Origin of the sequence: Vibrio sp. Vb2131 (assembly GCF_033338535.1) — a bacterium.
Classification (GTDB): Bacteria; Pseudomonadota; Gammaproteobacteria; order Enterobacterales; family Vibrionaceae; genus Vibrio; species Vibrio alginolyticus.
Window position 1 is genome coordinate 115,344 of record NZ_JAWOSW010000011.1, and the last position, 57,671, is coordinate 173,014.

Sequence of the window (57,671 nt, forward strand, 5' to 3'; positions counted from 1 at the left end):
ACAAAGGTGGATTTGTTCTGATTAGTCACGACCAAGATTTCGCTTCTGAGTCTGGGGTTTTGCGCCAAATCGAGCTGACTTAGACGAAAGAGAGTAAACGCCATCGTGGCTCTTCAGTATTGTTCCCAAGTTCTACACTTCCACTTACTAGTTTGTAGAACTGGAAGGAAATGAGGGAGTTAGGATGGCTTTCACAACTCGTTTAATGAAATTAGATTCATTTTGTCGATATATAGTAGAGTTCTGATGTATTGCACAAAAAGACAACAGAAAAATAAAAAGGAATTTCATGAAAAAGAACACCCTAGCACTCACAACAGCTCTCGCACTCGGAAGTGTGTTGTCTGTGGCGCATGCCAATGAAGCGGCGCAATCGTCGGTTGAACAGGTAAGCCCGAAAGCCATCACGTATCCAACCACACAAAAAGTGGATATTGTCGATGACTACTTTGGTACAAAAGTGAGTGATCCTTATCGCTGGTTGGAAGACGATCTCAGCCCAGAAACCGCGGAATGGGTGAAGGCGCAAAATGCAGTGACGTTTGATTATCTGGCGAAAATCCCTTACCGCGAGCAGATTGAAGAGCGCATTACTAAGCTCATGGATTACGAAAAACAAAGCCAGCCGTTCAAAGAGGGTAAGTTCACTTACTTCTACAAAAATGACGGGTTACAAAACCAAGACGTGCTTTATCGGCAGCTAGGTGATGGTGAAGCAGAAATTTTCCTCGATCCAAATACTTTTAGTGAAGATGGCACCACATCGTTAGCGGGAGTGAGCTTTTCACGAGATGGATCTTTGGTTGCATACAGCATTTCGGAAGGCGGTAGCGATTGGCGCAAAGTCATTGTGTTAGACACAGAAACCAAAAAGCCCGTCGGTGAAACGCTGGTGGATATTAAGTTCAGTGGCATCAGTTGGCTCGGCAATCAAGGCTTCTATTACTCAAGTTATGACAAGCCAAAAGGGAGTGAACTTTCCGCGAAGACAGACCAACACAAGCTCTACTTTCATAAACTAGGGACGAAACAAAGTGAAGACCAATTAATTTTCGGTGGTGTAAAGGACGAAAAGTATCGCTACGTTGGGGGTTACACGTCGGAAGATGAACGCTACTTGTTTATCTCAGCCAGCGTATCGACGTCGGGCAACAAACTGTTCTTCAAAGACCTGAGTAAGCCAAATAGCCCGCTGAAAACCATTTTAGATAACACCAGTTCTGATACTTGGGTGATAGACAACCAAGGCACGAAACTGTACTTGGTTACGAACCTTAATGCGCCGAACAAACGCGTCGTGACGGTGGATGCAAGTCAGCCGCAGCCCAAAAACTGGAAAGATTTGATTCCTGAAACAAAGAACGTGTTACGTGTTTCTACCGCGGGTGGCAATTTGTTTGCGAGCTATATTGTTGATGCGATCTCGATGGTGAAGCAATACGACATGAACGGCAAACTCATCCGAGAAATCAAATTGCCTGATATTGGCAGCGCATACGGTTTCTCGGGGAAAAAAGAAGAAACCGAAGTCTACTACTCTTTCACCAACTACAAGATGCCAAGCACTACCTATCGTCTGAACATCAAAGATGGTGATAGCGAGGTGTACTACAAATCTAAAGCGCCATTTGACCCTGTTTTGTATGAATCTCGCCAGGTGTTTTACACCTCAAAAGACGGAACAAAAGTGCCGATGATCATCACCTATAAAAAAGGGACACCGATGGACGGCAGTGCACCAACCTTCCTATATGGTTATGGCGGTTTCAACATTAGCCTCACGCCATCTTTTAGCCCGACACGTGCGGCTTGGTTAGAGCTTGGTGGTGTTTACGCGGTAGCGAACATTCGTGGTGGTGGGGAATATGGCAAAGAATGGCACAACGCTGGCATTCAAATGCAAAAGCAAAATGTGTTTGATGACTTTATTGCGGCGGCTGAATACCTAATTGATGAAAAGGTAACGTCATCAAACAAGTTAGCCATTAACGGTGGATCGAATGGTGGCTTGTTAGTGGGGGCCGTTATGACGCAACGTCCAGAGCTGTTTAAAGTGGCGCTGCCAGCAGTCGGCGTACTGGATATGCTGCGTTACCATACTTTTACCGCAGGTGCTGGTTGGGCGTATGACTACGGTACGGCAGAGCAAAGTAAAGAGATGTTCCAATATCTGAAAGGTTATTCGCCAGTGCACAATGTAAAAGCGGGGGTGGAATACCCAGCAACATTGATTACAACGGGTGATCATGATGACCGTGTTGTTCCTGCTCACTCATACAAATTTGCTGCTGAGTTGCAATCGAAGCAAGCGGGTTCAAATCCGACCTTAATTCGCATCGAAACCAATGCAGGACATGGTGCAGGCACACCAACGCGTAAAATAATTGAGACAAATGCAGATATTTATAGTTTTGCACTGTTCAATATGGGAATAGAGAAACTGCAATAGTGCGAATTGTTTGCGTTTTAGTTATCGAAACGCATCGGCGCTTTATCGCTCGATAATAAAAGGGAATCACAGAGAGTGACTCCCTTTTTATTTATTATAGGCCTACTATTCTAATCTGATGCTAGGCTAATCAAACTAAGGTTTTTTAAATTATTATAATGTTCTAATTAATCTGAAGAGTATTGTACGATCGAAATGAAACATTGATCGCGATCACCTAAATCCATTGCACTCTCTATTTATATGGTAAAATTAATTAATCATTTGTTCTAATGATAATTGAATTTTCATAAGTTTTAATATTTCCTTCTTCATTGGTATTACCAAATTTCAAGTTATATAAGATATAAGTAGCGGTGATTGAACTTTTACGATGCTTTATTTTATTTTAATTAAAACGTCGAATGTTTCGTCATTATTGAATTTGCTTTGATAATTTATGTTATCCAAAGCGAGTTGTGTTGCTTGCTATTTATGATGACCTCATGACGTGAATAATTTTATAATCATTAAAATGGATACAGTTTTATGAATTTAGTGAAACCGTCTGTTGCCATTATGGTTGCAGCCCTACAACTCGCGTCTTCTGCCTATGCGCAGACAAACAATAACGAAGAACTACAAGATATGTCTGACCCACTTGCGGTATACACCCAAGCTGGCTTTGGTATTACTGATAAAGGCGCGAACATCAAAATCGGTCAAACTTACCAATCTAGCCAGCCTGGTACCATGGCGATGAACATCATTGAAATGAAAGGCATTGGTGGTGAGCTATTTGGCATTCGCGACAATGACGATCCAATATATGCCAACGTTGATGACAGCATTGACTCTTTCAGACTACGTAATTTCCAAGTAGAAGTCGCAAAAGGTCTAGGCCGTCAATTAGATGTAAACTACGACGTTGATAACGATAAATTAGATGCATCTTATAGCTTTATTCAAGGTCTACCTAAGTTTGGTATGTTGCAGCTATTTCCTTTAGCTGGTGCGGGTGTCACTATTGCTAATGATTTTAGTGGTGATGACAAAGGTTATGAAATTCCAGGTACTTTCACTGTTGTGGGTATGTACTCAAAAATTGAATTAACCGATAAAATCTGGATTAACTACAACCCAATGTATATGCATACGTTGTCTGGGTCTAGTCAATATAAAGATACTTATTATGCAGGTGAAGATAATATCTTGGCTCATGAGTTTGCGTTGTCTTATCAAATTAATCCTCGCGCAAATATTCGTTACTTTGCAAACTGGAATGATCACGTTAATTTCGGTGATGGTGATCACCGTATCGAATTTAACTACCAATTCTAACTCCCTCGTTTATTTCCAGAATAGAAAGTGTGTTTATCCATATATTTAAATATTTAGGCTAGGGCACTTTCTACATAAAGTAGGTTTATCATGAAAGCCAAATATAAATTTGCGTTGGTATCTATTGCTATATCTTCTGCATTACTATCAGGATGCAAAACTGGCGATATCGCAACGAAAACTGCCCAAGCACCCTCTGTTGAAACCGTTACCCTAACCGAAACAAAAATCACTCCTTATCATACTTTTATCGGTCGAACTGAAGCGGTAAATGACGTTGATATTATGCCTCGAGTCGGTGGCGAATTAACCGCGATTCATTTTAAAGATGGCGATATGGTCGAAAAAGGCCAATTGCTGTTTGAAATCGACGACCGTCCTTACAAAGCGGCACTGGCGTATGCAAAAGCGTCGTTGCAAAAAGCAAAAGCACAACTCGTTCAAACTATGCGTGATGCAGAACGTGTGAAGAAACTCATCAAAGATAAAAGCATCAGTGAGCAGCAATACGATGACGCCATTGCCGCGCACGCCGCAGCGATTGCTTCGGTAGAAGAGGCGAAAGCGACGCTGGTTTCAGCAAGGCTCGATCTTGAGTTTAGCTCTGTGCGTGCTCCTTTCTCTGGCCGCGTGGGTTTCAGCAACTTCCGAGTGGGTGACCGTATTTCGAAAATTCAACTCGTTCCTCTTGTTTCGATCACTCAAGTAGACCCAATTCGCTTTGGCTTTGATGTGGATGAGAAGCTCTACCGCCGCGTAAGAAGTGCGATTGATGTGGCCCATCGTAACGATGACAAACTGGATGTTGATTTAACACTGACGCTTTCAGACGGTTCATTGTACCCGCTTGAAGGCAAGATCTACGCCGTTGGCAATAAGATCGATTTAGAAACAGGCTCAATTCGAGCAGAAGCACAATTCGATAATCCAACTTACGCGCTTATGCCGGGTGAATATGGCAACTTGACCATCAAGCTGCGCAACAAAACCATTGATGGTTTGCTTATCCCATCGGCGGCTGTTCAACAAGACCAAGCGGGTGACTACGTCATGGTGGTTGGTGATGATCACGTGGTGTCTCGTCGTAACGTTGAACTCGGTCAGACCTACGGTGTGAAACGTGCTGTGCTGACTGGTTTGGCGGCTAACGAAAAAGTCATCGTCAATGGTCTACAAAAAGTGCGTCCGGGTGCAACGGTGAAAGACGTTGAGCTACAGAGTGAACAAGGCTGAGTGAGTACTGATGTTAAGTAAATTTTTCATTCACCGGCCGAAATTTGCTTTGGTGATCTCACTGGCGATGACATTGATGGGTATGCTCGCCCTGAAAGTCTTGCCAATTTCTGAGTATCCTCAAATCTCTCCAGCGGTAATTACGGTGAGCACCATGTATCCGGGTGCAAACGCGGACGTGGTTAAAAAGACCGTAGCACAACCGATAGAAGCCAAAGTCAACGGCGTTGAAGACATGATTTACATGTCTTCTGTGATTGGTAACGATGGCTCATACACATTGCGTATTTACTTCCGAGTGGGCGCAGATGGCGATATGGCGCAGGTTCGTGTGAACAACTTGGTGGCACAGGCGACGTCGTCTCTACCACAAGAAGTAAACCAAATCGGTGTGACGGTTAAGAAGAAATCTTCCGACATGCTGGGCGTTATCACACTGCGTTCTCCGAAACAGTCTCACGACAGTATCTACCTTTCTAACTACGCGGATCTCAATATTGTCGAGCGTCTAAAACGTATCGAAGGTATGAGTGACATTACGCTGCTGGGTAAGAAAGACTACTCAATGCGTATTTGGTTGAACCCAAATAAACTGGCTACCTTGAAGCTTTCTGCTAGCGATGTTATTGGCGCAATTAAAACGCAAAACATCCAAGTGGCGGCGGGTAAGATCGGTGGTATGCCAGCTCCGGGTGACCAGCAATATCAATATGTTTTGCAAACCAAAGGCCGCCTCACTTCTGCGGAAGAGTTTGAGAACATCATCATCCGCGCGAGCAAGAAAGGTTCTTTGATTCGCTTGAAAGATGTGGCTCGTGTGGAAGTTGGTGCACAAGGTTACGAAGCTGATGGTCGTATGAATAACGAACCAGCCGCCGTTCTGGCCTTGTACCAGTTACCGACCGCGAACGCGCTAGACGTGATGGAACGCGTGAAAGAGGCCATGACAGAGTACGAGAAATCGTTTCCTGGTGATTTGGTCTACGACATCGCGTATGACTCTACCGAATACGTAGAGACATCGATTGATGAAGTGTATGAGACGCTGGTGATTGCGGTACTTCTTGTCACCTTCGTTGTGTACGTTTTCTTGCAGAACTGGCGAGCGACCATCATTCCAACCTTAGCGATTCCGGTTTCCATTATTGCGACGTTCGCAATCATGGGCGTGATGGGCATGACCATTAACACGATCTCGTTGTTTGGCTTGATCCTCGCCATCGGTATCGTGGTGGACGATGCGATCATCGTGGTAGAGAACGTGGAGCGGGTTATCCATGAAGAGCATTTAGACCCGATTCCGGCCACGATCCAAGCTATGAAAGAAGTGACAGGGCCAGTATTGGCAACAACGCTTATTTTGTTGGCGGTATTTGTACCGGTTGCGCTATTGCCGGGTATTTCTGGTCGAATGTTCAACCAGTTCGCGGTCACCATCTGTGTATCGGTGCTGCTCTCTGCGATCAACGCATTAACGTTAACGCCAGCGCTTTGTGCGTTGATGTTGAAATCTACTCACTCGCAACCTATTGCGCCTTTGCGTGCGTTTAACCGAGGTTTTGAAGCAATAACGCGCAAATACCAAGGTTTAGTTGGCTTCTTGAGCCGCCGCATTGTGCTGAGTATCGGTGTTTATGGCGCGCTTATTGCGGTGCTGGCATTTGCGTTCATGACCGTACCTTCTTCTTTCGTTCCGAACGAAGATAAAGGCGTGTTCATGGTCGAAATGCGTTTGCCAGACGCAGCAGCATTGCAGCGTACTGCACCATTAATGAAGAAGTACGTTGATGAGCTAAAACAGATGGAAGGTGTGGAGAACGTGGTTTCGGTTGCGGGCTTCTCGGTAATTAATATGGCGTCGATTCCAAACTCGGGCATGTTGATCATCAAACTGGATAACTGGAGCAAACGTAAAGACCCTGAACTACACCAACGCGCATTGATGAATAAAGTTAACCAAATGCTGAACTCAACGCCAGATGCCGCTTCGTTCGTTTTCGCGACGCCGGCAATCAAAGGTATGGGTGCGGTGGATGGTTTCAACCTTGTGCTGCAAGACAACTTAGGTCGTTCTCCACAAGAGTTGGCAAAAACAACCGCTGATTTTGTTGCCCAAATCAACCAACTGCCTGAAGTGGCACGTGCGTTCTCGATTTTCCGTGCGAACATTCCGCAACGTTACATCGATATTGACCGCGATAAAGCGATTTCGATGGGCGTACCGTTGAATGAAATCTTCAGCACACTGCAAGCGCAGTTGGGCGGTGCCTACATTTCTGACTTCAACTTGTTTGGTCGTTCGTACCAAGTGAAAGTGCAAGCAGAAGAGCAATATCGTGACAACATCGACGACATCGACCATCTGTTTGTTCGTTCTAGCTCTGGAAAAATGGTGTCACTGGCAACGCTAGTGAAAGTGAAGCCGATCTTCGGCCCTGATACCTTGTCGAACTACAACATGTTCAGTTCTGCAACCGTGAACGGTGCGCCAGCGCCAGGTTACAGCTCGGGTGATGTTGTAAAAGCGATTGAAAAACTGGCTGCGGAATCTTTGCCAAGTGGTTACTCGTACGAGTGGTCAGGCATGACTTACCAAGAGATGAAAGCAGGCAACATGGCACCAATCGCGTTCGCATTGTCTTTGCTGTTCACCTACTTGTTTTTGGTGGCTCAGTACGAAAGTTGGACCATTCCTGCTGCGGTAATGATGGCGGTTCCAGTCGCGATTCTCGGCGCAATGGGCACGCTACTGCTGGTGGGACAACCGTTCGATTTGTACGTGCAGATTGGTGTGGTCATCTTGATCGGTATGTCCGCCAAAGTGGCGATTCTTATCGTGGAATTTGCCAAAGTTCTGCGAGAAGAAAAGGGCTTATCAATCATTGATGCTGCCAAAGAAGCTGCTCGAATCCGTTTCCGTGCAGTACAGATGACTGCGTTCGCCTTCATCTGGGGGGTATTCCCGTTGGTGATTGCATCGGGTGCCGGTGCGGCATCTCGTCACTCACTGGGCTTTGCGGTATTTGGCGGCATGATTCTCTCTACGTTTGTAGGCACGTTGCTGACGCCAGTGTTCTTCGTGATGATGCAATCTCTGCGCGAGAAGTTTAAGCGAAAGAAACCCTCTGAACTTGAGGTGAACGAGCAATAACTCTGATTTCAACTGACTCCACAACACCCCCACGCTGTGTGCGATTGGCCAATGCCTTTCATTGATATACAACCACCGTCGCAGCGTGGGTTCCCCAAAAAATAATAGGTTTTAGCATGAAAAATCTTTCAAAAATCGTCGTAGCGAGCTCTCTACTGACGTGTGCTGCTGCGCAAGCGGGTGGGTTATACCTTTACGAAACAACAGCATCGGATATTGGTTTGGCATCCGCTGGTATGGCGGCTCGTGCGCAAGATGCCTCAGTAATGGCAGCAAACCCGGCTGGTCTGGCGAATGTTTCTGGTAAATCTTTCTCTGGTAACCTGATTGGCCTTTACGGTGACGCGCAACTAGACACGATGACTGGCGATGCGGGCAACGTGATTGGTTTTGTTCCTATGGCGTCGGCATTTTACAGCCAACAAGTGAACGACAAATGGACGCTGGGTATTGGTCTGTATGGCAACTACGGTCTTGGCCTCGAGTACGAAGGTCTTTTGGGTAATCATTTAGATATTCCTACAGCAACGACGCAAGCCTTGACCATTCAACCTTCCGCTTCTTACCGCATCAATGATCACTGGTCTGTGGGTGCGGCGCTTGGCATTCAGTACGGTATGTATGAAGTGGAAACGAAGGGAGCCTTGAACTTCAATGACGAAGACCAAGATACTCAGCTCAACGGCCGAGTAGGTGTGCTTTATGAAGCAACACCAGGCACGCGTCTTGGCCTGTCTTACTCTTCTGAAACCGAATTTGAATTCGACAAGAGTAACTCCATTGCTCCGCAACAACTGATCTTCAGTGCTTACCATGAAGTGAATGATGACCTAGCGGTGATGTGGAACGTGAACTGGCAAGACTGGAGCGAATACACAACCACGCTGGGCGTAGAGACACAAGACACTTACCAAATCGCATTGGGTACTCAGTACAAACTGAATGAAAAAATGATGTGGAATGCAGGTTTTGCATTCGATACCAGCATGTATGAAAGCCAATCAAACGGTGACATTACCGTTCCTACTGGCAAGGCGTACCGCATTGGTACAGGCATTGATTACAAATTGGATTCAGAAAACTCAATTGGTTTCGCGTTTGAAGCGATCTTGATGGAATCGTCAGAAACGCCACGCTTCCAAGCGGGCTTTGATGAGCCTGCACTGTACTTCATGAGCATGAGCTACAACTGGAAAAACTAATCATTCCTAATCGCTAAAACGCCTTCCTTACAGGCCATTCTACCCTAACTACCTGCACTGGATGCTGTCACGCCATCTAAGGTAGTTAGGGCGCTTTTGTCACATCCAGTGAGTGATGATTCAAAAAATATCTGCGCAGCTAAGTGCGGGTATTCAACATCTCAAAGGACTAAAAAATGAAAAACAAACTAGCGTTAGTGTGTACGACTTTGTTGGTCAGTACGCTGGCTCATGGTGCCGAGCATCGAGTAAAAGACAATAAAAACAAGTTGGCGGATGACCCAACAAAAGTCATCACGAAATTTGGCGCGTCTTACGCAAACAACTACGATTTTGATGATCAAAACATCTCATTTTCGGGCTCACTTGCGCTTGACCAAGCGCGCAAAATTAACCTGCGTATCAATGATGATGCGAGCGAGTGGCGTATTGGTGGCTCGTGGCTGTTTCCGGTCGGTATCGTGAACTTCAACTTCGGTAAAAATGAATACGTAAACGGCGCGGATCAAACCAACTACAGCGTTGGTACCTTTATGCCGCTAAGTTATTTCGGGATTGAGCCAGCAGGCTTCCAAATTTTCCCAATGGCAGGCTATACGTACAACACTGGTGATGTTCCTGTTTGTGACGGTGCAGAAAGTAGCCACTGTAGCGAGCCTAACTTTACGGGCACGCCAAGTGCAGAGAATGGCTTCAATATGATGAGCTCTTCAGGCAGTAGCGGTTACGTTGGTGTATTTGCGCTGAAATCGTTTACCAAAGAGCTGACGTTAATCAGCTTCGCAGCGGGCACTTACGGCTCAGAAAACAGTGAAGGAGAGAATTACAAAGGCTTCTTTGGTGGTATCGGTCTTGGTTACCTTGTGAACAGACGCCACTCGTTTAACGTAATGACGTTTGTCATGGACAACAACACCTATTTGGATGAAGCAGACAAGCGCATCGTATTATCATATCAATATCAATTTGAATAAATAAAAACGCAGCCCAAATAGCTGCGTTTTTACTTTGATAGAATGAACTAGTGAATTGAGTTGTTTTCTTCGATCTTTTTCTGGTACTGGTGTTTTAATATATACATGCGCTTAACATCGCTGTAAGCGCCGTTAATAAAGTATTCTTCTACAAGGTGACCTTCTTCAATAAAGCCGCATTTTTTGTATAAGTGAATAGCGACTTCGTTATCCACTGCGACTAATAAGTAGATTTTACGTAGATTAAGAATTGAGAATGAGTAATCTAACGCACGATTAATCATCTCTGTCGCATAACCTCGGCCTTGATGCTCTGGGGCGATGATTATCTGAAATTCCGCGCTGCGGTGAATGTAGTTAATCTCGATCAGCTCAACTAAGCCAATTACGATGCCGTCTTCATCTTCGACGACAAAACGTCTTTCAGCGTCATCATGTATATGTTTTCGATAAAGTTCTTCGAGCTCGTCATAAGACTCGTAAGGTTCTTCGAACCAGTAGGCCATGATATTTCGGTTGTTATTCAGTTCATGAATAAAGCGCAAATCAGAACGCTCTAATGCACGCATTTTTAGGCCTTTCTTCATCATTTTTCTCCAATGAGGGCGGAGAATACCTCCGCACTTGATGCTAGAAAATATTACCGTATTTCACAAGAATAGCGCATCTTTTTTTGGAAAATATCCTGTGATTTTCAATGTGGAAACTTAGAGTTCACGACAAAGATAAATTAATCTTTACGATAAAAAACTCGATTAGGTGCTTTGCCTAATATCGTATTAAATACTGCGCAACGACTTAGTGTCTTAATCTAAACAAACAAGGTATTTAATATGTTTTCAATCGGTGACGTAGTAGTAGCGACTAAAGGTATCGATCTTGGCGAAATGGTTGTTACAGGTTTAAGCAGTGGCGGTTTTTACACACATGTAAAAGCAGGCGAAAAAACACTAACTTACCCAGCTAAAGATCTTAAGAAAGCATAATTAAATTTGCTCATTCTTATTTTTAACTGGCTTAAAGTTCGTATTAGTTATTTTAAGCGGGTTAGAATCGATAAAAGGTAGCGCAATGAGTCGCTACCTTTTTTTATTTTTTCTACCTTTCTTCACCAATATGAAACTCAACGCGATTTCTTCCGGTTTCTTTTGCCTTGTAAAGTGCTAAGTCGGCGCGTTTAACGAGTGGTTCAAATGAGTCGTCGAGACGACAGACTTGAGTTACCCCAATACTCGCGGTGAAGCTCATATCACAACCTGAATGTTGAACGGTCGTCGTTTCTAGTGCATTACGAATCGTTTCTAATGTGTCTAGAGCTTGCTGTGATGAGCGACTTCTTAATACGATGGCAAACTCTTCACCGCCAACTCTGGCAAGTAAGTCACAATCAAGTAGATGACTTTTAATAGTGTTAACTGCATGGATCAGTGATTTATCGCCTGCGTCATGACCAAATCGGTCATTGAGGCTTTTAAAATTGTCGAGATCTAAAATAGCAACATGGAAGTCAATGCCCTGGGTTCGGTATTCATTTAGGCGGCTTTCGATTTGTCGCATGAACTCTCTGCGGTTTGGAATACCTGTTAGATCATCCGTCGTGGCGAGGTGTTCCATTTTCATAATCTGTATATGAAGGGCAATGTTTAAAGCAATCCAATTAGCGATGCACTGAAGCTGTGCCGCTTGTTCGTTTGTGTAAATGTGCGTTTGATGATGCGCAACATTAAGCGTTCCTAGGCAGACTTTACCGTGCATTAAAGGCGCGTCCATACACGTACCCATACCATTGGATGCGAGCATCACACAATCGATCTCATCAGATTGCGTAACATCGTCGCAGATCATCAGTTGTTGCTTTTTGAACACTCGGCCAACAAACGCTTGATGAATGGGCACTAAAAATTCAGCGGGAATCGCTTTACTACCAGAGAAAGAGTAGACCTTTAAATGATCATTGTTTTCATAAAGTGTGATACTCGCACGGTCAGAATTAAATATACGATTTATCCATTCTGCCACCGTATCAAGTACTTGCTGTAGTGTTTCCGATTGAGCTAAAAAGTGAACAAACCCTATCGGCATACATATCGGACTTTCCATGTTTTGCATCGATAAGTCATCAGGGTTAAAAGTTCTTTCAAGTCTCAATAGACATCTCCTTGGCAATGTTGCAAATACCAACAATAAATTACGTGAAGCTATTTTGTAGAAAATGTGCTTCTTGGTAAGAGTATGGTTTAATTATCGCCGTTTGTGTGCATTTGGTTGCTTAATGTGGGCGTTAACTCACCCTAAATAAGTAAATCTTATACCTATTTATAAGTAAGTCATTACTCAATAAGTGGTGTTTTTAAGATGGAAGTACAGAATGAGCCCTTCTGGAATAGAAGGGCTAGAAAAGGATACAAATAGGGTCAGGTGAGTGGTGACTTAATTGTCTTTGTACTTTTGTAAAATCAACTGACTTATCTGCGCAACGAGTTGGTCCCTAGCTTGAAGTGAGAGCTCGGTTTCTGTGACATAAATACTAATGTAAACAGGTCGATGATTTTCCTTCCATATAATCGCGTTAATGCCACGCGAACCATGACCCCCCGCACCAGAACGGTCTGCAATAGACCAACCTGTTGGTAATACAGAACGCATTAACGAGTCTGAAACTTTGTTGTCCTGCATCCAGATTTTTAATTGTACACGAGACTCATAAGACAACGTTTCGCCTTCGACCAAAGTTCGAAGAGTGTTTAGTATGGCGTTAGGTGTGGTTGTGTCGCGGCTGTCGCCTGGTGTGGCTTCGTTCAAGCGAGGTTCTATTCTGTCTAGGCGCGTTGCTTTATCTCCAATTGTTCGCAGAAACATTGTTACGGCCTTAGGGCCGCCAATTTCATTTAATACTAAGTTGGCTGCGGTATTATCACTCATTAACATAGCGGCTTCACACGCGTGCTCTATGCGTGTGTTTTGGCCTGCGAGCTTATCCATCACTGGAGACCATACAACGATACTGCGCTCATCGACTTTTGCGGTCGCATTTTTACTTAGCTTACCGCTGTCCATATCACTTAGCATTTTGGCACAAGCTAGGGTTTTGAATGTGCTCATGAGTGGGAAGCGTTCATCGCCACGGTAGTCCCAACGCTCGTCTGCTTGGGTATCCCAAACTGACACCCCAATTCTGCTTGAGGTTTGTTGCTCGAGGAGAGAAATGTCCTCATTCAGTTGGGACGCGTAACTTAGGGTTGAGCAAACCATTAGCCCAGCCAACAAAAATAACTTTTTCATGGATCGTGTTCTTCAATTTTAGTTTTAGTTCGCACCGTAGCGATGTCACGTAAACTATAACGAGCCAATACTCTAAACACTGTTAAATCTATGTCTATTTTATGTAGGATTCTTTGCAATACGCTTAAACGGTCTAAATATGGGGAGAAGAGTGTTGCTATCAAGGCCTGTAGTTTGGCTTATATATTACGTCAGTGATTCGGTCACAAAAATATCTTAGCGTGAGACACTGACTCAGAATTTCTTGTCATGAGCTAACGAATAGTTTGATCCAGAAATAAAAGGAGCTGAATCATCAGCTCCTTTGTCTAGTTGGATAATTACTTACAGTTCAATCTTTTTAACCATGCCCGATTCTGCATGGCCCGGAATGTTGCACGCGAACTCAACCTTGTTGTCACCGTGGAAGTGCCACAGTAATTGCTTCGCTTTACCTGGTTCTACCGTAACTGCGTTGTCTGAGTCATGCATGTGATCGCCACTCATTGTCTTCATCATTTCGCGATGTTCTAGCTGCTCTTTAGCCGAACCAATCGTAAACTCGTGGTTGATCTTACCTGTGTTCATCACCACAAACTGCACCACATCGTTTGGCTCAATCTTAACGTCTTTCTTGAACTTGATGGTCATGTCATCACCCAAGATAACGTGTACCACCTTGTCTGGCTTTGCACCTTTTGCTGGCATACCTACTGCCGACATGCCCGGCATATCCATCATGTTTGAATGGTCCATTTTACTGTGGTCCATCTTCATGCTGCCGTGGTCCATATTTTCATGCTTCATGTTGTTATGATCCATGTTCGCGTGGTCCATGTTTGCATGATCCATTTGGGCAAACGCAGTCGTTGTTGTTAGGGCTAGAGCAAGAGTGATTAGTGTCTTTTTCATTTTTATATCCTTGTTTTAATTCATTAATAATTTGGTTGCTTCCCCCCAAACGAATTGATTGAGGGGAAGGTAGGGATTAAGCGTTGTTGTTTACATCACTAGCTTGGTGATTAGTCGCATTGCTCTGGCGCAACTCGCGTTGTTTCCACAGCTTGAAGATGGCTGGAAGTACCAACAGTGTCAGCAGCAGTGCCGATGCCATACCGCCAATCATTGGGGTGGCGATACGTTGCATTACTTCTGATCCTGTACCTTCGCCGTACATGATCGGAATCAGACCAATAATGACCGTCAGTACCGTCATCATTACTGGGCGAACACGAAGGCCTGCACCTTCACGAATGGCATCGGTTAGGTCTTTCGCTTCAAGCTTCTGTTGGCTCTCTTCCGCATCCAGCTTTTTGTAGTGCCATGCTTGGTTGAGGTAGACGAGCATGATGACCCCAATTTCAACCGCGACGCCTGCTAGGGCAATAAAGCCGACCCCAACGGCAATCGAGAAGTTGTAGTTGAGGATATGCATGAGCCACAAACCACCAACCATAGCGAGTGGTAGGGTAAGCATGATGATCATCACTTCACCGACACGACGGAAGCTGAAGTAAAGCAGCAGCATAATGATGGCGATGGTGATTGGTACCACGACACTCAAGCGGTCTTTCGCACGCTCCATGTATTCGTATTGACCAGACCAAGCCAGCGAGTAACCCGCAGGAAGTTCCAATTGATCAGCCACGACTTGCTGTGCTTCCACGACGTAAGAGCCAAGGTCACGACCATCGATGTCGACAAACACCCAGCCGTTTGGACGCGCGTTTTCCGTTTTGATCATCGGAGGGCCGTCTTCATAACGAATGTCCGCTACGTCAGCCAGCGCAATACGAGCGCCATTTGGTGTCACCAATGGTAGGTTTTGCAGTTTAACTACTGAGTCACGGTAGTCTTGTGGGTAACGAACGTTGATTGGGTAACGCTCCAAGCCTTCAATGGTTTCACCCACATTCATGCCGCCCACCGCAGTGGAGATCACCTGCTGAACGTCTTTGATGCTCAAGCCATAACGCGCTGCGGCACGACGTTTAATGTCGATCGTGACATAACGGCCACCTGCGACACGTTCTGCATAAACCGATGCCGTGCCTTGTACGCCGTTAAGAATTGGCTCTAGCTGAGAGCCGATCTTCTCAATCACTTTCAGATCTGGGCCCGCGATCTTAATGCCGATAGGGGTTTTGATGCCCGTTGCCAGCATGTCGATACGCGTTTTGATTGGCATTACCCAAGCATTAGTAAGACCAGGGAACTGAACCAACTTGTCGAACTCTTTACGCAGTGACTCGGTTGTAACCCCTTCACGCCATTGATCGCGTGGCTTCAACTGAATCACGGTTTCAATCATGGTGAGTGGCGCTGGATCGGTTGCGGTCTCAGCTCGGCCAATCTTGCCCCATACGGTTTTCACCTCTGGAACGGTTTTGATCAGCTTGTTGGTTTGTTGTAGAAGCTCACGCGCCTTACCAATCGAGATACCCGGATAGGTCGTTGGCATGTACATTAAGTCGCCCTCATCCAGCGGCGGGATGAACTCGCTACCCAGTTTACTGGTTGGGTAGTAAGCCGACACCATTAGACCTAATGCGATAACAATCATGGTCTTAGGGTATTTTAAGCTGGTGTTCAACAGCGGGCGGTACAGCGCGACCAAGCCACGGTTAACCGGGTTTTTGTGTTCCGGTAACACCTTACCGCGAATGAAGTAGCCCATAAGCACAGGGACGAGTGTGATTGCCAAACCTGCTGCCGCTGCCATGGCGTACGTCTTAGTGAACGCAAGCGGCGAGAACATCTTGCCTTCTTGGCCTTCTAAGGCGAACACCGGTACGAAGCTAAGAGTAATGATCAGCAACGAGAAGAACAGCGGTGCGCCGACCTCTTCTGCGGCTTTACCTATTACTTGCCAGCGGTTTTTGTCGGTCAGTGGCGTTCGTTCAATGTGCTTATGAACGTTTTCAATCATCACGATTGCACCATCCACCATGGCACCGATGGCAATCGCAATACCACCCAAGGACATGATGTTGGCGTTGATGCCTTGCCAATGCATTACGATAAACGCAGTGAGAATGCCGACCGGTAGGCTCAGAGCGATAACCAACGAAGAACGAATGTGGAATAAGAACAACGCGCACACAATCGCAACGACGATGAACTCTTCTGCAAGCTTCTTCCATAGGTTTTCTACCGCTGAATCGATAAGGGTAGAGCGGTCGTAGGTTGCAACAATTTCCACGCCTTCTGGCAGGCTGCGTTGTAGGTCTGCGAGTTTGTCTTTGACTTTCGCAATCACTTCACTGGCGTTTTCACCAAAGCGCATCACGATAACGCCACCGACCGCTTCACCTTCGCCATTCAGCTCTGAGATACCACGGCGCATTTGTGGACCAAGGTTAATGTCTGCGATGTCTCCTAATAGCAACGGCGTGCCTTTCTCAGTGACTTTTAGTGGCAGTGATTTGATGTCTTCAATGCTGGTTAGGTAACCCGTGGTACGAACCATGTGTTCGGCTTCAGCCATTTCGATAACGGATGCGCCAGTTTCTTGGTTACCGTTTTGGATTGCCATGTTCACTTGTTGCAAAGTGAGGTTGTACGCACGCAGTTTGGCAGGATCAATCTGCACTTGATACTGCTTCACCATACCGCCCACGGTAGCGACTTCAGAAACGCCATCAACGGTTTGCAATTCGTACTTCAAGAACCAGTCTTGCAGGCTGCGAAGATCCGCCAAATCATGCTTGCCAGTTTTGTCTTGTAATACGTAGCTGTAAACCCAGCCCACGCCCGTTGCATCAGGACCTAGGGTTGGTTTTGCGTTCGGTGGCAGCTTTGGTGCTACTTGGCTTAAGTACTCCAACACGCGTGAACGTGCCCAGTACATGTCGGTATCATCGTTGAAAATGATATAAACGTAAGAGTCACCAAAGAAGGAGTAGCCACGAACTGTCTCAGCACCCGGCACGGCAAGCATGGCGGTGGTGAGTGGGTAAGTAACTTGATCCTCAACGACTTGAGGAGCTTGACCCGGATAGCTTGTCTTGATGATCACTTGCACATCAGAAAGATCCGGAATCGCATCAACAGGCGTATTCTTTACACTGTAAAGTCCGCCTAATACAAGGGCTAAGGTCGCGACCAACACTAGGAATCGGTTGCTCAGTGACCAACGAATAATAGCATTGATCATAATTAACCCTCGACGGCTGTTGTTGCAGGAACTAGCTGTTTAAGAACGTAGTCAGATCCTTGTTTTTCAACTAGAAACCGAACTTTCTGTCCTTCTTCAAAACCCGATAGATCAACGTCTTCACCCACTGAGAAGTTCATCTCGCCTGCATCCCAGTTCCATTCTGCAACGGGTAGGTGGTTTAAGGTGATCATGCCAAAGTCGGCCATCAACATAGTGATGTCACCAGTTAGCCAAACTTCTGCCGTAATGACACTGTTGTCTGCCTTATAGTCAACGATTTGGTACTGACCGGACTCCGTCTTTTGCATTTCAAATTCGATAGCCTGACCTTTTTTCAAGTCACCCATTTCAACGCCATCTGCGAAAGTGAAGTTCATTACCATGCCCGGCCAATCCCATTCTGGTACAGGCTGGTGGTTGATGGTCAGCATACGGTGATCTTTCATCACATCCGTGATCTCACCTTTGGCCCATGCCGTTTCTGCTGCCGCTTCTACACCATTGATGCGAGATAGATCCGCCGACTGGCTTGATTCAGAATCGAGCATGAAGTGAGATGAAGTAACGATCTTGTCGCCCTGTTTAAGTCCTTGTAATACTTCGACTTGTTCGCCAGCTTCGCGGCCAACTTCAATTCGAGCAGAACGGTATTTGCCATCACCTTCCGCCAGGACAACGCGAGTCATACCGCCAGAGCGGATAACAGATGATTTAGGAATCGTTAATACTGCGTCGTCAGTGACAGGCTGCAGGGCAATATTGGCGAACATGTTTGGTTTCAATGCGCTATCTGGATTAGGGAATTTAAGGCGCACACGCAACGTACGTGTTTTCGGATCGAGGATTGGGTACACGTAATCGACAACACCTTGCCATTCATTGCCCGGAATCGCGTCAAGGGTCATCGTGGCTTGAGAGCCCGCTTTCATCCAGTGCGCTTGACGCTCAAAGACTTCTGCATCAACCCAAACATTGTCCAAAGGACCTGCACTGATCACCGCTTGAGCAGGGGACAAATAGCCACCTTCACGCACGTTTAAGCTCGCGATAACGCCATCAGCAGGCGCTTTGATTTCAATGGTTTGCGATGCTTTACCACTACGAGTAATGGATTTGATTTGAGCACGGTCAACCCCAAGCGTTACCAAGCGTTCGGTCGCGCCTTTTACAAGACCTTTGCGGCCAGTGCGGTACGCATTCAGCAATTCTTCTTGTGCTTTAACCAGTTCAGGAGAGTAGAGCGTGAAAAGCACATCGCCTTTCTTCACTTTCTCACCCACGGCATTGATGTAGAGTTTTTCTACCCAACCCGCCACACGAACGTTGGTTTGCCATAACAGACTTTCATCAAAGGCAATATAGCCAACCGTTTCGATGCGTGGTGATAACTGCTGTAGTGTCGCGTTTGCGGTTTTAACCCCGAGGTTACTTTCTACTGAAGGGTCAATAGTCACTGTACCCGGTGCGTCTTGTTCACCGGATAGGTCTTCTGCGTAAACCGGAATCAAATCCATGCCCATTGGGGACTTACCCGGCTTGTCGCGTTTGTAATTCGGATCCATTGGGGCAACCCAGTAAAGCGGATCATTAGAGCTTGCAGCAGATTCGTCACCCATCGCACTCATGTCGTGAGTCGAGCCCGTAAGAAAATGATTAGCACCAAACCCTAAAGCACCACCAACAATCAGCGCGATGGTTGCAATTTTAAATGTTTTCATTGTTTTACCTTATTTTCCCCTTCACATTTGACGCTACAGCGTTGTTGCCTGCTCTCGTTCACCCAAATCACATAGCAGATCCCTTAGTTTGTTAGGGAAAGTGCTCATGGGATTCTCTCGTTTGCCGCCTAGCTGTAGCCCCAACTGTCTTGGGGAATCACAAATTAATATGTCGAAATAGAGCGAGCTTCCGGTGAAGCCACTTGGTAGTCGAAACCACCGAGTAGGGTGGCTAAATTGCTGTTTGCGATGTTGAGATCGGTCAGCAGACGTTGTTGCTCTAATTGCAGAGCCAACTCGTCAGTCGTGGCAGAAATCACATCGTTAAACTGCGCTGTGTTGTTTTGATAACCCCGCTCAACGGCTTGAATGCGCGCTTTCGCTTGAGGCAATAAGGTGGATTGATAACGTTCTAAACGCTGGGTTAAGTTGCCGCGATTAACCAGCAAAGTGTTCACCTTGGCATTCATCTGCGTTAGTAAGGTGTCTTTTTGTGATTGTGCCGCGCCAACTTGGTATTGAGCGGCAGCAAGATTGCGATCTTGGCGGTCACTCGTAAACAACGGAATGTCCATGGTTAGGTAAGCGCTGACCAAGTCTGATGCTGGCTCACCCATCATGTTGTCGGCTTGGCGGTAGGCGTACATTACTTCGACGCCAAATTGTGGGTTGTAGGCTTGCTCAGCAATTTCCACCTGAGTTTTATTGGCAGAGATGCTGACGTCGGCCATCTTAACCATCGGGTGTTGGCTGAGTTGTTGATAATGCTTGGTGGAACCCTGACTAGCAGCAAGTTTGCCGTTCAGTGTGTCCCAATTAAGTTGGTTGCTCGCGTGCAGAGCCTGTTCATTCGCCAACCAATCTGAACCCAACCATTCGGAGAGTTGAGAGATAAGACGACGTTGCATTTGTGCATTGGCTTGCAGTTTCTCATCCAACTTGCTGACTTGTAATTGAGCGTTGAGTAGGTCTTGCGCTTCACTCTTACCAATCGAATAGTTGGTTTGAATAAAGCTTTCCATCTCCTTCATCAACTTGCGGTTCTCAAGCATGATTTGCTCCGCGCGTTGCTGGTAACCAAGCTCTAACCAAAGTTGAGTCATGCTGTTGGCTACCTCAAGCTCACGAGCATGGACTTGAAGCCCAAGGCCGTCAGCTTGTTGATTGGCTTTCTTCTGCTGTAAATCAAGCGTCGACCCACGCTCAAATTGTTGCATTAAACCAACGGAGATATTGGTCATTGGGTCTTCATCGAATTTGAAGCTGTCGACAGGCAAGCCACCAAAACCCACTTTCAGTTTTGGGTCCATCAAGGTCGCGCTCGCGAGGCCCGTTTCACGCATGGCAGCAGATTGCGCAGAGTATTGCTTACGATTGCCATCGTTACTCAAAGCGACGTTGATCAGTTGGGCAAGCTTGGTCGTTGAAGCTCGCTCACTTGATGCGGAATTTTGCGCTGCGTGCGTCTCTTTACCAGCGGCGTTAACCAAGGTTGGCGCAGCGACCAGAGCCACCATAAAAATAGGTGCAGCTAAGCGGTATGGTTTGATATCCATAATCTAAATCCAGTGTTCGCCGGATCGATGGAGGTGCGGATTTTATTGCGGGAACAGTAAAGCCTTGTTACCTCATCGCTCAGGCGCATTAAAACAACCTGCGATACACGCGCAGGGTCGAATGCTAGGACGGATTTAGGCTATAGGAGGTCGGTATAGGTCGCGGCTGACGTGTACGACTGGGGAAGCAACTTCAGGAGTAATAGTTGCGCGATAGACGACGGGCATTGGGCTATTGATAGGATTCGGTAGGGGGACGAAAACTATCGTACACGCGGCAGTACAGCAGGTATGAACCATGCCGGAGCCTCCACCACAGTTCATGCTGGTTTCTCTTGCATCGCCATCTTCGGACATAGAAGCGTCTGTCATGGAGACGTCCATCATGCCAGGCATACCGCAGTGTTCGCTGTCACTCATCATAGAAGGATGGTGAGCCATGCCAATAGACATCATTTGAATATTCATCAACGGCTCACTGTTCGCCACACTAGATACCAATAGCACTAGCGTCGTGAAGAGAGTTAACCAGATTGTATGCAGCGATTTTAAGTGCATACCCTTTCCCATGTGTTTGATGAAAATGATGAAAACCCTTCGATTCTAAAGGTTAACCTAAGGGTAAGGTCAATCATTTATTACTCTTATTATCAAAATAGTCCAACCCTTCTGTTTTCGCACTTAAACGTTTGTTAAACACCGAGTGTTGAAAGTTAGCGAAAGAAGCTCTCGCTTTTTATGACACGTGAAAAATGTGGTTTATAAGTTTTACATCACACTAACTTGTCTTACAAATGATTATCCTTATAAAATGCATGGTTTTACTTGTGCAGATTTGGATTTGCTTTGCTGCGGGGGTTGCATGATAGAAATTGTCATCGATGGAAAATATAGAATTGTAGAAGAGGGTCTAACCCTTTTAGAAGCAGCAAAAGTGTGTGGGGTCGAGATCCCATCGCTGTGCGGAATGAACAAAAGTAATGAAAAAGTACCGTGTGACTTGTGTGTGGTTGAAGTCGAAAGCGGCGGTACTAAGCGTGCGTGTGAACTTGAAGTTTACCGCGGCCTTAATGTGGTCACGCAATCAGAACAATTAAGCGAGCACCGCAGAAAAGCACTTAACCGTATCATGACGGATCATTACGCCGATTGTGAAGCGCCATGTAAAACAGCATGTCCAGCGGGCGTGGATATCCAGTCGTACCTATATCACATCGCACAGAACGATCATCAAAAAGCGATTGAAGTGATTAAGCGTACGTTGCCTATGCCGTTATCGATTGGCCGTGTGTGCCCGGCATTTTGTGAGAGTGAATGTCGCCGCTCGTTAGTCGATGAGCCTATTGCAATTCGTCAGCTAAAACGTCATGCCGCGGATGCGGATTTGTCTGCGCATGAAGCCTACGTACCAGAAAAGAAACCAAGCAAAGGTTTGAACATTGCCGTCGTCGGCAGTGGTCCTGGTGGTCTGACAGCTGGCTACTACCTATCGAACGAAGGCTACGACGTTACGGTCTTTGAATCCATGCCAAAAGCGGGCGGTTGGTTGCGTTACGGTATTCCAGAATACCGTTTACCAAAAGACATTCTCGATAAAGAAATCGAACTGATGTGCCGCAATGGCATGCAAGTTCACACCAATCAAAAGCTAGGTGTGGATTTCACGCTTTCTCAATTGAGCGAAGAATACGACGCAGTGTGTTTGGCTGTCGGTGCGTCTCAAGCGGTTGAAATGCGTTACACAGGCAGTGACCTTGAAGGTTGCTACTTAGGCGTTGATTACCTTAAAGATTACGTCACTGAGCAAAACTATGTAACGGGTCAAAAAGTCGCGGTGATCGGTGGTGGTAACACGGCAATTGACTGTGCTCGTACTGCGCGTCGTGCTGGTGCAGACACCACGTTGATTTACCGTCGTACCCGTGACGAAATGCCAGCAGAAGACTACGAGATTGTCGAAGCGGAACACGAAGGGGTGAAATTCCACTTCTTGACCAACCCGGCAGAAAACCTTGCCGATGAAACCGGACGCGTGAGTGCGATTCGTCTAGAGCGCATGGCGTTGGGTGAGCCGGATGCATCTGGTCGTCGAAGCCCTAAACCAACCGGCGAGTTCTTTACCGAAGAGTTCGACACCGTAATTGCGGCAGTATCGCAAAAGCCAGACCTGAGCTTCCTAGAAGGTGAAGACTTATCTATTCCGCTAACGCGTTGGAACACCTCCGATGCAGATGAAAAGACCATGCACACCGGCACGGGTAACATCTTCAGTATTGGTGATTTCCGCCGTGGTCCAGCAACGGCAGTTGAAGCCGTGGGTGATGGTCGCGTTGCGGCAAAAGCCATTGATCTGTTTTTGAATGGCGATATGGCAGACATGCCAAAGGCAGCGTTCAACTCGCGCAAAGAGAAGAAACTCTCTCAAGTCGATCAGCTTCACTTCGAGAACATCCAGAAAGTCGCTCGATCTATCATGCCAGAATTGACTCCAGCACAACGCGAGCAAAGCTTCGCTGAAGTGGAGTTGGGCTTTGATAACGAAGAAGCGATGCAGGAAGCCGCGCGCTGTCTAGAATGTGGTTGCCAGGCCAATACCGATTGTGCGCTACGTGACTACTCCACCGAATATGAAGCCGAGCAGAGCTTTGACTTCTCCTTGCAGATTAAATCGCATCAAGATTGGTTAGATCTTCGTGCGAAAGACTTGCGTCATAAGTACGAAGTTGACCGCAGCTCTGAGTTTATTGAGTTTGATGCTAACCGCTGTATTAGCTGTGGTCAGTGTATCCAAGCGTGTCGCGACAAAGCCGTGCACGGTGTACTGAACTTTGTGTGCGATAAACAAGGTCGTCCCGCATTACGTCCTGACGATCGTCCACACTTTGGAAGTAACAAGAATGGCTTAACCCTAATGGGTGATTCGAACTGCGTGCAATGTGGCGCGTGCGTTCAAGTGTGTCCAACGGGTGCGATGGTCGATAGTCGTGACCGTTCGCAAGGTCGTACTGAAGATCTGAAAGCGGTCGACACCATTTGTACATACTGTGGTGTGGGTTGTAAGTTGACCATGTTCGTGGACGAAGCAACCAATACGATTCGTTACGTGAAAGGCGGTGACTCGCCGGTGAACCAAGGCATGCTGTGTGTGAAAGGGCGCTTTGGTTTTGATTTCATTGGCAGTGAAGAGCGTCTTACCACGCCATTGATTCGTAAAGATGGTTGGTTGCAGCCTGCAAGTTGGGAAGAGGCGATTCAACTGATTGCGAGCAAGTTCTCTGGCATCAAGCAAGATTTTGGCAGCAACGCATTAGCGGGTTTTTCTTCAGCGAAAACCACCAACGAAGACAACTACGCGTTCCAAAAATTTGTCCGTCGTGAACTAGGCACTAACAACGTCGACCACTGTGCGCGTTTGTGTCACGCATCGAGTGTAACCGGTCTTGAGGCGTCACTGGGTAGTGGTGCAATGACCAACGACATTCCAAGCATTAAGCACTCGGATGTGATCTTTATTATTGGTTCAGATACCACATCGGCGCACCCGATTATTGCTTCACATATCAAACAAGCAATTCGTCACCACGGCGCTCGCTTGATTGTGGCTGACCCGAAACGCGTCGATATGGCAGAGCATGCTGAGCTGTATATGGCGCACCGTCCGGGGACGGATGTGATGCTCATAAACGGTGTCATGCAGCAGATCATCAAGAACGGTTGGTACGATCAAGAGTACATCGAAGAACGTGTCGACAGCTTTGATACCTTACTGCAAGAAGTAATGTCGCCAGCTTACAACCTCGATAAAGTGGAGTTGGTTACAGGCGTTAAAGCTGAAGACATTCAAGTAATGGCGCGCATGATCGGTACGGCAGATCGTACGGCTGTTTACTACTCGATGGGTATCACTCAGCATACGACAGGTCATGACAACGTGCGTTCTATCGCTAACTTGCAACTGCTGTGTGGCAACATCGGTATTGAAGGTGGTGGTATTAACCCATTGCGTGGTCAATCAAACGTGCAAGGCGCGTGTGATATGGGCGCCTTGCCAAACAGCTTCCCGGGCTATCAAAAGGTATATAACCCAATTGTGCGTCAGAAGTTTGCGATTGAATGGAATGCGCCAAATCTGCCTTCTGAGCAAGGTTTAACCCTGACAGAAATCATTGATGCGGCTTGCCATCGTGACGTTCGTGGTATGTACATCATGGGTGAGAACCCAGTGTTGAGTGACCCGAACCAAGCGCATGTGATTGAAGGTTTAGAAGCGCTCGATTTCTTGGTGGTTCAAGACATCTTCCTAACGGAAACCGCGCAATACGCGGACGTGGTTCTGCCGTCTTGCTCGTTTGCAGAGAAAGCGGGGCACTTCACCAATACGGAGCGTCGTGTTCAGCGCGTGAATCCGGTTGTCACGGCACCGGGTGAAGCGAAAGAAGATTGGTGGATTATTCAAGAAATTGCCAATGCCATGGGCAGTGATTGGGATTACCATTGCGTGTCTGATATCACGAATGAAATCGCACGAGTGACGCCTCAATACGCAGGTCTTCGTTGGGATGCCATTACGCCAAACGGTGTGCAATGGCCGAGCAACAAGAACAACCCGGCAGGTACTCGCATCATGCACCAAACCCAGTTTACTCGTGGTAAAGGGCAAATGGTGGGCGTACCGTTCCGTTATGCGGCTGAGTTGCCAGATGAAGAGTACCCACTTGTGTTAACGACGGGTCGTGTACTTGAGCAGTTCCACACTGGCACCATGACGCGCAAAACCAAAGGGTTGGATAATCTTGCTGGCCCTCGTGCGATGGTGAGCGTGGAAGACGCAGAAGCGCTAGGCATCAGTAATGGTCAGCGTCTGACGGTGTCTGCACGTCGCGGCAGCATTGAGATTGATGCCTTTGTGACTAAGCGTATTCAAAAAGGAGTGGTGTTCATTCCATTCCACTTTGTTGAATCGCCAGTCAACCGTCTAACGACAACAGCGACTGATCCGCATGCGAAGATCCCTGAGTTCAAGGTCGCTGCGGTTAAAGTGGAAGTGAGCGAAAAGACAACGCAGACAGAGTCTCTCGAAGATAGTTACCAACACGTTTAAATTCGGCGAGTCACGTTGTTGTGGGCACTGACAATTTGAGCCTAGTTGATGGGCGGATAATCTACTCTTGATTTCCGCTCTCACTACATTCACTCGGATTGTCTTTTTCTTCAAACTCCTTTTACTTTTCTGTTATCACCGCGCTCCGGTTAGTTTTCCTTTCTTACTTCTTACTTCTTACTTCTTACTTCTTACTTCTTACTTCTTACTTCTTACTGTCTCTATGGCGTATTTTTGTTCAAGCCCATGATGAGAGTGCAATAAAGTTTGTTGTTGAGCTTGTCATAGAATTGACTGTCTCTGACTGTCCTCTGTTATTTGGGCAAGTTCTATAACCTAAACTTTGCTCGCTTCCTATACTGAATTAACGAAGCAAGATTTTTATAACAACAAGAGGAAGCTTGTATGACAAGAACAACCTCATTTGCACTCGTTTTATTACTTATGTGCGCATACTTTGGTTACAACCGTTATTATGTATACCCCCAGCAGTTGGAAACACAGGCGAAGTCCATGCTAATACAAATGGCAAATCGCGAAGAGTGGGTAGATGTGTTTGAGATGATGAATCGCGTAGACGCGCATAAGGGCCATTTGGAACTTGTTGCTGACGTGACATCCTCTGATGGTCAGCGTGCGTACAGTGAAGGTATTATCACGTACACGGATCGCGAAGGCGTTGTCTGTAAACAGGTAGTGTTCAACTTTAAAATAAACTCTTTGAAAAACTACAATATTTCCGATTTACGAGATTGTTCCTACGGTGAGTACTATTAATATTGTCTGAGAGTTGAGCTCGATAGCACAGTGTATGAATACACAAACAAAAAATAGCCCTTCGTTGGGGCTATTTTTGTTTTTAAGGAATGAACGCAATATCGTGGGATTAGTCGAGTGATTTTTTGAAGCGAAATGAAGCGACAATAAGGCCGATAACGGTGAATCCAAGTAACCAAACTGTATCTCGCCATAGCTCCATTAGGTCTGCACCACGCAGCACCACACCACGAATAATTCGCATAAAGTGGGTGGCAGGCAGCGCTTCGGATATCCATTGTGCCGCGATGGGCATTCCTTCATAAGGGAACATAAATCCGGACAGAAGAATCGACGGCAATAGAATGAATACCGTCATCTGCATGGCCTGAAGCTGCGTCGTCGCAATGGTGGATATCACCAAACCTAAGGTTAAACTCGCGGCGATAAACAACAGCGTGCCAAACAGTATCTGACTAATGGCGCCGTTTATCGGCACACCAAATATCCAGTGCCCCAAGCCTAAAATGATAAACACTTGTATCAGACCAACAAAGATGTAGGGAATGATCTTCGCTAACATGAGTTCGATGGAGTGGATTGGCGTAGTAATCAATAACTCTAAATTACCGCGTTCCCTTTCTCGAACAATGGCTGCGCTGGTGAACAAGATCATCGTCATAGTCAGAATCACACCCAACAAACCGGGGACAATGTTCACCGCCGAGCGTCGACTCGGATTGTAATACAGCGCAACTTCAAAGGTTTTGGTTGGAGCAGGGCGTATCTCAAAATCAAAATCCGTTAACGGCATGGTTTGTAGTGAGAGAATCGCAGAACTGATCATGGTGTCTGAACCATCCACAATCCACTGGCCAAGCTCTCTGCCTTGCACCATACGTTGGGTTAAGTCGCTAGGTAGAATCAAAGCCGCGCGCACTAAACCGTCTTGAATAGCTTGCTCGGCTTCTGAAGCGGTAGCGAAGGTTTCGACCACATCGACCACTTGCGTGACTTTGACGGACTCGGTGATCACACGCCCAGCAGTACTGCCACTTTGATCGACGACGCCAACGGGAATGTTGCGAATATCGGTATTAATGGCAAAGCCGAACAGCAAAAGCTGAATCAACGGGATCATCACGACCATGCCAAAGGTAATTCGGTCACGTGAAAGCTGACGGATCTCTTTGATCATTACCGCTTTCATACGGGCAATAGATTTCATCATTGGCGACCTTCTCCCGTAACGCTGACAAACACATCTTCCAAGCTAGGACGAGCAATGTTCATCTCGCAGCCCTCAAGCTCTGGAAAGGTTTGGGTTAACCATTCGATCGGTTGTTCGATGTGCTGGTGGATCAAAATGCGTAAGCGGATGCCGAGCTGTGCGGCTGAGCGTACTTCTTCGCGTCGAATGACTTTCTCTTTTAGCTCGCGTAATTTATCCGCTTTGACTTCGACGATGTTAACGCCCATTTGCGCCATGAGCTCTTCTGGCTCACCATCGGCGCGGATTTCCCCGGCTTCCATAATCGCCAGACGATGGCAGCGTTCCGCTTCATCCATGTAGTGCGTTGTGACCAAAATCGTTGTGCCTTGGTCAGAGAGATCAAACAATTGCTCCCAGAAATCGCGTCGGTTCTCTGGGTCAACCGCAGACGTGGGTTCATCAAGAAACAACAGTTCTGGTTTATGCATGGTCGCTGCGGCGAGAGACAAGCGCTGCTTCTGGCCGCCACTCATTCCGCCGACGCGCTGTTTACGTAGTTGGTCGAGACCGTAGGTGGATAGTTGTTCTTCGATGCGAGCTTTCAGGGCCTTGGTTTCCATACCAAAGATTTGTCCAATAAACTCAAGATTCTCTTGAACCGTCAGGTCATCATAAAGCGAGAACTTTTGTGTCATGTAGCCTATCTTAAGGCGCAGAAGCTCAGATTGTTTTGGGATCTCTAGCCCGAGTACATCGACATTGCCCTCACTTGGGCTGAGTAGGCCTGTTAACACACGAATGGTTGTCGATTTACCGCAGCCGTTGGGGCCAAGAAAACCATAAATACTGCCTTTGGGCACATTAAGCGTGATGTTGTTGATGGCGGTGAAGTCACCAAACTTCTTCACTACATTTTCAGCTTGAATCGCGTATTCGGTCATTGGCTTACTCCACCAAATCCACTTGCGCTGGAATGCCCGAAGGCAAGGATTGTGCTGAGTCTTGTAGGTCGACTTCTGCAAGGTACATCAAACGCGAGCGTTCTTCCTCGGTAAGCGCGAAATAAGGTGTGAATGAAGGTTCAGTTGCAACCCAACGAACGGTGCCGCTATATGGTTGCTCAACGCCATCTACATGCACGTTAACCGTTTTACCCGGCACAAAGTCGACTCGATAGTTAGCAGGAACATAAACACGAGCGTATGGGACGCGGCTGGCTTGAATTACGGCAACAATACCATTAACAGGAACGCGTTCACCAAGGTTAAACGGTAGGTTATCTAACAAGCCATCTCGCGTGGCCGTGATGGTGAGTTCTGCCAGCTTTTGTTCTTGCAGTGCTACATCGGCTTTTGCAGCCATGAGTGCGGCTTTCGCTTGTTCAATATCTTCAGGGCGAGAGCCAGCGGTCAGTTTACTGAACTCTTCTTGTGAGGAGTCCAATTCAGCGCGGGCAGAATCTCTGGCTGCTAAAGCGGTGTCTTTTTCTGATTGGCTGATGAGTTTCTTGCGGACTAACTCCGCTTTACGTTGGTAGTTCTTTTGCGCTTCAACCAATTGAGCTTCCGCTCTGGCAACGCGTGCTTGCGCTGCGGCAATGTCTTCTGGTCGCTCACCATTGGTCAATTTCAAAAGATAGGCGTCAGCCTTGGCTTGTTCGGCAACTGCGTGAGCTAAAACGGCTTCTTGGTTCTTTGTATCGAGCTGAACCAGCACTTCTCCTTCGGTGACTTGGCTGCCTTCCTTAATGGGTAGGGCACGAATTATCTCGCTAGAGGTGGCAGTGAAGGTTACGCGGTCACGTTCTAATGTGCCAAGGGCTTGCTGTCCGTCATCTTTGGAACAGGCAGTTAAAAGAGTCAGGGCTAGGGTGCCAAGAATGATTCGCTTCATCATGCGACGCTTCCTCTAAGAAGGTGAGCTCGAACTCGTATCAAGCTATAGAAGAGTATGGGACTGCATTCAGTGTAACGTGAGTCAGTTTTGTCCGGCTAGGAAGTTAATTCCTTCAATATTCATCAATTGATTAATTATTGAAGCTGGCCTCACTCTTGAATGCGTCTCTAAGAATATTCTCATTCAAATATAGTGGGTTACCGTGCACGCGTAAAGAAACGGCTAGATAAAGTAAAGCCCGATGGCTGAGCATCGGGCTTTACAGAGCGCGCTAGGACAAAGTTAACGCAACCTTTAATGGCTGTTTAAGCCGTTTTAAACTGACTGACGATTTCTTGTAGGCCAACCGCCAGTTCACTTAAGTCTCGGCACGCAATCGCGGTTTGACGAGAGCCTGTTGCGACTTCGCTAGAGAACTGGTTGATGTGTTCGACATTGCGATGCAGCTCTTCAGTCACAGAGCTCTGCTCACTGCACGCACTCGCGATTTGGATGCTCTTTTCAGCGATGTTGTCAGCGCTTTGCTCGATGTGACCAATCGTCGTACCTGCTCGCTGAGCTTGTTCAACGCACACTTGAATCAAATCGCTGCTGTTGTTTGTTGCCGATACAGCGGTTTTCGAGCAATTCTGAAGCTTGCTGATGATGGCAATGATCTCTTCTGTCGATGCTTGTGTGCGACTCGCTAGCGTACGAACTTCATCAGCTACAACTGCAAATCCGCGGCCTTGTTCACCCGCGCGGGCTGCTTCAATTGCGGCATTGAGAGCAAGTAGGTTAGTTTGCTCTGCGATGTCTTGAATCACGTCAACCACCACGCTGATGTTCGATGCGTCTTGCTCTAGCTCGCTTACCATGGTACCTACAGATTGAATCGCGACTGAAGCTTCGTTGATCTGTTCAATACACTCTTGAACCACTTCTAAGCCTTCTTTGGCTTCTTGAGAGGCACTGTTTGCAGTTTCTGAAGCGGCTTCTGTGTTGCTTGCAACATCATGCACCGTTGCTTGCATTTCGTTCATGGCAGTCGCAATCAGGTTAAGTTGTTGCTGCTGCTCATCCATGCCTGAAGAGGTTTGTTCTGAAATGGCGCTCACTTCCTCGGTAGCGGTGCTCACCTGAGCGGTAGTAGAAGAGATGCTGTCGACCAGACTCAGCAGCTTGGCTTGCATATCTTCACAGGCGTCTGCCAATAAACCGAGCTCGTCGTTACCAATTTTATTGCGCGGAAGTTTGTAAGTAAGGTCGCCGGAAGCAATCTTAGAGGCCATTTCAACCACGTATTGCAGTGGAGAGCAGATTTGTTTTGTGAGGAATAGGCCGAGTACAAAGCTCAATGCCAATAAAGCAACAATCGCGATAATGCTGTAAGTGATGGCGTCTGCTACCACATCGTGAGTGCTGTTGATGTCTTCTTTGATGAAGGTTTGGTTTAACTCAACCAGATCTTTAATCGAGCTAGAAAGTGCTTGGAACGTTGAAAAACCATCCAGCAGCATAGCGTTGGCTTCATCAATGCGTTTTGTGGTCAATAGCTCTGAATATTTGTCGTTGAAGCTACGGTATTTTGACCACGCACTCGATACTTCATTATAAGCATCACGGTCGCGCTGATCCCAAAGTGTTTTACCATATTGTTCAATATAGTTGTCGATTTTATTTTCTGATTCATCCAAACCTTTAAGCCAAGTGTTAAATTCAGCATGGTTTACATTGGTCAGCAAAGAGAATTCGTCTTTTCTTAAGGTGCCAATTTCGATTTCAATGTTTTTTACCAATAAAATACTTGGCACTGTGGTGTCAGAAAATTCTGTCATCTTGCCATCAATAAGTTTTATTTGAGAGGTAAAGAAGAAAGATAACGCAATGACGGCAGCGGAGATAACAAGTATCAACGCACTGATTTTACTTTTAATACTTAGGTTAGAAAGTTTCATAGACTCACTGCAAATTGGGTGGCTTGAAAGGCTCGGAGTCTATTCCTGAGATTTGAAATTTAGTGTGATGAAAGTCTCAAATAGTTTTATCGGAAACCAAAATAAAATGGAAACTTAATGTTCATATTTCGTTTGAAAATAAGTTAATAGTTAATCAATATTGATGGGGGAAATAATTAATTAACTTATAAATTATTTCGAGTACGAATTGGTATTAATCTTGATAACCTTACATTCAATCAGAATTTTCTTATTGATTAATTTCGTTATTTATGTGTTAGCAAATTTTCCTAAATATTAAAACAAGACATCATACCGAATTGAAGTATTATTTCGGTAAAATAAAAGCTTGATGCTGAACATCGGGCTTCATTGTTTGAGTTTTATAGCCAAGACTTAAGGCATCTAAATCACGTTGGTTTAATCACCAAGAGGCTGTCTTTCCAAACCGCCACGATAAGAGTCGAGGGCAACTTTGAGTCGACGAAGTTTATCGCGCGAGCGTCGCTTATGATTAACGGCTAAAGCCATCGAAAGTACATCAACCAAAGCCAACATCGCGTAACGAGAAGCCGATGGTTTATAGATGAAGTCCGTCTCTTGGTGCTCAATAGGCAGAACCAAATCGGCTTGCTCAGTCAAAGGCGTGTCTTTCGGAGTAATCACAATAACTTTCACGCCGTACTGCTTGGCTAATTGCGCGGTTTCTATGATGGCAGGGGTATAGCCAGTGGCTGAGATCATGACCAACACATCGTTCGCGTCTGCCGTCGCCGCAATCATGCGCGATAACAAGCCATCGTTGTACGCCACAACAGGATAGCCCAGACGGAACAAACGATGCTGCATCTCTTGTGCTGCAATGGTTGAGCCGCCACCCATACCAATGCAGATCACTTGTCTTGCGTTGTGCAGCCAGTTCACGGCAGTGTCGATATCTTCTTCAACAATCAAACTGCGGTTTACATCAAGGGATTGCTTGATCGACTCATAGATGCCTTGGTAGCCACTTTGATCAGGTGGCTCAAGGATGAATCGTTGTCCAACCGTTAAGGTTTGTGCCAGTTTGATCTTCATATCACGCACGTTTTTGCAGCCAACAGCTTTAGCAAAACGGGTGATGGTGGCTTCACTCACTTCTGCGCTTTCTGCCAGTTCAGTAATGCTGGCATTGGCGGCAGTTTGAATGTCGTCCATGATCAACTTCGCGACCTTCTTTTCGGCATCGCGCAGCGCACTGAAACGTTCAGTGATTTGAGAGATAATATCGACTTCTAAACTCAAGCTGTGTTCCTATCTTTTGCATGGAGACGATTGTGCCGCCTCCACTGGTTTGGCATGAAGTATAACGAAAAGCCTCACTAAGCTCATCATCAGAAACGGGTTTTCACCCAATGAGTGACTTGATACTCATCATCACAAACCGCCACGGCACGCCACTTATCAAACGTTAAACATGGATGAGAGGTTGAGAAGGCAATCATATCACCCACTTGAAGGTCGCTGTTTGCGTCTACTTCGATGAACGCATGCTGATCCATCACCGCGGTCGTTACAGCACTTTCAATAGAGATTGACGCACCATCGCGGTAAGCGCGCTCAGGGATTGGCAATCCAGCATCAAACGCCACGTCACGTTTACCAAAGCCGGCAACTAGCTTGGTTGGCTCTGGGCGAGAAATCACATAAGCCCAAAGCTCTAGTGCTGATTTCAAGTCACCACCTAAGTCACACGCTGCGCCTTGATTGTTTTCAGCGCGCTGCATGACTTTGTTTTGTGCATCTAGGTAAATGCCTGTGTCATGAATCGCGTAGCAACCTGGGCGAATGACGGCATCAAAATCCTCTAGGTTGGCAAAGCATTCAGAAACTACGTCATACCAAGCAGAGCCAGCGCCTGTGACCAGAGGTTTAGACTCAATCAACTTGTCGTTTTGTAGTTGGGCTGCGATTTCTAATGTGGTGTTGAGGAAGTCACGGATGTCCTGCTCAGCATTGTCACCATGAATGACACCTTCGTAAACCTCGATACCTTTGAGTGTAAGGTGAGGTTGCTGGTGGATGAGAGTGGCGAGCTCAACCACATCTTGTTGGTTTCGGCATCCACAGCGACCGCCTTCGACACCAAACTCAATCAGTACATTAAGCGGCAATTGATGTTCAGCGAAGGCACGCTCTAGCGCTTTGACGTTTCGGCTTGAATCCACACAGCAATAGAAGTTGACTCCGTGGGATTCAATCAAGTTGGCGATGATGGTCATGTTAGCGCGCCCGACTAGTTGGTTCGCCATGATGATGTTTTTCGCTCCGCCTAGCGCCGCAATCTCTGCCTGAGCCGGCGTTGCAACGGTAATGCCCCAAGCGCCGTTTTCTAATTGCTGCTGAAAGAAAGCGGGAGTCATGGTGGTTTTACCGTGCGGTGACAACTTCACTTTGTGCTGATTCGCGAAACGCTGCATCCAATCGAGGTTGTTCTTCAATGAAGAAGATTTGATCACCGCTGCGGGCAGGGTGATCTCTTCATGGATCAAACTGTGTAACCCATCGGAATTGCACGCAACAGGTTGAGCCTTTTCTCCGTAACCTGGCGTGGTAACACACTCATTATGATAGTTTTTATCACACTTTTGGCGATTGTCTTTCATGGCGTACCTACTTCTAACATGGTCTAAGTGGTTGATATTAAGTGTTTGTTGCTAACTACCATAAATAATATGTTAGAAAGTATCAAACAAACCTGAGTTTTTTGTGTGTTTCTTCACTGTTTAAATTTCAAGAATTATTAAGATGGAATCATGTTAACGACGGACGAAGAGAGTGAAGTATGTTGTTCGATACCATTATCAAAAGCGTGGAGGTATTTGACGGTACGGGTGCAGCACCATTCATTGCTGATGTTGCGATTCGTCAAGATCGTATTGAGCAAGTAGGGCAGCTAGACGAGCTTTCTGCAAAGAAGGTTATCAACGGTCAGGGTCTTGCGTTGGCTCCGGGATTTATTGATGTGCACACGCACGATGACACCAATGTGATTCGTTACCCTGACTGCTTGCCAAAGATCAGCCAAGGTGTGACGACGGTAATCGTAGGCAATTGCGGAATTAGCGCGAGTCCTGCGGTACTCAGTGATACCCCGCCAGACCCAATGAACCTATTGGGCAAGCAGGAAGACTTCAAATACCCAACTTTTGCGGAGTATGCGAAGGCGGTACAAGCGGCAAACCCTGCGGTCAACGTTGCTGCGTTAGTCGGTCACACAACTTTACGTAACAACGTGATGGACGACTTACTGCGCACGGCTACCGATGAAGAAATCGAGCAAATGCGCCAAACACTGGCACAAGCGATGGAAGAGGGCGCATTGGGTTTGAGCTCGGGTCTTGCTTATGCGAGTGCCAAGCAAGCGAACGCGGATGAAGTCATGCGCCTAGCGGAAATTCTTGGCCATCACGGTGGTATCTACACCACACACATGCGTACCGAGTTTGAAGAAATCATCAGCGCAATGGAAGAAGCCTTTGAAACTGGGCAGTACGCGAAAGTGCCAGTGGTGATTTCTCATCTGAAATGTGCAGGCGCAGGCAACTGGGGACGCACGGTAGAAGTGCTGGATTTGATGGATAAGGTTTCTGAGCATCAAGACGTGTCTTGCGATTGCTACCCATATTCTGCGAGTTCTTCAACGTTGGATTTAAAACAGGTGACGGATGAAATCGACATCTTCATCACTTGGTCTGAAAGCAAACCCGAACACGCTGGCAAGATGCTGAAAGACATTGCTGACGAGATGCAACTGCCTCTTATGGAAGCAGCAAAAGCGTTGCAACCTGCGGGCGCGGTTTATCACTGCATGGATGAAAACGACGTCAAACGTGTCCTTAAGTATAAGTTGACCATGGTGGGCTCGGACGGATTACCAAATGACCCGCACCCACATCCACGTTTGTGGGGCACATTCCCGAAAGTTTTGGGGCATTACTGTCGTGAAGAACAGCTTTTCCCATTGGCAGAAGCGATTCACAAGATGACGGGGATGTCAGCAACACGCTATCAACTGAAAGATCGTGGGGAAATAAAAACAGGCGCTTACGCAGACTTGGTTTTATTTAACCCAAATACAATTAAAGATACTGCAACGTTCGAAAATCCAATTTCCGTCGCGCAAGGTATTGAATCTGTATTTGTAAATGGCGAGCTATCTTATTTAAAAGATAAAGTCACCGAAAATAGAAATGGCGTATTTATTTATCGAAGTAATACCCATCAATAACTTATTAAATAAATTAATTTTATAGATTAAGCATTATCACTGGAGAATATTATGTCAATTAAACGTTATGGTGTAGAAGGCGGCGTAGGTACTGGCGGTCAACATTTACCATTTGCACGAGCAACAGAAGCGGGCGGCTTCTTATACGTATCAGGTCAAACACCAATGACTGACGGCGAAGTGGTAGAAGGCGGTATCGTTGACCAATCTCGCCTAGCGATTCAAAACTGTGTTGATATCATGGAAGAAGCAGGCTACACGCTAGCTGACGTGGTACACGTAAAGGTGGTGCTAACGGATTCTCGTTACTTCCAATCGTTCAATAAAGTGTTCAGAGAGTTCTTTGGTGACCACCCACCTGCACGTATTTGTATGGTGTGTGATCTCGTGGTGGACGTGAAAGTCGAAGTCGATGTGACTTGCTACCGCGAAGATCGCCGATAGAAATCACACTTTACCTAATTAAATAAAATAGAGTGCCGGAAATAATTACTTTCCTGTTATTATCTTTTTGGCACTCTCACTCCCTACATAAATATAATTTCATAAAGCAGTAGTGCCTAATATATTTAGCAAAAGCTATAAAAATAAAATTAGATAATTTCTGGAATAAAATCTAATACTTGCTGCTGGAATTATATCAATCTGAAAGATGGATTTTGATATGAGAGGTGTTCAATGAACAGTACACTTTTTCTTACCGGCTTCGGTGCGTATGTCTTATTTTTAATTTGGTTGGGATGGTTTGTCTCTCGCAACCAAAAATCAGGTGAAGACTTTCTACTCGGTGGTCGAGGCTTACCTCTGTTCCTCGTATTAGGTACCACGGTAGCAACCATGGTTGGCACGGGCTCAAGTATGGGCGCGGTTGGCTTTGGTTACTCAAACGGTTGGGCTGGTGCGCTTTACGGCATTGGCGGCGCAATTGGTATCTTGTTATTGGCGCTGTGGTTTGCGCCAGTCCGTAAACTCAACTTTATGACTATGAGTGAAGAGCTCGCATACTACGTAGGTGCAAACCGCATCGTGAAGAACGTGGTTGGTCTGCTTATCTTTATCGCTTCTATTGGCTGGTTGGGCGCACACATCCTTGGTGGTGGTATGTACCTAGCGTGGATTGCCGATATTGAGCTGAGCACTGCGAAGATGATCATCGCAGCAGCGTTTACCATTTACGTGGTTATTGGCGGCTACACTGCGGTGGTTTGGACGGACACCATTCAAGCTATCATCTTATTCGTTGGCTTCATTCTAATGGCGGTACTGTCAGTGCAACACATTGGCGGCTTGGATAACCTGTACTCTGCCATGGACCCAGAAGCGGTGAGCTTCCTTGCGATTGATAAGCTTGGTTTAATCCCTGCGGTTTCTCTTGCCGTCGTGATTGGTGTGGGTGTACTTGCAACGCCTTCATTCCGCCAACGCATCTACTCAGGCAAAGATGTATCAACCATCCGCCGTTCATTCGTAGCGTCTGGTGTGCTGTACTTGTTCTTCTCTATCATCCCTGCAGTTATTGGTATGGCGGCGCATGCGATTGATCCTGAGTTGAACAACGCGAACTTTGCTTTCCCATACATCGCGGCAACGGTATTGCCAGTAGGCGTTGGTCTTATCGTTCTTATTGCAGGTCTATCGGCAACCATGTCGAGTGCAAGTTCCGATGCGATTGCGGGCGTGTCTATCTTACTGCGTGATGTGTACGTTATGTTCACCGGTCGCGTGCCAAACAAAGAATCCATGTTGAATTACTCTCGCTTGGCTTTGGTTGTAGTGATCGGTTGTGCATTGCTGTTCGCGCTAACCTCTAACGACATCATCGGCTACATCACTAAGATGATCTCGACAGTTATGTCTGGCATGTTCGTGTGCGGTATGTTGGGTCGCTTCTGGAAGCGTTACAACTGGCAAGGTGCATTGGCAACATTGGCAGGTGCGTCTATTGCTTCATTTGCAGTAATGCTTAGCCCTGACCTGACCGCTTTCTGGGGCAACCCAGTGATTCCATCTTGCTTGTTTGCCCTAACCGCTGGTGTGGCAGTAAGCCTAGTGACTCCAGCTAACCAAGTGTCACCAGAAATGGCACGAGCAATCCTTGATGATGAGCGTGCTCTGATGGAAATGGAACTGTCTGACAAAGGCGTTCTGGAAGAAGATGTTTCATTAAATAACCGCACAACAGCAAATCAAAACGCTTAGCAGCAAAGAGTTTCGGCTCGAACAGAAACTCGCTTATAAGCTCCTGACAAACTGGTGGCTCCCCCGAGCCACCATTCTAAATTTATCCAAAGTAGGTGAACGATGACCGATTCATCCCAGACTAAAATTGCTTTCTTTGGCGAATGCATGATTGAACTGAGCGGCGACCCAATTCGCAAAGGCTTTGGTGGCGACACGCTCAATACCGCACTTTACCTCTCTCGACTAACGGCTCAACAACCTGTCCAAGTGTCTTACGCGACCGGTCTTGGGGAGGACGTACTTTCTCAAGTGCTTCTGGAAAACTGGCAACAAGAAGGCATTGCGACTGATCTTGTCGAGATCTTCCCAGCTCAGCTTCCGGGTTTGTACATGGTGCAGACTGACCAAGAAGGCGAACGCAGCTTTCTTTATTGGCGTGACAGCGCAGCCGTTAAAAGTTACTTCTCTACCTCTTCGCTCAACAAATTAGAAGCCGCGATTGCGAACCGAGAGCTGCATTATCTCTATCTGAGTGGCATCAGCATTGCGATTCTAAATGACGATAGCAAAGTAAGGCTGAAAAAGGCGTTAAGTCAGTTCTCACAAGCTGGAGGCAAGGTTATCTTCGATAATAACTTCCGTCCTCAACTTTGGTCTGCACAAGAGGCAAAGCATTGGTACAGCCAAATTCTGCCTTTAGTCGACATTGCGCTTATCACTGAAGACGATGATGTCTTGGTATGGGGGGAAGAGGAAAGTGCCGAGCAGCGCTGCCTTCGCTTTGGTTGCCAAGAAATCGTGATTAAACGTGGCTGTGAGCCTTGCAAATTGGTTTGGTCGCAAGGTGACGACAAGCAAAGCGCTTACGTAGCCGCCGAGAAGGTTGTCAAAGTGATCGACACGTGTGCCGCCGGCGATTCATTTGCTGCTGGTTACCTTGCAGGACGATTGACCGGACAAAGCTGTGAGGAGTCAGCCGAACTCGGTCACGCATTAGCGGCAACCGTTATTCAATATCCTGGCGCGATCATTCCAAACGACGCCATGACTCATCTAATTCGATAATTTCCGAGAACATATTATGTCCCAAGCAATGATTCAGCAACTTCAGCACTTCAAAGTTATTCCTGTTATTCAAATTAATAAGGTAGAGCACGCGATTCCATTGGCGAAAGTGTTAGTAGAAAACGGTCTGCCAGTTGCGGAAGTGACGTTTCGAACAGAAGCCGCTGCCGATGCGATTAAAGCCATGCGCGACGCTTATCCGCAAATGTGCATCGGTGCTGGCACGGTACTGACGCCAGAGCAAATTACCCAAGCGAAAGACGCGGGTGCAGAGTTTATTGTCGCGCCGGGGTTGAACCCAAATACCGTGCGTCGCTGCCAAGAAATCAACATGCCAATCGTACCGGGCGTCAATAACCCAAGTCAGGTTGAGCAAGCACTAGAGTTGGGTTTGAACTTCCTCAAATTCTTCCCGGCAGAAGCGAGCGGTGGTATCGCGATGGTGAAGTCGCTACTCGCACCTTATGTTGATGTGAGTCTGATGCCGACAGGCGGTATCGGTAAGAGCAACGTCAATGATTACCTAGCTATCGACCGTGTGGTTTGTTGCGGTGGTACTTGGATGGTGGCACCGAGCTTAATTGAAAACGAACAATGGGACGAAATTGGTAAGCTGGTTCGTGAAGCAGTAGAGCTGGTTGCGTAACTCAAACAGAGCTCTTTTACCCAAGTCGCGAGACCCCATTAAATAGCGTGACTTGGGTTGAACAATAATAACAACGACAGGATGGCGCGTATGAACAAAGGTACATTAGCACTACTCATTTCAGGCTTAATCACAATTCCAACGGCAGCGATGGCGATGACCCCCAACACCGATCTTAACCTAATGCCTTACCCACAAAATGTAGAGTTGGGGCAGGGTAAAATCACACTTGATAAATCCTTCAGCATTTACATCAAAGGCTACGATTCACCGCGCGTGCAGTTCAACGCTAAGCGCACCATGGATCGTCTATATCGTCAAACCGGCTTACCGATGTTGAACTGGCATGCCGAGTCGGAAAAAGATGCGACTCTGGTGATTGATATTCGTAATGCGCCCAAGTCAGAGGTGCAAGACATTAACAGCGATGAATCGTACCAACTTGAATCGCGTAATGGTCAGATCATCATTCGGTCTGAACGCCCTTACGGTGCTTTCCATGGTTTAGAAACCCTCTTGCAGTTAGTGACTACGGACGCGACTGGCTACTTTGTGCCTGCGGTGTCGATTCAAGATGAGCCACGTTTTCCTTGGCGTGGCGTTTCTTACGATACTTCCCGTCACTTTATCGAACTTGATGTGATTCTTCGTCAACTCGATGCGATGGCATCAGCAAAAATGAACGTCTTCCATTGGCATATTTGGGATGACCAAGCGATTCGTATCCAGCTCGATAATTACCAAAAACTGTGGCAAGACACCGCAGATGGTGATTACTACACCAAAGATGAAATCCGCTATGTGGTGAATTACGCGCGTAACCTTGGCATTCGAGTTATCCCTGAAATCTCTTTGCCGGGACATGCTTCGGCAGTAGCGCACGCTTACCCTGAATTAATGTCTGGTATGGGTGAGCAATCTTATCCGCATCAACGTGGCTGGGGTGTGTTTGAGCCGTTAATGGACCCGACCAATCCCGAACTCTATAAGATGCTGGCGAGCGTGTTTGACGAAGTGGTTGAGCTCTTCCCAGATGAGTACTTTCATATCGGCGGGGATGAACCAAATTACCAACAGTGGAAAGACAACCCGAAGATTCAACAGTTCATCAAAGACAACAACCTGGATGGTGAACGTGGTCTTCAATCGTATCTGAACACCAAGGTTGAACAGATGCTGGAACAGCGCGACAAGAAGATGACTGGCTGGGATGAAATCTGGCACAAAGACCTTCCAACCTCGATTGTGATTCAAAGTTGGCAAGGGCACGACAGTATAGGTCGAGCAGCCAAAGAGGGCTACCAAGGCATTCTCTCAACAGGCTATTACCTAGACCAGCCGCAGCCAACCAGTTACCACTATCGCAATGACCCAATGCCGAAAGGAATCACCGTTGATGACCAACTTCATCAAGGTGAGAAATTCGCGACTTATGATTGGGTGAAACCACGCAACAAAGGTGGTCCACGTACAGGTAATCTAACCATTATTGAAGCGACAGACGGCAGCTACCGTGCGTTTACCGATTACAACGGCAAGTCTCGTGAAGAGGTGTTCATCATCGAGTATGTGCCAGGTGTGAAGTTTAAAGGCCACTTCGATAACTTTATGTCTTACACCGAATTCAACTATGACTTTGCGGATGGCAAGTTGAAAGACACCAGTTACCAATTGATTGGCAATGTTCGTTGGCCTGCGACTGGAGAATTGGTCGCGAGCAGTGACATGCAGGGGAGTGTCATTCCTGAGCCGAACGGTGGCTATCCAGCTGAACTGACCGAAAAAGAACAGCAGTTAATTTTAGGCGGAGAAATCACTATCTGGGGTGAAAACCTCGATTCAATGACCATCGAGCAACGCTTATGGCCACGAAGTTACGCGATTGCTGAGCGTCTATGGTCGAGTCAAGAACTGACCGATGAGCGCAGCATGTACAAGCGCATGAAGGTGATGGATACATGGTCTGAGATTTCACTTGGTCTACGCCATCATGCTGACGCCCATATGATGTTGAAACGTCTTGCTAATGGTGCAGATGAAACGCCGCTACAAACGTTAGCGAAGTACATCGAGCCGGCTCAATACTACGCTCGTCATTGGGAGAAGTGGATCTCTACGCCAAATGAAGGCGATTTGTACAACCAGTATGAGCGACTAAACCGCTTCGCGGATGCACTGCCAGTAGAAAGCCTAGCAGTGTATAAGATGAAAGACTTGGTCGCAGCTTATGCTCTAGGTGATAAAGCTGCGTTGGATGCGTTAGCGATGCATTATCAAAGCGTTAAGTTAGCAGCGCAGCAAGCCAAACCTATTTTCGTGGCCAACGTGGCGTCAGTAGAAACGGTGCCAGTTGCAGAAGCCGCAATCAAAGTTGCCGATTTAGGTTTAACCTTAATTGAGCTCACCAAGCAGGGCAGTGACATTAGCCAATCTGACGCTGAAGCGTATCAACGCATCATCAATGAAAATGCGATTATTTTTGATGAAACGATTGTCGCCATCGTAGTACCAACCGAGCAGTTGCTTCACACTTTAACCGATTGATAACTAAAAGGGATTGCCGTCTCGTAACGCAGGCGGCATCTTATCGGTTAAGCACTCTTTTATCTCCTAAAGGTTTCCCATGATAGTAAATGGTCACTTACATTTTTATGTAGGCACCTATACCGATTCACCAAGCCAAAGTCAGGGCATTGCGTGTGTTTCTCTCGATACTGCTACTGGCGCATTAACGCTCACCAATGAACTTGTTCCAGAAGCGGTGAAAACGGTTCGTAACCCTTCTTACCTTGCGCTCAAAGGAGAGGGTTTATATACCTTTAATGAAGTCGATCGCTTGGAAGGTGCAGAGCTGATATTTGCTGAAAAAATAGACAGCTATGGATTGCCAATTGAAGGGGACTACCCTTGCCATATCGACATTAAAGATGAGTTACTCGCTGTTGCAAACTACGGTTCCGGCAATGTAAGTGTTTACCAACTTGATGAGAAAGGTAAGCCATTGAAATCCATTGCAGAATTGTATGTAGAAGGCAATGGTCCCAATATTGACCGTCAAACTTTCCCTCATGCCCATCAAGTCACTTTTCTAGAGCATTCCGCTCAATTGGCTGTGGTCGATTTAGGCACAGACAGTGTTCACTTCTATGACTACGACAATGATGGTGAGACAGTTGAGTTTTCACTTTCTCAAAGCATCGCTGTGCCTGCTGGTTCTGGGCCTCGTCATTTGGTCTTCAATCGTGATGAATCTGTCGCGTACGTTGTTTGCGAATTGTCTGAAACGCTGGTGGTACTTCGCAAGCAAAACGGACAATGGAATCTGACTCAGCAAGTTAAACTGCTAGCCGATGAAGAGAACAAAGAAGCGGCGTCTGCTATTCGTCTCTCTGCGGATGAGCGCTTTGTCTATGTCTCATGCCGCGCGCAAAATCTGATCAGTACATTTGATGTAACGAGTAATACTCCGGTTCAAATTGCCGCGTCCGATTGTGGTGGCGCGTTCCCAAGAGATTTTGTTTTATCCCGTGACGGGCAGTGGATGCTCGTTGCTAATCAACATTCACATAATGTCGCTAGCTTTCACAGGAATCCGGAAACTGGCGCTATCACTCCAACCGGATATTCGTGCGACATCGGTGCGCCTGTGTGTTTGGTTGAGAAGCCGTAATTAAGAGAAATAACATGACAATTCATCGTATTAATCCATGCAAACGTTGGTCAGATGTAACGGTATTTAATGGCATAGCCAACTTTGTTGAGGTAGCAGAAGCAGATACAACTGCAGATATGAAAGGGCAAGTACAACAGATTTTCGACCAAGCTGAGCAAATGCTAGCCAGTGTTGATAGCGATAAATCGCGCATTCTATCTGTGACGATTTACGTGACGGATTTTGCTAACTTTGATGCCCTTAACGAAGTATGGGATGCGTGGTTCCCTGAGGGCTGTGCACCAAGCCGTGCTTGCGTCAAAGTTGAATTGGCGAACCCTGAACTGTTGGTAGAAATGGCGTTTGTTGCTGCTGCGGGTGAGAAGTTCCAGTAGTTCGACATCACTCTACTTAAACCATCAAGCTCAGCGTTATATAGCTCAATAACGCTGGGCTTTGTTTTATTGGGCTAATGCTAAAGACAAACTAAAGGTCTACACAAAAATCTTGCCTTTCATGTAGAGCACGCCGTCGCCAGATACTCTTACTTGTTCGCCAGTAACTTCACAGTGCAAAATGCCTCCGCGCTGAGAAGCTTGGTAAGCGACCAGTGATGTTTTGCCTAACGCTTCTGCCCAGAACGGTGCTAACCCAGCGTGAATCGAGCCAGTTACGGGGTCTTCGTCACCACCATTTGCAGGCCAAAAGTAACGCGATACAAAGTCTTGTTGATCACCTTTCGCGGTAACGACCACATCGTAAGGAGCGAGTGTCTTGAGGTGCTCTGAACGGTATTGAACCTCAAGTACCTCCTGCTGGTTGCCGACCACCACGAAATACGCTTGAGGGCTAAGCAGTACGCGTTCCACATCGCAACTTAGGCCATCAATCAATGCCGAGGGAATATCAGAAACGGCTTTTGGAGGACGAGCAGGGAACGTCATCTCGATCTTACCTTGCGCATTCTTCTCTACGGTGAGGGTCCCTACTTCCAGAGTATGAAATTCAATCGTGCCATTAATGCCAAACTCATCAAACAGAACTAACGAAGAGGCCAGTGTTGCGTGTCCACAGAAATCGATTTCAGTAATCGGAGAGAACCAACGAATCTCATATTGGTTTGCGCCAATGGACTTTAGGAAAGCCGTCTCTGATAAGTTGTTTTCTGTCGCGATATTTTGCATCAATTCTGGGGCTAGCCATTCCTCTAACGGTATCACCGCTGCTGAGTTGCCTTTGAATTGCGTATCGGTGAAGGCGTCCACCACGTAGATATCCAATTCCATTTTCCTTCCTTGTTCCGTGAGCGATTAATTAGCATAAACCAAGTGCAATTAAGAGAGTAAGAAATTTGTGTTAGAATCTTAAAGTGTCAAAATTATAGATTATTTTGTGTTTTTTGATACTTACTGACAAGGATTCGGACTGCTGGGTACTTACACTAGTGTTGAATTCATTGAAAGGAAGAAAAACATGAAAGCGATCTACAAATCAGTTTTGGTATTGAGTGTTTTTGCGGTCGGTTCTGCCCATGCATTTGAACTCGTGAGTAGAGATATTCAAGAAGGCCACCCGATGGCGAAGACATTTGAATACTCTGGTTGGGGATGTGATGGCGGGAATCAATCACCACAATTGATGTGGAAAGAAGCTCCAAAGGGCACAAAAAGTTTTGCGATCACCGTGTATGACCCCGATGCGCCAACAGGCAGTGGTTTTTGGCATTGGATAGCGTTTAATATTCCATCCACCGTTAGCGAGCTGCCTCGAGGCATTGATATGAACAAGTTAGGCGGCAAAGAATCTCGTATTGACTACGGCACAACGGGGTTCGGCGGCGCGTGTCCTCCAAAGAATGATGGGATGCATCGTTACCAGTTTACGGTGTGGTCATTGCCAACTGAAGAACTGAATTTGGCTGAAAACACGCCTCCAGCCATTGTAGGGTTTACTTTGAATAGTGTTGCTTTGGGTAAAGCGACATTAACCACGACTTACACGCGATAATTGAATATAAGGGGAGAGAATGGGTCACCAATATCAGGTTACGCTGTTTCGTGCGGAGCAGCAGCAGAAGCTTCGTAATGTCAGGATTCACTCCCCAAGCCTTATTCAGATTGTTAAGGGGAGTAAACATCTTTTCTGGAAAGATGAAGTACTCGACATCCATGATCCAAATATCATGCTTTGTGAAGCAAATGCATCCCTAAATTTTGAAAACCTTCCTCTACAAGGGCGATTTCTTTCTCGAATGTTCAGTTTTCACTGTGTGCCTAGCGATGAAATGTTGGAGCTAAGCATGAGCAACGCATTAGGAAACTATGTACCCGTTGTTGAGACAGATAAAGCATTGAAAGCGACGTTAAATGCTTTGTTTTCGTTTGAGCGGGAAAGCTTAAGTGAAGCGACACAACGCTATTGGATTATGGGCCTATATCAGCAGCTAGCTGAGAGAGGGTTATTGCATCGGTTGTTCTCGAGTTCACATATCTCTTTTAGTCAGAAACTTAGTCGTTACTTATCGCGCTCTCCAGGGGATGAGCATCCATTAGACATGGCCGCGGGGCACTTTGCTATGAGCCGAGCAACATTGATACGCAAACTGAAACAAGAAGGTACCCAGTATCGTGAAGTATTGGCAGAAGTGCGCTTAAATCACGCACTTTACTTGATGCAAAATGGCTCGTATAACGTTGCGCTGCTAGCACAGTTGTGTGGTTATCAGTCAGAGGGGCGTTTTAGCCAACGCTTTAAAAGTAAGTTCGGCCTAACGCCCAGCGAGTATATTAAAACGGTAGTGAGTTAATGTTTTACCGCTTTTGTATTTTTTGTGCTTTTTAGGTTAGCCATAATATTTGGCCTTCATTCGCAATGCTACATTCACCAAAGCAATCAACACAGGCACTTCGATCAGCGGGCCAATGACACCAGCAAAAGCTTGGTCTGAGTTTAGGCCAAACACCGCGATAGAAACCGCAATTGCCAATTCAAAGTTGTTGCCTGTTGCCGTGAAAGCAATCGATGCATTTTTGTCGTAGTCGATGCCCATTTTCTTACCAACGAAGAAGCTGACAAAGAACATCAACACAAAGTAGATAGCCAGTGGAATTGCTACACGGAATACATCCATTGGCAGTTCAAGAATCATTTCACCTTTTAAGCTGAACATCAGTACGATGGTCGCAAGTAGGGCGATAAGCGTAATTGGTGAAATGCGTGGGATGAACACGTCGTTGTACCATTGTTCACCTTTCGCAGCGACCAGCCATTTGCGGCTTAGGAAGCCCGCTAGGAATGGGATACCAAGGTAAATCAGAACGCTTTCCGCGATGTCCATCATCGAGATATCAACCACGAAACCTTCGTAACCAAAGACTGGTGGCAACACAGTGATGAATAACCATGCCATCACACTGTAAGTCACGATTTGGAAAGCGCTGTTTAATGCAACTAGAGCTGCACCGTATTCTTTGTTACCGCCACCGATATCGTTCCATACCAATACCATGGCAATACAACGAGCAAGACCGATCAGAATGATACCAACCATGTAACCCGGATGATCACCTAGGAAAGTCAATGCAAGGATGAACATTAAAATAGGGCCGACAATCCAGTTCATGACTAAAGACAGCGTGATCGCTTTTTTATCTTTCGTCACTGTACCTAGCAGGTTGTAGTTCACCTTTGCTAGCGGCGGGTACATCATCAAAATCAAACCAATCGCGAGCGGTACGTTCGTGCTGCCGACTGACATTGACTCATTCCACTCAGCAACTTGAGGGAACGCTGCGCCAATACCTACACCGATTGCCATTGCGACAAAAATCCACACCGTTAGGTAACGGTCCAAGAAGCTCATTTTGTCGCTGGCACTATTTAAAACTTGAGTAGTCATAGTGTTCTCTTATTCGTTTATCGTCGAAAGGCGATAGTTGAAGGTATAGTTTATCTCTGCACGCCTGACCAGCGTGCAAAGGGAATTAATCAAATAACTTGGAAAAGCCTAGATTGAACTGATCAAACGCGTCGCGCTGAATGCGGTAACACACCTTAGGTGGGTTTGGCTCGGCGCTGATAAAGCCTGCTTGCTTGAGAATACGCAAGTGCTCGGAAACAGTAGATTGCGCAAGACCCAGTTCAGAAACCAAATCACTGTTCAAACAACCACCCATGGTATCGAGCGTGTGCAGGATATGCAGAATGCGCAAACGTGCTGGATGCGACAAAGCTTTTGCTTGCGCTGCGAGAGTTTGTTCTTTCTCGAGCTGTTGTTGCGTTGTCTGAAAAACAACTTCGCACGTGTCCTTGCACTTATCACTCATTCGCTGGCCTTAATAGTTAATCGTCGAATTGCGATAAAGTGTACGCCTGCTCTGTGGAAGATGCAACAACTCGATGAAAAAATTAATCGTAAAATAACGATGAATAAAAAATTGAAAAAAATATATGTTTTAAAAACAGTGATATAATAAAAAATTAAGTAGGTTACTAAAAGTTAACTAATTGCACTATATTTCTAGGTTACCATAATAAACCACATCCGACGCACAATGGTTACTGCGTCATCTTGTGAACTTATTTAAAGGTAATCCCATGAGCAACGTACTGATCATCAATGCACACGAACCATCACCATATTCAGAAGGTCGTCTAAATGCTTCTCTTGTCGACAAAGCACAGACGCTTCTGCAAGCAAAAGGCCATGAGGTTCGCGTTGTGACAATGCAAGATGAGATCAACGTAGATGAGCAACTCGCACACTTTGAGTGGGCTGATCGCGTGATCATCCAAAGCCCAATCAACTGGATGTCTGTGCCTTGGTCATTCAAAAAATACATGGACGACGTGTTTACTGCGGGTATGGGCGGCGCACTATGTGCATTCGATGGCCGTAGCGCAGAAGAACCAAAGAAAAACTATGGTACAGGCGGCACTCAAACCAACAGCAAATACATGCTGTCACTGACATTCAACGCGCCAGAAGAATCGTTTGATGATGAGAGCGAATACCTATTCCAAGGTAAAGGCGTGGACGATTTGATGCTCCACATGCACGCTAACTTCCGCTTCTTTGGTATGTCAGCACTGCCTACATTTGCTTGTTACGACGTGATGAAGAACGCAGATATCGAAAACGATTTTGTTCGTTTCGAAGCTCACATTAACGAAAACTTCTAATCCTTTTAGAAAGATAGTGCGAACTGAATGATGAATTGAGATGGACTGCTGCATGCGGTCCATTTTTATTTGTTTGCGGCGAGGTGACGTTTTTATTACTCTAAAGCACTAAATGTATCTAGCTTACTTTTCGTTACCTAGATTAGGTGCGTATCTTGAGGTGTATTGTGGAAAGCAGAATCAGTGTAGATAGCAAAGGTCGTAAGTCAGTGGCGAACGTATGTGCGGAGCCATGTGCTATCGAGAAAGGGATGCGTCTAATTGGTGGTAAATGGAAAGGTTCTCTGATTTATCATTTGAAAGACGGCCCAGTTCGTTTCAATGACTTAGCACGCATGCTAGGCGGTGCAAGTAAAAAGATGATCGACCAACGCCTTAAAGAGCTAGAAGCGGAAGGTATGGTGGTGCGCAAAGTGATCAGCGACCGCCCAATTGCCGTAAGCTATGAACTAACAGAGTTCGGCCGTACCGCACTTAAGATTCTTGATGATTTGCGAATTTGGTCTGAAAAGCATCAAATTGAGCTTCGTTAAGACCAAAGTAGTTAATCGCAAACGTTACTCTCTTTTGAAAGCTGATTAACAATACATCGCCGTTTATACCCAAGTAACTTAGATGTGCTTCATTTAAATCGTAATTTGTTTCGTAAAACAACGTACTCTTTCGAGTCAGGCATATCGAGGCTACTTGAGCATAATCGTACTTTTTAAGTTTTTGATTTTTAGTTATTATTTTATCATACTTAATAAGTTGTAGAATAAATCACTCACTTCAGTTGAATTTAAAAAAGCACTATTTAATTCCAGTTTCTTTTCAAAATCGGAATATTTATCGAATTCCTCTTTCTCAACTAAACCTATTGGTGATTTGTCGTTAACGTGGTTTTCATATTTTTTGATGGTATATAATTTAGACTTTTCGTCAAAATATTGAATTATCTTAATGTTAACGTCAGGTCTCTCCGTATTATACGTGATCGTAATTTTTTCATAATCTTTATTAATCGGAGTCGTAAGCCCTGTAGGGTAGATGATTTTAAACCCATTAATGTCATTCTTCTTCGTGCTTTTATAATGTTTTGAGTATGAAAAGTTTTCAATTGCACTTTTAGTGACGATAATTGACTCACCTTTCTTTAAACCGTATTCGGTACATTCATAATCGTCGACAACCGTAGAATTTCTTTTCTTTTCAATCAGGTAGGACATGCTTGCAGATGTCCCTCCGTGTTCCAGTTTTTGTTGGTTTACAGAACAATAGAAATGACCTTTGTCCACCGTCATTGCGTTGACTTGTTCCGGATTTGAAATGGTGGGATGTATATCTTTTGCTGGATCGTTGTCGCTTCCTCCTGAACCGCATCCAACTAATCCGATACAAACGGCCATATAAAGCAAAGAGATTTTATTCATACTGTATTTCTCAATTAAGATGTGTGATTGCAAATAACGATTAATTACATTTTTATAAAGTGAAATGTTTTTTATTTTAATTGAACGGTGTTTTATTGATAATTTAATCGTTTGCTTTTATTTTGTCTCTTACGGTATCTATGTTTTCATTTATGGTATGAATTATTAGATTTGCACAATTGTGAGTTGCAATAGGATAATAATCGCTAGCCAACTACTTGTGTAGGTACCGTTATGATTTATATATCCGTTAAGTCTAAGTTTTTAGTCTTAATTTCATGTATTTATCGTGAAAGTGACTTAGAAGTAAATAACTAACGTTGTTTGAGGGGAGCCTGGGCTTCACTGATCTTGTTTTTCATCAAGGCGTTGTATAATGAACAAGGACTCTATTTCCAACTTGTTGATACATATCAGATCTCACGGATCTGATATGCATTCCAAGTTATTCTCACTAAGGCAAGAATCCTAGCTTATTTAAGGATAGAAAGTTTACTTGGGTGTAGAAGATATTAGTAATCCAATGTGCCACGGATAGGGTAGTTATTGTTTGGATCGCGAATCCATGCCAATCCGCGTGATAGCGCGCCAAGCTCAGGGCGAACAAACGGGTTGTTTGAAATATCCACCACGTGTAAGTCGCCGTGTTCATTCACCACAAACAGACCTGGTTCTGCGAAATTATGATCGGTTTCCTGTTCAGATCGAGGAATAGATACATACAAGCCTAGCGTTTTCATTTGTTCTTCGGTCAGGCCGTAAGCGATAGAGAAGCTGATTTCGAGTTTCTCTAGATGCCCCTCTAGCTGTGCTTTTGAGTCGCCAGAAACGGCAAGAATATCGACGCCAGCATCAGCGAAAGCCTGTTTGTAACTCTCAAGCTCGTTGAGGTACTTAGTACAAAGAGGGCAGTGTTTACCACGATAAACGAATACTGCTCGCCAAGTCGCATCACCTTGCGGCTGACCCAACGTTACGCTTGAACCATCTAGCAAAGTGGCTTGAAGATGAGGGAAGCTGTCGCCCGCTTTAAGTTTCACTGAAGTTGCCATATTGACTCCCGAATTGGTGGTGTATATCCATGAATGCCCCTTTCTCAACAAAGCGATTGGGGGATGAGACTTCAATGTAGACTCTGTTTTGCGGTGTTTCAACTAGTTAACTTTTAGTAACCTGCAATAAGGTAGTAGAGTGCAAAAGATGAAAAAGCAGAACTTAAGATACAACGAAGTGGGGGTGTAGTATCAGGAGCTAAGTTCTGCTTGAGGTTAGGCTATGACCACTGGAACATATCGTTAAGATAAACCAGAGTCATCACTTCTATTTTATTACTCGATTGAGCTAGGCGTTGCTGAAAAAAGTACGCCATCATTGGCTTCTTCATTTTTTCCTCCTTTAGCTGACGAGTAAATTATGTGTATAAAAGGGGATATAAAAAAGAGAGTGCTTTTGTTGGCTTTTTTCCTAATAACGTAAATATATGGGGCTTTAAAGCCGAATTTGGAGGTTAATTGTGGAAAAGGGGAACAGATAATTAGGAAGTTTTCTTATTTTATTACCGCCAACTTAAGTAAACTATTCCTATCCACAAACTTCACAGATCTAAGGTTGATTCAGTGTCTGATCTCAATTTGTTTCGCTATTACCAACGATTACTCTCGTTTAGCGTTGGTGATGAAACAAAAACCACGTTACAGGACATTGCCGACATCATGTTCACTTCTTCTCGGCATGCTCGTAGCCTGCTAACGCAGATGCAGCAGAAGGCGTGGTTGAGCTGGCACCCGAAAGCTGGGCGGAACCAACGATCGACTCTTATTCTGAATATGGAGTTAGACGTTTTAAAAGAGAGCTTGGCTCTTGAACGTATCAAGTTAGGCAAGTATGAAAAAGCACTGGCGATATTAGATGAAGACGAAATGGCATTTGGCCGTTTGTTAAAAACAACGTCTGGTGCTTCTGTGCAAGAAGGACAGCTCAATATTCAATTAACCTATAAGCGAATGTTTGAGCGCGTCGTTCCACATCAACTTCAGCGTAGCAGCGAACGTTTCTTATTAAGGCAAATCTATTGTTGCTTAGTTTCGAGTGATCACAATGGGAAAGTGCAACCAGAACTCGCACATCACTGGCGTTATGACGAAGACACCTACGAATGGACTTTCTACCTTCGTCCAGGTCTGACTTTTCATAATGGTAATTCCATTGATGCAGAAACAGTGGTTAGCTTGTTTGCAAAGTTGAGTTCACTACAGTATTACGAAAAAGAGTTGGCACATGTTGCTAACATTACTGCGCCAACGCCATTGAAAGTTGTTTTTAAGCTTAATCGAGCTGACTTGGGCTTTGCTGGACTTATTTCTGGAGTGAAATACGGCATTCAACCAGTAAGCCAAGTTAACGTAGCGAATAACAAGCTGGTGGTCGGAAGTGGCCCATTCTCTGTTGTCGAGCACAATGAAAGTCGTTTAAAACTGCAAGCATTTAATGGTTACTATGCATGTAGAGTTCTAACGGATTTGGTGACTATCTGGATTGTTAATGACGAGCAAATGGAGAACCCGTCATTGGCAGCAAATACGTTGCAAAGGGATGCTTCGCCCGAGGAGGATTTGTGTGGACACTATATGTCGACGCAAAACCGAGAAAACTCATCGGCGAGCAAGCGTAGTCGAATAGAAGATGGTTGCTTATTCGCCTTATTTAATCAGCACGCTAAGCACAAACTCTCTTTAGCGCAGCGCCGTTATATTAGTGAGCTAATTCAACCTGAGCACTTGGCCGAAGTGATGCGCCGCGAGAATATTGTATTTGGGAGTATACCCGCTTATAACCTGCTACCAGGTTGGAAGCCAGTGCTCCGTCCGTTTAGTGAGCCGCTTAAGTTACCTAAACACATTACGATAGCAGGATATAACTATACCGCGTTGCGTCGCTGTGCGCGGGCTATTTCTAATCGTTTGGCGAGTGTTGGCAGTAAAGTAGAAATTGTTATGTATTCCTATCGTGAGCTGAACGAGAAAGCTAAGAATGGTGAGCTAAATGAGACGATGGTCGTGACGAACATAAACCTAGATGATAATCGTCATGCCTCAGCGTTCACGAACTTCTTCAGCAACGCTGTGCTATTCCACACTTTGGGAGAAAAGAACGCACAATGGTTGGATGAACAACTACAGAGAGTCAGATCTTTCGTTCCACTTGAGGACTACCTTAATGCATTGGAGCCAATTGCATCGACGTTGATCAGCGAATACTGGATTGCACCCATGTTCCACCATACACAAACTTTGCGTTTCCAAGGTGTTTTAGAAGACGTCGCTCTTACTAACTGGGGTTGGCCAGATATTCGCTCGGTGTGGTCAGCGGATTAACTACTTTAGTTATTGAGCAAAGTGCTGCTTCACAAATTCAATGAAGGCTCTGGTTTTCGCCGATTGATAGATAAGTTGTGGGTACACCAAGTAAACCGCGTTGTGCCGGTGGTCGGTTTCTTCCGATAGAACCTGCACTAGACGGCAGTGCTCAACGTCTTGTTCGACAAAGTAACTTGCTAACCGAGCAATGCCATTGCCAGACAGGGCTGATTCTTTGAGTAAGCGGTTTTCATTGCTTGAAAGCCAACCTTGGGTTTGAACTGTTCCCGTTTTTAACGGCCACTCTTTTTGATGCAATGTGGTTAAGCATTGATGCTCTTGTAAATCATCTAATGTCTCCGGCGTACCTTCTTCTTGCAGATACTGAGGAGAGGCAACCAGCCAGTGGTGGTAGTCCAAAAGGTGATGAGCAATCATATTCTCTGGCGGCGTTCTTGTCGCTCGAAACGCAAAATCAACGCTGGTTTCTGTCAGATTAAACGCTTGATAGCTAGAAAGGATCTCGAACTCTACGTTTGGATGTAAAGCGCGAAACGCTACGCACAAATCATGCAGCACCGCTTCAGCAAACATCTTGCGAGCGGTAAGACGAATCAGACCGTCTATTTGTTCAGATCGCTGACTTAAACTCTTTTCCATTTCCATTACGCGGCGTTTGAGATCTTCCGCTTGTGCAAAGATCGATTCACCTTCTGCCGTCAATCTCACGCTGCGTGTGGTTCGAACAATCAAAGGCGTTGCGAGTTCCGATTCCAAGCGCTTGATTTGTTCCGGCAGGTAACTTTTAGAAATGCCAAGTTGCTCCGCTGCCCTAGAAAAGTTAAGTGTTTGAGCCACTTCAGCAAACAGCATCAGTTTTTCGATTCTCTTATAATCTGCCATCTTGATTGCTCGTCTTTATTGTTCGCTTTAATTGTTCGGTAGCGAGGATAATGAATTCGATTTTACGGTATTAAACTAATTTTTACGAACGGTAAGATGGTTCGAGTTAATTTAAGAAATTGAAGATGCAGAAATCGGAAAAGTGAGAATAACGATGAACAATCCAACACTACCGCTCGCCAAAACCTTACCTAACGTTAGCCGCTTGGTCTTCGGCTGTATGGGACTTGGAGGGGAGTGGAATCGCAACCCATTAACCGCCCAAGATGAAAACCAAGCTTATGCCGCTGTAGAGGCAGCATTAGAGGTTGGCATCAATCTCTTTGATCATGCGGATATCTACAAATTCGGTAAGGCTGAAGAAGTGTTTGGGCGCATCTTAGCCAATGACTCAACCTTACGAGAACGAATGTATCTGCAATCAAAGTGCGGCATCCGTCTAGGAGATGAGCAAGGTGTTAAGCAGTATGACTTCTCTGCCAAATGGGTGACGGCTTCTGTTGAGGGCATTCTTGAACGCCTTGGCGTGGAAAATCTTGATGTTTTGATGCTGCATCGTCCTGATCCTTTGGTTGAATTTGAAGAACTGGGCACAACGCTAAAAGCCCTGAAACAAGCTGGCAAAGTTAACCACTTCGGTGTTTCTAACATGAACAGTGCTCAAATTGACCTTCTTCAACAAGCAACGGGCGAAGTTGTTGTGGCGAACCAGTTGGAAATGAGTCTGGCTAAGTCTGACTTTATTAAGCAAGGCATGGGGCTTCCTTCGTCGGAATCTGACTACGTTGCGGGAACACTGGAACATGCCCGTAAGCATAATATCCAACTGCAAGCGTGGGGCAGTATGGCGCAAGGAAGATTCTCAGAGCGTGGTTTACATTCTGATGATCACAACACCAGACAGACGGCGGAGATGGTGATGGCGCTAGCAGCTGAATATGGCGTGTCGTCTGAGGCGATTGTTTTAGCCTTCCTAACGCGTCACCCAAACCAAATTCAGCCTGTTATTGGTACTGCAAACCCACAGCGTATTCGCGCTTGTGCTCAAGTAGAGAACGTCACGCTATCACGTAGCCATTGGTATGGCTTGTTCGAGAAAACCCTTGGTCATGAGATCCCGTAGGAGAGAAAAATGAAATACGTACAAGTTCAAACTCTGATTCAAACGGCATTGGAAATTGCGACTGCTCGCAAGCAGAACATTGCGGTTGCCGTGGTTGATACACATGGAGAATTGCTCGGTTTTGCCCGAATGGATGATGTGAGTGTGCAAGCAGGTTTGTTGGCACATAACAAAGCTTACACCTCGGCTAGAGACCGTCAGCCTAGCGGCAATCTGGGTGCTTGGGCTCGTGAGACGGGTAAGCAGTTGAGTTATTGGACTGACCCGAAGATCACAGGCTTTATGGGTGGTGTACCTGTAGAACAAGAGGGGAAAGTCGTCGGTGCAATTGGTATCAGTGGTTTGGCTGAGCAAGATGATGAAGCACTTGCGATGGAAGTATTAAACGCGCGTTGAGTATAATGTTTATCAGTAGGTGTGATGCTTTGTCCCGCTTTGTACCCACTGTAGGGACTCAAGTTCACAGGCTTCGTCGAGTCACAGTGCTATCTAATAGCCTGAAGTAAGCAGAAGTTGAAATCGCGAACTATGATTAATTTATTTGAAAGCTTTGAGGCCTAAATATGTTTCATAAGGTATTCGTTTCGCTATTTTTTGTTCTCCTCTCAGGCTGTGGTACGAGTGACAGCGCGTTAAAAGAGAGCGGTTATGATGAAGCTTATATCCAAGGCTTTCATGACGGTCGGCATAGTGGTATGCAAGAGGCAGGGAATGATTTTGAACACTATATTAAGGACGAAACAAGGTATCAAACCGACTCAGATTATCGACAAGGCTGGGATGCTGGTGAGGTAGAGGGTAACAAGTTACAAAAGCAGGCGACCGCGATAGGACAAGGCATGATTGATAATTCGTATGAAGAACGTGATGTCTTTGAGCCTGATAAAGTGGCGAAAGATGCAATAAAAGGCGTTGATACATCGGAATTAAAAAGCCTAGAGTAACGGACTGATATAAAGAATAAAACTCGTCATTTGACGAGTTTTATTTTTGTCTAAACGATTCATGTTTCAACGCTCAACAGGACATTCACGTTTGGGTATGAGTAATGTGGTTAATCACCTTTCTTGTTCTTTTGTTCAAGGATTAACGATAACAGGCGAACGAGCAGGGACTGAGCTTCCGGTGAGAGCAATCGCGCCACGGCCGTTAAGTCATTTGCTGTGACATGCTGAACATCACGTACATCTAAGGCAATATCTAGGTCAGTCAAATGAAGCGAACGCAATATGGCACGATATTGTGAGAGTTTAAGATCGGACTCTCCGCGCTCGATCCTTTGATATGTTTTTACGCTCATTCCAGCGATGTTTGCCATTTGCTCACGGGAGAGGCCATTCGATTTTCGTCTTGCGATCAGTGCTTGAATTATAGGGTCTACCTGCATGTGCTCTCCTGAAAGGACAGTTTTGACCTAAACGGAGCAAGAAGTGGACCAGTTTAACCACCACATATTTACCTGCTTTGCAATCAGTATAAAAATAACTGTCTTATAAAAACGTAAATATTTTAGTCAGTTATTAACTCAATGGAAAAGTATCAATCATACAAATCAATAGAAACGAAAGCTTCTATTCGCAAAATGCAACGCATTTTAGATCATTTATTTAGTGAAATTGATCAGCAACATCGTGAGACTAAAGAGAATGTTGTGACACTGATTCAACAGTCACAACAGCGATTGATGAACTACAAAGAGCTTTACCTTCACAAAGAATCGATAAGTGAAGTAGAGCTGCGGATGGCGCATGAAAACATGAGTGAGACTGAGAAGCAGGTCGCCGATATGGGTATTCCAGTGTTAACTTATATCATTGGCGCGCTAGATAAAGCGTATTAACACAGTCGTAAAGTCGGGCGATACAAGATTTACGCAATTTCGATCAATTGATGACATCTAAAAGAAAGGATGCAAATGCTGGGGAACCACACCCAGCATTCGGACACTCATTTACC

Annotated in this window: 48 protein-coding genes (1 of these 48 only partly in view); 27 read left to right on the forward strand and 21 right to left on the reverse strand. The window is 45.8% G+C overall.

Going from position 1 to position 57,671, the window contains the following annotated elements; all coding sequences use genetic code 11:
* From R7E38_RS13420 to R7E38_RS13450, 7 genes are all read left to right on the forward strand, one after another.
* A protein-coding gene (locus tag R7E38_RS13420) for an ATP-binding cassette domain-containing protein (RefSeq protein ID WP_064376763.1) crosses the window boundary here: on the forward strand, positions 1-83 show its 3' end. The gene continues 1,489 nt to the left of window position 1, outside the view; the window shows 83 of its 1,572 coding nt (coding positions 1,490-1,572); the start codon falls outside the window, past its left edge; its stop codon occupies positions 81-83.
* 206 nt (positions 84-289) lie between these two features.
* On the forward strand, positions 290-2,449 hold the full coding sequence (locus R7E38_RS13425; RefSeq protein ID WP_318081833.1) for a prolyl oligopeptidase family serine peptidase: 2,160 nt from the start codon (positions 290-292) through the stop codon (positions 2,447-2,449).
* A gap of 528 nt (positions 2,450-2,977) precedes the next feature.
* Positions 2,978-3,769, forward strand: a complete 792-nt coding sequence (locus R7E38_RS13430) for a hypothetical protein (RefSeq protein WP_005375405.1) — start codon at positions 2,978-2,980, stop codon at positions 3,767-3,769.
* A gap of 90 nt (positions 3,770-3,859) precedes the next feature.
* Positions 3,860-5,002 (forward strand): efflux RND transporter periplasmic adaptor subunit VmeP, encoded by a 1,143-nt coding sequence (vmeP, locus tag R7E38_RS13435; protein WP_226083988.1) that lies wholly within the window; start codon positions 3,860-3,862, stop codon positions 5,000-5,002.
* 10 nt (positions 5,003-5,012) lie between these two features.
* Positions 5,013-8,153 carry an efflux RND transporter permease subunit VmeQ gene (gene vmeQ / locus R7E38_RS13440; RefSeq protein WP_226083987.1) on the forward strand — a complete coding sequence of 1,047 codons (3,141 nt, stop codon included), beginning with the start codon at positions 5,013-5,015 and terminating at the stop codon, positions 8,151-8,153.
* A gap of 116 nt (positions 8,154-8,269) precedes the next feature.
* Positions 8,270-9,355, forward strand: coding sequence for an OmpP1/FadL family transporter (locus tag R7E38_RS13445; RefSeq protein WP_226083986.1), 1,086 nt, complete (start codon positions 8,270-8,272; stop codon positions 9,353-9,355).
* Positions 9,356-9,531: 176 nt separating this feature from the next.
* Positions 9,532-10,329 (forward strand): hypothetical protein, encoded by a 798-nt coding sequence (locus R7E38_RS13450; protein ID WP_053307859.1) that lies wholly within the window; start codon positions 9,532-9,534, stop codon positions 10,327-10,329.
* A 47-nt stretch (positions 10,330-10,376) separates the two neighbouring features.
* Here R7E38_RS13450 and speG read toward each other — a convergent pair whose 3' ends face one another.
* Positions 10,377-10,916, reverse strand: a complete 540-nt coding sequence (gene speG, locus R7E38_RS13455; RefSeq protein ID WP_005375417.1) for a spermidine N1-acetyltransferase — start codon at positions 10,914-10,916, stop codon at positions 10,377-10,379.
* Between the two features lie 246 nt (positions 10,917-11,162).
* On the opposite strand from speG, the gene R7E38_RS13460 reads away from it, so the two are divergent.
* On the forward strand, positions 11,163-11,315 hold the full coding sequence (locus tag R7E38_RS13460) for a hypothetical protein (protein ID WP_005375418.1): 153 nt from the start codon (positions 11,163-11,165) through the stop codon (positions 11,313-11,315).
* A 112-nt stretch (positions 11,316-11,427) separates the two neighbouring features.
* Here the strand turns inward: R7E38_RS13460 and R7E38_RS13465 are convergent, their stop codons facing one another.
* From R7E38_RS13465 to R7E38_RS13495, 7 genes are all read right to left on the reverse strand, one after another.
* The gene (locus R7E38_RS13465; protein WP_053303796.1) at positions 11,428-12,477 is read right to left on the reverse strand and encodes a sensor domain-containing diguanylate cyclase; all 1,050 of its coding nucleotides are present in this window, start codon (positions 12,475-12,477) and stop codon (positions 11,428-11,430) included.
* Positions 12,478-12,759: 282 nt separating this feature from the next.
* Complete coding sequence (locus tag R7E38_RS13470; RefSeq protein WP_005375420.1) at positions 12,760-13,611, reverse strand: carbenicillin-hydrolyzing class A beta-lactamase CARB-42; 852 nt, start codon at positions 13,609-13,611, stop codon at positions 12,760-12,762.
* A gap of 324 nt (positions 13,612-13,935) precedes the next feature.
* Positions 13,936-14,502, reverse strand: a complete 567-nt coding sequence (gene copI, locus R7E38_RS13475) for a copper-resistant cuproprotein CopI (RefSeq protein WP_054577088.1) — start codon at positions 14,500-14,502, stop codon at positions 13,936-13,938.
* 76 nt (positions 14,503-14,578) lie between these two features.
* Positions 14,579-17,746, reverse strand: coding sequence for an efflux RND transporter permease subunit (locus tag R7E38_RS13480; RefSeq protein WP_065275411.1), 3,168 nt, complete (start codon positions 17,744-17,746; stop codon positions 14,579-14,581).
* Between the two features lie 2 nt (positions 17,747-17,748).
* A complete protein-coding gene (locus R7E38_RS13485; RefSeq protein ID WP_318081835.1) occupies positions 17,749-19,467 on the reverse strand; it encodes an efflux RND transporter periplasmic adaptor subunit in 1,719 nt (572 codons plus the stop codon).
* 164 nt (positions 19,468-19,631) lie between these two features.
* Complete coding sequence (locus R7E38_RS13490) at positions 19,632-21,023, reverse strand: TolC family protein (RefSeq protein ID WP_318081836.1); 1,392 nt, start codon at positions 21,021-21,023, stop codon at positions 19,632-19,634.
* A gap of 135 nt (positions 21,024-21,158) precedes the next feature.
* On the reverse strand, positions 21,159-21,581 hold the full coding sequence (locus R7E38_RS13495) for a hypothetical protein (protein WP_205461304.1): 423 nt from the start codon (positions 21,579-21,581) through the stop codon (positions 21,159-21,161).
* Between the two features lie 304 nt (positions 21,582-21,885).
* On the opposite strand from R7E38_RS13495, the gene fdhF reads away from it, so the two are divergent.
* Together fdhF and R7E38_RS13505 are read left to right on the forward strand one after the other, a co-directional pair.
* Positions 21,886-26,124 (forward strand): formate dehydrogenase subunit alpha, encoded by a 4,239-nt coding sequence (gene fdhF, locus R7E38_RS13500; RefSeq protein ID WP_318081837.1) that lies wholly within the window; start codon positions 21,886-21,888, stop codon positions 26,122-26,124.
* Between the two features lie 405 nt (positions 26,125-26,529).
* Complete coding sequence (locus R7E38_RS13505; protein WP_005375433.1) at positions 26,530-26,901, forward strand: hypothetical protein; 372 nt, start codon at positions 26,530-26,532, stop codon at positions 26,899-26,901.
* A 109-nt stretch (positions 26,902-27,010) separates the two neighbouring features.
* Here the strand turns inward: R7E38_RS13505 and R7E38_RS13510 are convergent, their stop codons facing one another.
* From R7E38_RS13510 to R7E38_RS13535, 6 genes are all read right to left on the reverse strand, one after another.
* Positions 27,011-28,108, reverse strand: coding sequence for an ABC transporter permease (locus R7E38_RS13510; protein WP_226084268.1), 1,098 nt, complete (start codon positions 28,106-28,108; stop codon positions 27,011-27,013).
* Positions 28,108-29,034, reverse strand: a complete 927-nt coding sequence (locus R7E38_RS13515) for an ABC transporter ATP-binding protein (RefSeq protein WP_262664411.1) — start codon at positions 29,032-29,034, stop codon at positions 28,108-28,110. Before R7E38_RS13515 ends, R7E38_RS13510 begins: the two co-directional genes overlap by 1 nt.
* Before the next feature lie 4 nt (positions 29,035-29,038).
* On the reverse strand, positions 29,039-29,989 hold the full coding sequence (locus R7E38_RS13520) for an HlyD family secretion protein (RefSeq protein WP_017821513.1): 951 nt from the start codon (positions 29,987-29,989) through the stop codon (positions 29,039-29,041).
* Between the two features lie 305 nt (positions 29,990-30,294).
* On the reverse strand, positions 30,295-31,926 hold the full coding sequence (locus R7E38_RS13525; RefSeq protein WP_180827035.1) for a methyl-accepting chemotaxis protein: 1,632 nt from the start codon (positions 31,924-31,926) through the stop codon (positions 30,295-30,297).
* A gap of 420 nt (positions 31,927-32,346) precedes the next feature.
* Positions 32,347-33,210, reverse strand: coding sequence for a MurR/RpiR family transcriptional regulator (locus tag R7E38_RS13530; protein WP_005425077.1), 864 nt, complete (start codon positions 33,208-33,210; stop codon positions 32,347-32,349).
* Between the two features lie 89 nt (positions 33,211-33,299).
* Complete coding sequence (locus R7E38_RS13535) at positions 33,300-34,571, reverse strand: amino acid deaminase (protein WP_226084265.1); 1,272 nt, start codon at positions 34,569-34,571, stop codon at positions 33,300-33,302.
* A 179-nt stretch (positions 34,572-34,750) separates the two neighbouring features.
* On the opposite strand from R7E38_RS13535, the gene R7E38_RS13540 reads away from it, so the two are divergent.
* The 8 genes from R7E38_RS13540 (at position 34,751) to R7E38_RS13575 (ending at position 44,135) form a co-directional block, all read left to right on the forward strand.
* Positions 34,751-36,196: an N-acyl-D-amino-acid deacylase family protein gene (locus tag R7E38_RS13540; protein ID WP_226084264.1), complete on the forward strand. Its 1,446-nt coding sequence runs from the start codon at positions 34,751-34,753 to the stop codon at positions 36,194-36,196.
* Positions 36,197-36,247: 51 nt separating this feature from the next.
* Entirely contained in the window at positions 36,248-36,640 is a 393-nt protein-coding gene (locus R7E38_RS13545; RefSeq protein ID WP_005425100.1) for a RidA family protein, read from the forward strand.
* A gap of 234 nt (positions 36,641-36,874) precedes the next feature.
* Entirely contained in the window at positions 36,875-38,395 is a 1,521-nt protein-coding gene (locus R7E38_RS13550; RefSeq protein ID WP_226084263.1) for a sodium:solute symporter family protein, read from the forward strand.
* 102 nt (positions 38,396-38,497) lie between these two features.
* Positions 38,498-39,442 carry a sugar kinase gene (locus R7E38_RS13555; RefSeq protein WP_226084262.1) on the forward strand — a complete coding sequence of 315 codons (945 nt, stop codon included), beginning with the start codon at positions 38,498-38,500 and terminating at the stop codon, positions 39,440-39,442.
* 16 nt (positions 39,443-39,458) lie between these two features.
* Positions 39,459-40,088, forward strand: a complete 630-nt coding sequence (locus R7E38_RS13560; protein ID WP_226084261.1) for a bifunctional 4-hydroxy-2-oxoglutarate aldolase/2-dehydro-3-deoxy-phosphogluconate aldolase — start codon at positions 39,459-39,461, stop codon at positions 40,086-40,088.
* A gap of 90 nt (positions 40,089-40,178) precedes the next feature.
* Positions 40,179-42,632 (forward strand): beta-N-acetylhexosaminidase, encoded by a 2,454-nt coding sequence (locus tag R7E38_RS13565; protein ID WP_262664419.1) that lies wholly within the window; start codon positions 40,179-40,181, stop codon positions 42,630-42,632.
* 79 nt (positions 42,633-42,711) lie between these two features.
* Positions 42,712-43,758 (forward strand): lactonase family protein, encoded by a 1,047-nt coding sequence (locus R7E38_RS13570; protein ID WP_226084260.1) that lies wholly within the window; start codon positions 42,712-42,714, stop codon positions 43,756-43,758.
* 14 nt (positions 43,759-43,772) lie between these two features.
* Complete coding sequence (locus R7E38_RS13575; RefSeq protein ID WP_005534602.1) at positions 43,773-44,135, forward strand: RidA family protein; 363 nt, start codon at positions 43,773-43,775, stop codon at positions 44,133-44,135.
* Positions 44,136-44,234: 99 nt separating this feature from the next.
* Here R7E38_RS13575 and R7E38_RS13580 read toward each other — a convergent pair whose 3' ends face one another.
* A complete protein-coding gene (locus R7E38_RS13580) occupies positions 44,235-45,026 on the reverse strand; it encodes a PhzF family phenazine biosynthesis protein (RefSeq protein ID WP_226084259.1) in 792 nt (263 codons plus the stop codon).
* 187 nt (positions 45,027-45,213) lie between these two features.
* Here R7E38_RS13580 and R7E38_RS13585 point away from each other — a divergent pair, with 187 nt between their 5' ends.
* Together R7E38_RS13585 and R7E38_RS13590 are read left to right on the forward strand one after the other, a co-directional pair.
* The gene (locus tag R7E38_RS13585) at positions 45,214-45,747 is read left to right on the forward strand and encodes a YbhB/YbcL family Raf kinase inhibitor-like protein (RefSeq protein ID WP_158173167.1); all 534 of its coding nucleotides are present in this window, start codon (positions 45,214-45,216) and stop codon (positions 45,745-45,747) included.
* Positions 45,748-45,766: 19 nt separating this feature from the next.
* Positions 45,767-46,546, forward strand: coding sequence for a helix-turn-helix domain-containing protein (locus tag R7E38_RS13590; RefSeq protein WP_226084258.1), 780 nt, complete (start codon positions 45,767-45,769; stop codon positions 46,544-46,546).
* Positions 46,547-46,582: 36 nt separating this feature from the next.
* Here R7E38_RS13590 and arsB read toward each other — a convergent pair whose 3' ends face one another.
* Positions 46,583-47,638, reverse strand: a complete 1,056-nt coding sequence (gene arsB / locus R7E38_RS13595) for an ACR3 family arsenite efflux transporter (RefSeq protein WP_005385145.1) — start codon at positions 47,636-47,638, stop codon at positions 46,583-46,585.
* Positions 47,639-47,723: 85 nt separating this feature from the next.
* On the reverse strand, positions 47,724-48,065 hold the full coding sequence (locus R7E38_RS13600) for an ArsR/SmtB family transcription factor (protein ID WP_005375451.1): 342 nt from the start codon (positions 48,063-48,065) through the stop codon (positions 47,724-47,726).
* Between the two features lie 271 nt (positions 48,066-48,336).
* Here R7E38_RS13600 and R7E38_RS13605 point away from each other — a divergent pair, with 271 nt between their 5' ends.
* Together R7E38_RS13605 and R7E38_RS13610 are read left to right on the forward strand one after the other, a co-directional pair.
* On the forward strand, positions 48,337-48,921 hold the full coding sequence (locus R7E38_RS13605; RefSeq protein ID WP_158173166.1) for an NAD(P)H-dependent oxidoreductase: 585 nt from the start codon (positions 48,337-48,339) through the stop codon (positions 48,919-48,921).
* Positions 48,922-49,088: 167 nt separating this feature from the next.
* Positions 49,089-49,454: a winged helix-turn-helix transcriptional regulator gene (locus R7E38_RS13610; protein WP_005375456.1), complete on the forward strand. Its 366-nt coding sequence runs from the start codon at positions 49,089-49,091 to the stop codon at positions 49,452-49,454.
* Between the two features lie 195 nt (positions 49,455-49,649).
* Here R7E38_RS13610 and R7E38_RS13615 read toward each other — a convergent pair whose 3' ends face one another.
* Positions 49,650-50,333: a hypothetical protein gene (locus tag R7E38_RS13615; protein ID WP_025768479.1), complete on the reverse strand. Its 684-nt coding sequence runs from the start codon at positions 50,331-50,333 to the stop codon at positions 49,650-49,652.
* A 512-nt stretch (positions 50,334-50,845) separates the two neighbouring features.
* Entirely contained in the window at positions 50,846-51,385 is a 540-nt protein-coding gene (locus R7E38_RS13620) for a redoxin domain-containing protein (RefSeq protein WP_005375460.1), read from the reverse strand.
* Positions 51,386-51,949: 564 nt separating this feature from the next.
* Between R7E38_RS13620 and R7E38_RS13625 the strand changes: the two genes are divergently transcribed.
* The gene (locus R7E38_RS13625) at positions 51,950-53,707 is read left to right on the forward strand and encodes an SgrR family transcriptional regulator (protein ID WP_186585179.1); all 1,758 of its coding nucleotides are present in this window, start codon (positions 51,950-51,952) and stop codon (positions 53,705-53,707) included.
* A gap of 9 nt (positions 53,708-53,716) precedes the next feature.
* Here R7E38_RS13625 and R7E38_RS13630 read toward each other — a convergent pair whose 3' ends face one another.
* The gene (locus R7E38_RS13630) at positions 53,717-54,592 is read right to left on the reverse strand and encodes a LysR family transcriptional regulator (protein ID WP_318081838.1); all 876 of its coding nucleotides are present in this window, start codon (positions 54,590-54,592) and stop codon (positions 53,717-53,719) included.
* 154 nt (positions 54,593-54,746) lie between these two features.
* Between R7E38_RS13630 and R7E38_RS13635 the strand changes: the two genes are divergently transcribed.
* The 3 genes from R7E38_RS13635 (at position 54,747) to R7E38_RS13645 (ending at position 56,659) form a co-directional block, all read left to right on the forward strand.
* Positions 54,747-55,715, forward strand: a complete 969-nt coding sequence (locus R7E38_RS13635; RefSeq protein ID WP_033906813.1) for an aldo/keto reductase — start codon at positions 54,747-54,749, stop codon at positions 55,713-55,715.
* A gap of 9 nt (positions 55,716-55,724) precedes the next feature.
* Complete coding sequence (locus R7E38_RS13640; protein ID WP_005375465.1) at positions 55,725-56,111, forward strand: GlcG/HbpS family heme-binding protein; 387 nt, start codon at positions 55,725-55,727, stop codon at positions 56,109-56,111.
* A gap of 167 nt (positions 56,112-56,278) precedes the next feature.
* Positions 56,279-56,659 carry a hypothetical protein gene (locus R7E38_RS13645; RefSeq protein ID WP_318081839.1) on the forward strand — a complete coding sequence of 127 codons (381 nt, stop codon included), beginning with the start codon at positions 56,279-56,281 and terminating at the stop codon, positions 56,657-56,659.
* 110 nt (positions 56,660-56,769) lie between these two features.
* On the opposite strand, the gene R7E38_RS13650 is transcribed toward R7E38_RS13645, so the two are convergent.
* The gene (locus tag R7E38_RS13650; RefSeq protein ID WP_005375470.1) at positions 56,770-57,102 is read right to left on the reverse strand and encodes a helix-turn-helix transcriptional regulator; all 333 of its coding nucleotides are present in this window, start codon (positions 57,100-57,102) and stop codon (positions 56,770-56,772) included.
* Positions 57,103-57,243: 141 nt separating this feature from the next.
* On the opposite strand from R7E38_RS13650, the gene R7E38_RS13655 reads away from it, so the two are divergent.
* Complete coding sequence (locus R7E38_RS13655) at positions 57,244-57,555, forward strand: hypothetical protein (protein WP_005375472.1); 312 nt, start codon at positions 57,244-57,246, stop codon at positions 57,553-57,555.
* Positions 57,556-57,671 lie beyond the last annotated feature (116 nt).

Coding starts and splice junctions, on each gene's coding strand:
- R7E38_RS13425 (WP_318081833.1), top strand. CDS start 290: ATGAAAAAGAACACCCTAGCACTCACAACAGCTCTCGCACTCGGAAGT.
- R7E38_RS13430 (WP_005375405.1), top strand. CDS start 2,978: ATGAATTTAGTGAAACCGTCTGTTGCCATTATGGTTGCAGCCCTACAA.
- vmeP (WP_226083988.1), top strand. CDS start 3,860: ATGAAAGCCAAATATAAATTTGCGTTGGTATCTATTGCTATATCTTCT.
- vmeQ (WP_226083987.1), top strand. CDS start 5,013: ATGTTAAGTAAATTTTTCATTCACCGGCCGAAATTTGCTTTGGTGATC.
- R7E38_RS13445 (WP_226083986.1), top strand. CDS start 8,270: ATGAAAAATCTTTCAAAAATCGTCGTAGCGAGCTCTCTACTGACGTGT.
- R7E38_RS13450 (WP_053307859.1), top strand. CDS start 9,532: ATGAAAAACAAACTAGCGTTAGTGTGTACGACTTTGTTGGTCAGTACG.
- speG (WP_005375417.1), bottom strand. CDS start 10,916: ATGAAGAAAGGCCTAAAAATGCGTGCATTAGAGCGTTCTGATTTGCGC.
- R7E38_RS13460 (WP_005375418.1), top strand. CDS start 11,163: ATGTTTTCAATCGGTGACGTAGTAGTAGCGACTAAAGGTATCGATCTT.
- R7E38_RS13470 (WP_005375420.1), bottom strand. CDS start 13,611: ATGAAAAAGTTATTTTTGTTGGCTGGGCTAATGGTTTGCTCAACCCTA.
- copI (WP_054577088.1), bottom strand. CDS start 14,502: ATGAAAAAGACACTAATCACTCTTGCTCTAGCCCTAACAACAACGACT.
- R7E38_RS13480 (WP_065275411.1), bottom strand. CDS start 17,746: ATGATCAATGCTATTATTCGTTGGTCACTGAGCAACCGATTCCTAGTG.
- R7E38_RS13485 (WP_318081835.1), bottom strand. CDS start 19,467: ATGAAAACATTTAAAATTGCAACCATCGCGCTGATTGTTGGTGGTGCT.
- R7E38_RS13490 (WP_318081836.1), bottom strand. CDS start 21,023: ATGGATATCAAACCATACCGCTTAGCTGCACCTATTTTTATGGTGGCT.
- R7E38_RS13495 (WP_205461304.1), bottom strand. CDS start 21,581: ATGCACTTAAAATCGCTGCATACAATCTGGTTAACTCTCTTCACGACG.
- fdhF (WP_318081837.1), top strand. CDS start 21,886: ATGATAGAAATTGTCATCGATGGAAAATATAGAATTGTAGAAGAGGGT.
- R7E38_RS13505 (WP_005375433.1), top strand. CDS start 26,530: ATGACAAGAACAACCTCATTTGCACTCGTTTTATTACTTATGTGCGCA.
- R7E38_RS13510 (WP_226084268.1), bottom strand. CDS start 28,108: ATGAAATCTATTGCCCGTATGAAAGCGGTAATGATCAAAGAGATCCGT.
- R7E38_RS13515 (WP_262664411.1), bottom strand. CDS start 29,034: ATGACCGAATACGCGATTCAAGCTGAAAATGTAGTGAAGAAGTTTGGT.
- R7E38_RS13520 (WP_017821513.1), bottom strand. CDS start 29,989: ATGATGAAGCGAATCATTCTTGGCACCCTAGCCCTGACTCTTTTAACT.
- R7E38_RS13525 (WP_180827035.1), bottom strand. CDS start 31,926: ATGAAACTTTCTAACCTAAGTATTAAAAGTAAAATCAGTGCGTTGATA.
- R7E38_RS13535 (WP_226084265.1), bottom strand. CDS start 34,571: ATGAAAGACAATCGCCAAAAGTGTGATAAAAACTATCATAATGAGTGT.
- R7E38_RS13540 (WP_226084264.1), top strand. CDS start 34,751: ATGTTGTTCGATACCATTATCAAAAGCGTGGAGGTATTTGACGGTACG.
- R7E38_RS13545 (WP_005425100.1), top strand. CDS start 36,248: ATGTCAATTAAACGTTATGGTGTAGAAGGCGGCGTAGGTACTGGCGGT.
- R7E38_RS13550 (WP_226084263.1), top strand. CDS start 36,875: ATGAACAGTACACTTTTTCTTACCGGCTTCGGTGCGTATGTCTTATTT.
- R7E38_RS13555 (WP_226084262.1), top strand. CDS start 38,498: ATGACCGATTCATCCCAGACTAAAATTGCTTTCTTTGGCGAATGCATG.
- R7E38_RS13560 (WP_226084261.1), top strand. CDS start 39,459: ATGTCCCAAGCAATGATTCAGCAACTTCAGCACTTCAAAGTTATTCCT.
- R7E38_RS13565 (WP_262664419.1), top strand. CDS start 40,179: ATGAACAAAGGTACATTAGCACTACTCATTTCAGGCTTAATCACAATT.
- R7E38_RS13570 (WP_226084260.1), top strand. CDS start 42,712: ATGATAGTAAATGGTCACTTACATTTTTATGTAGGCACCTATACCGAT.
- R7E38_RS13575 (WP_005534602.1), top strand. CDS start 43,773: ATGACAATTCATCGTATTAATCCATGCAAACGTTGGTCAGATGTAACG.
- R7E38_RS13580 (WP_226084259.1), bottom strand. CDS start 45,026: ATGGAATTGGATATCTACGTGGTGGACGCCTTCACCGATACGCAATTC.
- R7E38_RS13585 (WP_158173167.1), top strand. CDS start 45,214: ATGAAAGCGATCTACAAATCAGTTTTGGTATTGAGTGTTTTTGCGGTC.
- R7E38_RS13590 (WP_226084258.1), top strand. CDS start 45,767: ATGGGTCACCAATATCAGGTTACGCTGTTTCGTGCGGAGCAGCAGCAG.
- arsB (WP_005385145.1), bottom strand. CDS start 47,638: ATGACTACTCAAGTTTTAAATAGTGCCAGCGACAAAATGAGCTTCTTG.
- R7E38_RS13600 (WP_005375451.1), bottom strand. CDS start 48,065: ATGAGTGATAAGTGCAAGGACACGTGCGAAGTTGTTTTTCAGACAACG.
- R7E38_RS13605 (WP_158173166.1), top strand. CDS start 48,337: ATGAGCAACGTACTGATCATCAATGCACACGAACCATCACCATATTCA.
- R7E38_RS13615 (WP_025768479.1), bottom strand. CDS start 50,333: ATGAATAAAATCTCTTTGCTTTATATGGCCGTTTGTATCGGATTAGTT.
- R7E38_RS13620 (WP_005375460.1), bottom strand. CDS start 51,385: ATGGCAACTTCAGTGAAACTTAAAGCGGGCGACAGCTTCCCTCATCTT.
- R7E38_RS13630 (WP_318081838.1), bottom strand. CDS start 54,592: ATGGCAGATTATAAGAGAATCGAAAAACTGATGCTGTTTGCTGAAGTG.
- R7E38_RS13635 (WP_033906813.1), top strand. CDS start 54,747: ATGAACAATCCAACACTACCGCTCGCCAAAACCTTACCTAACGTTAGC.
- R7E38_RS13640 (WP_005375465.1), top strand. CDS start 55,725: ATGAAATACGTACAAGTTCAAACTCTGATTCAAACGGCATTGGAAATT.
- R7E38_RS13645 (WP_318081839.1), top strand. CDS start 56,279: ATGTTTCATAAGGTATTCGTTTCGCTATTTTTTGTTCTCCTCTCAGGC.
- R7E38_RS13650 (WP_005375470.1), bottom strand. CDS start 57,102: ATGCAGGTAGACCCTATAATTCAAGCACTGATCGCAAGACGAAAATCG.
- R7E38_RS13655 (WP_005375472.1), top strand. CDS start 57,244: ATGGAAAAGTATCAATCATACAAATCAATAGAAACGAAAGCTTCTATT.